At 70.6% G+C, this 55,521-nt stretch carries 53 protein-coding genes and 1 pseudogene (1 of these 54 cut by a window edge); 18 read left to right on the forward strand and 36 right to left on the reverse strand.

The window, feature by feature from the left end; translation table 11 throughout:
- Positions 1-183 precede the first annotated feature (183 nt).
- Together VB738_RS05435 and VB738_RS05440 are read right to left on the reverse strand one after the other, a co-directional pair.
- The gene (locus VB738_RS05435; protein WP_323304774.1) at positions 184-855 is read right to left on the reverse strand and encodes a GDSL-type esterase/lipase family protein; all 672 of its coding nucleotides are present in this window, start codon (positions 853-855) and stop codon (positions 184-186) included.
- Between the two features lie 11 nt (positions 856-866).
- Positions 867-2,045 (reverse strand): pyridoxal phosphate-dependent aminotransferase, encoded by a 1,179-nt coding sequence (locus VB738_RS05440; RefSeq protein WP_323304775.1) that lies wholly within the window; start codon positions 2,043-2,045, stop codon positions 867-869.
- 65 nt (positions 2,046-2,110) lie between these two features.
- On the opposite strand from VB738_RS05440, the gene VB738_RS05445 reads away from it, so the two are divergent.
- From VB738_RS05445 to VB738_RS05460, 4 genes are all read left to right on the forward strand, one after another.
- On the forward strand, positions 2,111-2,806 hold the full coding sequence (locus VB738_RS05445) for a uracil-DNA glycosylase (RefSeq protein ID WP_323304776.1): 696 nt from the start codon (positions 2,111-2,113) through the stop codon (positions 2,804-2,806).
- A 30-nt stretch (positions 2,807-2,836) separates the two neighbouring features.
- Complete coding sequence (ispG, locus tag VB738_RS05450; RefSeq protein WP_323304777.1) at positions 2,837-4,087, forward strand: (E)-4-hydroxy-3-methylbut-2-enyl-diphosphate synthase; 1,251 nt, start codon at positions 2,837-2,839, stop codon at positions 4,085-4,087.
- Between the two features lie 69 nt (positions 4,088-4,156).
- Complete coding sequence (locus VB738_RS05455) at positions 4,157-5,488, forward strand: S41 family peptidase (protein WP_323304778.1); 1,332 nt, start codon at positions 4,157-4,159, stop codon at positions 5,486-5,488.
- 25 nt (positions 5,489-5,513) lie between these two features.
- Positions 5,514-5,729, forward strand: a complete 216-nt coding sequence (locus VB738_RS05460) for a DUF6737 family protein (RefSeq protein ID WP_323304779.1) — start codon at positions 5,514-5,516, stop codon at positions 5,727-5,729.
- 23 nt (positions 5,730-5,752) lie between these two features.
- Here the strand turns inward: VB738_RS05460 and VB738_RS05465 are convergent, their stop codons facing one another.
- Complete coding sequence (locus tag VB738_RS05465) at positions 5,753-5,920, reverse strand: hypothetical protein (RefSeq protein ID WP_323304780.1); 168 nt, start codon at positions 5,918-5,920, stop codon at positions 5,753-5,755.
- A 170-nt stretch (positions 5,921-6,090) separates the two neighbouring features.
- Here VB738_RS05465 and VB738_RS05470 point away from each other — a divergent pair, with 170 nt between their 5' ends.
- A complete protein-coding gene (locus tag VB738_RS05470; RefSeq protein ID WP_323304781.1) occupies positions 6,091-7,146 on the forward strand; it encodes a hypothetical protein in 1,056 nt (351 codons plus the stop codon).
- Here VB738_RS05470 and VB738_RS05475 read toward each other — a convergent pair.
- Positions 7,100-8,329: a glycosyltransferase family A protein gene (locus VB738_RS05475; protein ID WP_323304782.1), complete on the reverse strand. Its 1,230-nt coding sequence runs from the start codon at positions 8,327-8,329 to the stop codon at positions 7,100-7,102. The two genes, VB738_RS05470 and VB738_RS05475, sit on opposite strands and share 47 nt — an antisense overlap.
- A complete protein-coding gene (gene mfd / locus VB738_RS05480) occupies positions 8,326-11,913 on the reverse strand; it encodes a transcription-repair coupling factor (protein WP_323304783.1) in 3,588 nt (1,195 codons plus the stop codon). The genes VB738_RS05475 and mfd overlap by 4 nt, the downstream gene beginning before the upstream one ends.
- A gap of 103 nt (positions 11,914-12,016) precedes the next feature.
- On the opposite strand from mfd, the gene VB738_RS05485 reads away from it, so the two are divergent.
- Positions 12,017-12,898, forward strand: coding sequence for a hypothetical protein (locus VB738_RS05485; RefSeq protein WP_323304784.1), 882 nt, complete (start codon positions 12,017-12,019; stop codon positions 12,896-12,898).
- A 22-nt stretch (positions 12,899-12,920) separates the two neighbouring features.
- Here VB738_RS05485 and gap read toward each other — a convergent pair whose 3' ends face one another.
- A complete protein-coding gene (gene gap, locus VB738_RS05490) occupies positions 12,921-13,916 on the reverse strand; it encodes a type I glyceraldehyde-3-phosphate dehydrogenase (RefSeq protein WP_323304785.1) in 996 nt (331 codons plus the stop codon).
- 30 nt (positions 13,917-13,946) lie between these two features.
- Positions 13,947-15,059 (reverse strand): hypothetical protein, encoded by a 1,113-nt coding sequence (locus tag VB738_RS05495; RefSeq protein ID WP_323304786.1) that lies wholly within the window; start codon positions 15,057-15,059, stop codon positions 13,947-13,949.
- 392 nt (positions 15,060-15,451) lie between these two features.
- On the opposite strand from VB738_RS05495, the gene VB738_RS05500 reads away from it, so the two are divergent.
- Positions 15,452-16,318 (forward strand): hypothetical protein, encoded by an 867-nt coding sequence (locus VB738_RS05500; RefSeq protein ID WP_323304787.1) that lies wholly within the window; start codon positions 15,452-15,454, stop codon positions 16,316-16,318.
- A gap of 6 nt (positions 16,319-16,324) precedes the next feature.
- On the opposite strand, the gene VB738_RS05505 is transcribed toward VB738_RS05500, so the two are convergent.
- Positions 16,325-17,119, reverse strand: a complete 795-nt coding sequence (locus VB738_RS05505; protein ID WP_323304788.1) for a hypothetical protein — start codon at positions 17,117-17,119, stop codon at positions 16,325-16,327.
- Between the two features lie 71 nt (positions 17,120-17,190).
- On the opposite strand from VB738_RS05505, the gene VB738_RS05510 reads away from it, so the two are divergent.
- The 4 genes from VB738_RS05510 to VB738_RS05525 all read left to right on the forward strand — a co-directional run bounded on the left by VB738_RS05510 (position 17,191) and on the right by VB738_RS05525 (position 20,096).
- A complete protein-coding gene (locus VB738_RS05510; protein WP_323304789.1) occupies positions 17,191-17,991 on the forward strand; it encodes a TerC family protein in 801 nt (266 codons plus the stop codon).
- Positions 17,992-18,004: 13 nt separating this feature from the next.
- Positions 18,005-18,352, forward strand: a complete 348-nt coding sequence (locus VB738_RS05515) for a DUF6464 family protein (protein ID WP_323304790.1) — start codon at positions 18,005-18,007, stop codon at positions 18,350-18,352.
- Between the two features lie 217 nt (positions 18,353-18,569).
- The gene (locus VB738_RS05520; protein ID WP_323304909.1) at positions 18,570-19,832 is read left to right on the forward strand and encodes a DEAD/DEAH box helicase; all 1,263 of its coding nucleotides are present in this window, start codon (positions 18,570-18,572) and stop codon (positions 19,830-19,832) included.
- 66 nt (positions 19,833-19,898) lie between these two features.
- The gene (locus tag VB738_RS05525; protein WP_015108343.1) at positions 19,899-20,096 is read left to right on the forward strand and encodes a hypothetical protein; all 198 of its coding nucleotides are present in this window, start codon (positions 19,899-19,901) and stop codon (positions 20,094-20,096) included.
- A 30-nt stretch (positions 20,097-20,126) separates the two neighbouring features.
- On the opposite strand, the gene VB738_RS05530 is transcribed toward VB738_RS05525, so the two are convergent.
- From VB738_RS05530 to VB738_RS05585, 12 genes are all read right to left on the reverse strand, one after another.
- Positions 20,127-20,324 carry a hypothetical protein gene (locus VB738_RS05530; RefSeq protein ID WP_323304791.1) on the reverse strand — a complete coding sequence of 66 codons (198 nt, stop codon included), beginning with the start codon at positions 20,322-20,324 and terminating at the stop codon, positions 20,127-20,129.
- A gap of 107 nt (positions 20,325-20,431) precedes the next feature.
- Positions 20,432-21,469 (reverse strand): methionyl-tRNA formyltransferase, encoded by a 1,038-nt coding sequence (gene fmt, locus VB738_RS05535; protein ID WP_323304792.1) that lies wholly within the window; start codon positions 21,467-21,469, stop codon positions 20,432-20,434.
- A complete protein-coding gene (locus VB738_RS05540; protein ID WP_323304793.1) occupies positions 21,466-22,860 on the reverse strand; it encodes a TldD/PmbA family protein in 1,395 nt (464 codons plus the stop codon). Before VB738_RS05540 ends, fmt begins: the two co-directional genes overlap by 4 nt.
- Before the next feature lie 3 nt (positions 22,861-22,863).
- Complete coding sequence (locus VB738_RS05545) at positions 22,864-24,276, reverse strand: TldD/PmbA family protein (RefSeq protein ID WP_323304910.1); 1,413 nt, start codon at positions 24,274-24,276, stop codon at positions 22,864-22,866.
- A gap of 88 nt (positions 24,277-24,364) precedes the next feature.
- The gene (acsF, locus tag VB738_RS05550) at positions 24,365-25,456 is read right to left on the reverse strand and encodes a magnesium-protoporphyrin IX monomethyl ester (oxidative) cyclase (protein ID WP_323304794.1); all 1,092 of its coding nucleotides are present in this window, start codon (positions 25,454-25,456) and stop codon (positions 24,365-24,367) included.
- Positions 25,457-25,560: 104 nt separating this feature from the next.
- On the reverse strand, positions 25,561-26,019 hold the full coding sequence (locus VB738_RS05555; protein WP_323304795.1) for a DUF2996 domain-containing protein: 459 nt from the start codon (positions 26,017-26,019) through the stop codon (positions 25,561-25,563).
- 77 nt (positions 26,020-26,096) lie between these two features.
- On the reverse strand, positions 26,097-26,648 hold the full coding sequence (locus VB738_RS05560; RefSeq protein WP_323304796.1) for a hypothetical protein: 552 nt from the start codon (positions 26,646-26,648) through the stop codon (positions 26,097-26,099).
- An 11-nt stretch (positions 26,649-26,659) separates the two neighbouring features.
- Positions 26,660-27,310: a flavin prenyltransferase UbiX gene (locus VB738_RS05565; RefSeq protein WP_323304797.1), complete on the reverse strand. Its 651-nt coding sequence runs from the start codon at positions 27,308-27,310 to the stop codon at positions 26,660-26,662.
- Between the two features lie 7 nt (positions 27,311-27,317).
- Positions 27,318-29,624 (reverse strand): RNB domain-containing ribonuclease, encoded by a 2,307-nt coding sequence (locus VB738_RS05570; RefSeq protein ID WP_323304798.1) that lies wholly within the window; start codon positions 29,622-29,624, stop codon positions 27,318-27,320.
- Between the two features lie 143 nt (positions 29,625-29,767).
- Positions 29,768-30,109, reverse strand: a complete 342-nt coding sequence (locus VB738_RS05575) for a TMEM165/GDT1 family protein (protein ID WP_323304799.1) — start codon at positions 30,107-30,109, stop codon at positions 29,768-29,770.
- A 19-nt stretch (positions 30,110-30,128) separates the two neighbouring features.
- Complete coding sequence (locus VB738_RS05580; protein WP_323304800.1) at positions 30,129-30,467, reverse strand: TMEM165/GDT1 family protein; 339 nt, start codon at positions 30,465-30,467, stop codon at positions 30,129-30,131.
- A complete protein-coding gene (locus VB738_RS05585; RefSeq protein ID WP_323304801.1) occupies positions 30,464-30,847 on the reverse strand; it encodes a YkgJ family cysteine cluster protein in 384 nt (127 codons plus the stop codon). Before VB738_RS05585 ends, VB738_RS05580 begins: the two co-directional genes overlap by 4 nt.
- Between VB738_RS05585 and VB738_RS05590 the strand changes: the two are divergent.
- Positions 30,795-31,049: pseudogene (locus VB738_RS05590) on the forward strand (hypothetical protein); the annotation flags it as partial. The gene VB738_RS05585 and the pseudogene VB738_RS05590 sit on opposite strands and share 53 nt — an antisense overlap.
- Here VB738_RS05590 and VB738_RS05595 read toward each other — a convergent pair.
- Positions 30,948-32,381, reverse strand: coding sequence for a chloride channel protein (locus VB738_RS05595; protein WP_323304802.1), 1,434 nt, complete (start codon positions 32,379-32,381; stop codon positions 30,948-30,950). The pseudogene VB738_RS05590 and the gene VB738_RS05595 overlap by 102 nt on opposite strands.
- On the reverse strand, positions 32,378-34,294 hold the full coding sequence (gene recJ / locus VB738_RS05600) for a single-stranded-DNA-specific exonuclease RecJ (RefSeq protein WP_323304803.1): 1,917 nt from the start codon (positions 34,292-34,294) through the stop codon (positions 32,378-32,380). The genes VB738_RS05595 and recJ overlap by 4 nt, the downstream gene beginning before the upstream one ends.
- Before the next feature lie 88 nt (positions 34,295-34,382).
- Between recJ and VB738_RS05605 the strand changes: the two genes are divergently transcribed.
- The 3 genes from VB738_RS05605 to VB738_RS05615 are packed head-to-tail and all read left to right on the forward strand — an operon-like array spanning position 34,383 to position 36,470.
- Positions 34,383-35,156 carry an HAD-IA family hydrolase gene (locus tag VB738_RS05605; RefSeq protein ID WP_323304804.1) on the forward strand — a complete coding sequence of 258 codons (774 nt, stop codon included), beginning with the start codon at positions 34,383-34,385 and terminating at the stop codon, positions 35,154-35,156.
- Entirely contained in the window at positions 35,153-35,500 is a 348-nt protein-coding gene (locus VB738_RS05610) for a DUF565 domain-containing protein (RefSeq protein WP_323304805.1), read from the forward strand. The genes VB738_RS05605 and VB738_RS05610 overlap by 4 nt, the downstream gene beginning before the upstream one ends.
- Before the next feature lie 25 nt (positions 35,501-35,525).
- Positions 35,526-36,470 carry a phosphoribulokinase gene (locus VB738_RS05615; protein ID WP_323304806.1) on the forward strand — a complete coding sequence of 315 codons (945 nt, stop codon included), beginning with the start codon at positions 35,526-35,528 and terminating at the stop codon, positions 36,468-36,470.
- On the opposite strand, the gene rpmF is transcribed toward VB738_RS05615, so the two are convergent.
- The gene (gene rpmF, locus VB738_RS05620; RefSeq protein ID WP_323304807.1) at positions 36,428-36,610 is read right to left on the reverse strand and encodes a 50S ribosomal protein L32; all 183 of its coding nucleotides are present in this window, start codon (positions 36,608-36,610) and stop codon (positions 36,428-36,430) included. The two genes, VB738_RS05615 and rpmF, sit on opposite strands and share 43 nt — an antisense overlap.
- A 105-nt stretch (positions 36,611-36,715) precedes the next feature.
- Here rpmF and ftsH point away from each other — a divergent pair, with 105 nt between their 5' ends.
- Positions 36,716-38,635 (forward strand): ATP-dependent zinc metalloprotease FtsH, encoded by a 1,920-nt coding sequence (gene ftsH, locus VB738_RS05625; protein WP_416233153.1) that lies wholly within the window; start codon positions 36,716-36,718, stop codon positions 38,633-38,635.
- Here ftsH and VB738_RS05630 read toward each other — a convergent pair.
- The 3 genes from VB738_RS05630 to thrC form a co-directional block, all read right to left on the reverse strand.
- Positions 38,573-39,571, reverse strand: coding sequence for a cupin (locus VB738_RS05630; protein WP_323304808.1), 999 nt, complete (start codon positions 39,569-39,571; stop codon positions 38,573-38,575). The two genes, ftsH and VB738_RS05630, sit on opposite strands and share 63 nt — an antisense overlap.
- A 98-nt stretch (positions 39,572-39,669) precedes the next feature.
- Complete coding sequence (locus tag VB738_RS05635; protein WP_015108364.1) at positions 39,670-39,945, reverse strand: MoaD/ThiS family protein; 276 nt, start codon at positions 39,943-39,945, stop codon at positions 39,670-39,672.
- Positions 39,946-39,989: 44 nt separating this feature from the next.
- Positions 39,990-41,270, reverse strand: coding sequence for a threonine synthase (gene thrC / locus VB738_RS05640; protein ID WP_323304809.1), 1,281 nt, complete (start codon positions 41,268-41,270; stop codon positions 39,990-39,992).
- 166 nt (positions 41,271-41,436) lie between these two features.
- Between thrC and VB738_RS05645 the strand changes: the two genes are divergently transcribed.
- A complete protein-coding gene (locus tag VB738_RS05645; RefSeq protein ID WP_323304810.1) occupies positions 41,437-44,322 on the forward strand; it encodes a UPF0182 family protein in 2,886 nt (961 codons plus the stop codon).
- 93 nt (positions 44,323-44,415) lie between these two features.
- On the opposite strand, the gene fba is transcribed toward VB738_RS05645, so the two are convergent.
- From fba to VB738_RS05695, 10 genes are all read right to left on the reverse strand, one after another.
- Complete coding sequence (gene fba / locus VB738_RS05650; protein ID WP_216908898.1) at positions 44,416-45,489, reverse strand: class II fructose-bisphosphate aldolase; 1,074 nt, start codon at positions 45,487-45,489, stop codon at positions 44,416-44,418.
- A 105-nt stretch (positions 45,490-45,594) separates the two neighbouring features.
- On the reverse strand, positions 45,595-46,677 hold the full coding sequence (locus tag VB738_RS05655) for a Gfo/Idh/MocA family oxidoreductase (RefSeq protein WP_323304811.1): 1,083 nt from the start codon (positions 46,675-46,677) through the stop codon (positions 45,595-45,597).
- The gene (locus VB738_RS05660) at positions 46,664-47,110 is read right to left on the reverse strand and encodes a hypothetical protein (RefSeq protein ID WP_323304812.1); all 447 of its coding nucleotides are present in this window, start codon (positions 47,108-47,110) and stop codon (positions 46,664-46,666) included. The genes VB738_RS05655 and VB738_RS05660 overlap by 14 nt, the downstream gene beginning before the upstream one ends.
- The gene (gene accD / locus VB738_RS05665) at positions 47,107-47,997 is read right to left on the reverse strand and encodes an acetyl-CoA carboxylase, carboxyltransferase subunit beta (protein WP_323304813.1); all 891 of its coding nucleotides are present in this window, start codon (positions 47,995-47,997) and stop codon (positions 47,107-47,109) included. The genes VB738_RS05660 and accD overlap by 4 nt, the downstream gene beginning before the upstream one ends.
- A gap of 39 nt (positions 47,998-48,036) precedes the next feature.
- The gene (locus VB738_RS05670) at positions 48,037-48,888 is read right to left on the reverse strand and encodes a prepilin peptidase (protein ID WP_323304814.1); all 852 of its coding nucleotides are present in this window, start codon (positions 48,886-48,888) and stop codon (positions 48,037-48,039) included.
- Positions 48,885-49,262: a hypothetical protein gene (locus tag VB738_RS05675; RefSeq protein WP_323304815.1), complete on the reverse strand. Its 378-nt coding sequence runs from the start codon at positions 49,260-49,262 to the stop codon at positions 48,885-48,887. The genes VB738_RS05670 and VB738_RS05675 overlap by 4 nt, the downstream gene beginning before the upstream one ends.
- A 52-nt stretch (positions 49,263-49,314) precedes the next feature.
- Positions 49,315-50,217 carry a phosphoribulokinase gene (locus tag VB738_RS05680; RefSeq protein WP_323304816.1) on the reverse strand — a complete coding sequence of 301 codons (903 nt, stop codon included), beginning with the start codon at positions 50,215-50,217 and terminating at the stop codon, positions 49,315-49,317.
- An 80-nt stretch (positions 50,218-50,297) separates the two neighbouring features.
- Positions 50,298-51,380, reverse strand: a complete 1,083-nt coding sequence (gene leuB, locus VB738_RS05685) for a 3-isopropylmalate dehydrogenase (RefSeq protein WP_323304817.1) — start codon at positions 51,378-51,380, stop codon at positions 50,298-50,300.
- Positions 51,381-51,408: 28 nt separating this feature from the next.
- The gene (gene lpxD / locus VB738_RS05690; RefSeq protein WP_323304818.1) at positions 51,409-52,437 is read right to left on the reverse strand and encodes a UDP-3-O-(3-hydroxymyristoyl)glucosamine N-acyltransferase; all 1,029 of its coding nucleotides are present in this window, start codon (positions 52,435-52,437) and stop codon (positions 51,409-51,411) included.
- 57 nt (positions 52,438-52,494) lie between these two features.
- The gene (locus tag VB738_RS05695; protein ID WP_323304819.1) at positions 52,495-53,220 is read right to left on the reverse strand and encodes a polysaccharide deacetylase family protein; all 726 of its coding nucleotides are present in this window, start codon (positions 53,218-53,220) and stop codon (positions 52,495-52,497) included.
- Between the two features lie 102 nt (positions 53,221-53,322).
- Between VB738_RS05695 and VB738_RS05700 the strand changes: the two genes are divergently transcribed.
- Positions 53,323-55,521: the 5' portion of a S8 family peptidase gene (locus VB738_RS05700; protein ID WP_323304820.1), read on the forward strand. It continues 156 nt past the right edge of the window; the window shows 2,199 of its 2,355 coding nt (coding positions 1-2,199); it begins with the start codon at positions 53,323-53,325; its stop codon lies beyond the right edge, outside the window.

The raw sequence follows: 55,521 nt of genomic DNA on the forward strand, positions 1-55,521 counted from the left end.
CCGGTGCCGGGGGCGGGGGCGGGGGCGGGGGGCGATCCATGGCGAAGTGGCGAACGGGGTCCGTCCCTTCAGGGTCGCCGTCGTCCACCGGCGACGGTTCACCCCGCGGGGGGAGCGCCTCTCACCCGAACGGGTGATGCCAGCGGCACCGGCACGGGGAAAAATGCCGGCTGGAGCGACGCTTCAGAAGCCGGCCGTCACGCTGCCGAGGGGATCCAGCCCGGCCCAGTCCAGCAGGGCCCTCCAGGAGCGCAGGCGCCGGTAGAGCTGGCCGTGGCCGTCAGTGTTGAGGTGCAGGCCGTCGCTGCACAGCCACTGCAGCCAGTGGGGGTCGGCCAGCAGGCCGTCGAGCAGTGGCAGGAACGGCACGTCGGCCTCCATGCAGGCCTCCTCCAGCAGGCCCTCGTAGCGGCGCACCGTGCCCAGGTCGTACCAGAGCATCTCGGCGAAGGGCATCACGACCTCATCCACCGGGGTGAGGCCCAGCACGAACACCGGGGCGATGGACGCCAGCCGGGGCAAGAGCTGCCGCAGGCCGAACAGGAAGGCGTCGGGGGCCAGCTGGTGGCGGCCGTCGGGCCGTCCCACCCGGGCCGTGTCGTTGAGGCCGATCGACAGCAGGATCCCCTGGGGCCGCTGGCGGCGCAGTTCACCCCGATGGCTCACCTCCGTCTCGGCACGGGCCGCCAGGCGCTCCAGCCCATCCCCCCGCACCCCGAGGCCGTAGACCACCGGGCCATGGGGCAGCTCCATCCAGTGGCGCCGCAGCCGCTCGCACCAGCCGCCCTGCTCGGGATCGCCCCAGCCATAGACGCCGCTGTCGCCGAGCACCACCAGCTTCTTCGGCACCTGCATCGGCAGGGCGATCAGAGGGTGGCGCCGAAGCGACGCAGCCGCTTCAGACCGTCGTCGATCGTGGCCGGCGACGCCGCGCAGGACAGACGGATGCAGCGGTCATCGCCGAAAGCAGCACCGGGCACCACCGCCAGGCCCACCTCCTCCAGCAGCCGGCCGCAGAGCGTCATCGAATCCAGGCCCCAGGCGCTGACGTCGGGGAAGGCGTAAAAGGCCCCTTCAGGGGGCAGCAGCTCGAGGCCGCTGATCGCCATCAGGCCGTCGCTGAGCCGGGATCGCCGACGGCTGAATTCGGCCGCCATCTCCTGGACGCAGTCGCGCGAGCCGCTGACGGCCGCCAGGGCGCCGAACTGGGCGAAACTGCAGACATTGCTGGTGCTCTGGCTCTGCAGGGCGCTGGCGGCGGCCACCACATGGGGGGCGCCCGCCAGCCAGCCGATGCGCCAGCCGGTCATCGCCCAGCCCTTGGCGAAGCCGTTGACGATGAAGATCCGCTCGGCGAGGTCGGGCGCCACCGCCGCCAGGCTGTGGTGCACATGGCCGGGGGAGAGCAGCATCTCGTAGATCTCGTCGCAGACCACCGCCACGGCGGGATGGCGGCGCAGCACGGCGGCGATCCCCTCCAGCTCCGTGCGGCTGAGCACCATGCCGGTGGGATTGGAGGGGCTGTTGAGCACCAGCAGCCGGCTGGCCGGGGTGATCGCCGCCTCCAACTGCTCGGGGCTGAAGCGGAACCCGCCGCTGGCATCGGTGGTGAGGCAGCGCACGCTGGCGCCGGCCAATTGGGCCATTTCCGGGTAGCTGAGCCAGTACGGGGCCGGCAGCAGCACCTCATCGCCGGGGTCGAGCAGGACCTGGAAGAGGTTGTAGAGGGCCTGCTTGCCGCCGTTGGTCACCAGCACCTGGTCGGGCCGGGTGGGAACGCCGTTCTCCTGGCTCAGCTTGGCGGCGATCGCCTGGCGCAGCTCGGGCTCGCCCGCCACGGGTCCGTAGCGGGTGTGGCCGGCCTCCAGGGCCTCGGCGGCCGCCTGACGGATGAAGGCGGGGGTGTCGAAGTCGGGCTCCCCGGCACTGAGGCTGCAGATGTCCTTGCCCTCGCCGCGCAGTTCGCGTGCCTTGGCAGTGATGGCGAGGGTGAGCGATGGCTGCAACGCCTGCGCCCGGGCGGAGAGCGTCAACGGGGCCGGCATGGCAGCGCGCGCCGTCTGGAGGGCGCGATTCGGCAATCCCGCCATCTTGCCCTACGCCCTGCGCCATGCCGAAGAATGGGGCGATGGCCCCCGATTCTCTGCCACCGTCTCCCCGGCAACCGTCCCTTCTGGGTGAGGACCCCGCCGCCGCGGAGCCTGCCACTGCGGTGACACCCGACCTGGCGGCGCTGGAGCGGGAGTGCCGCGAGTGCCGCCGCTGCGGCCTGGCGGAGGGCCGCCAGACGGTGGTGGTGAGCCGCGGCGATCCGGCGGCCCGGCTGATGGTGATCGGCGAGGGGCCCGGCGCCCAGGAGGATGCCAGCGGCCGGCCGTTCGTGGGCCGGGCCGGCCAGTTGCTCGACCAGATGCTCGCCAGCGTGGGGCTGGACAGTGAGCGCGACGCCTACGTCTGCAACGTGGTGAAGTGCCGTCCGCCGGACAACCGCCGGCCCACGCCCCAGGAGATCGCCGCCTGCGCCCCCTGGCTGGCCGCCCAGATCGCCGCCGTCGATCCGCCTGTGGTGCTCCTGGCCGGCGCCACCGCCCTGGAGGGGGTCCTGGGGATCAAGGGGGGGATTTCCCGGCTGCGGGGCCGTTGGCACCCCTGGCAGGGCCGCTGGGTGATGCCCGTGTTCCATCCCTCCTACCTGCTGCGCAATCCCTCGCGGGAGAAGGGTTCACCCAAGTGGCTCACCTGGCAGGACCTGCAGGAGGTGCGGCGGCGCCTGGAGGAGGACCGACCGTCGACACCCTCTTTGTGACAGGCTTTGGCCATCACCGGCCCATACGCGATGACCGGCACCCTGGCCACACCCACCACCACTCCGGGGACCTCCCCCCTCCCGGCCGACTGGGCCAGTGACCCCCGCTTCGACACGGTGATCCGGCGGCGCCGGACGCGCAGCGTGCGGGTCGGCAACGTGTGGGTGGGCAGCGAGCACCCCGTCGTGGTGCAGTCGATGATCAATGAGGACACCCTCGACATCGAAGGGGCCACCGCCGGTATCCGCCGCCTGCACGAGGCGGGCTGCGAAATCGTGCGGCTGACAGTGCCGAGCCTGGCCCATGCCAAGGCGGTGAAGGAGATCCGCCAGCGGCTCGAGGACACCTACCGGCCGGTGCCGCTGGTGGCGGACGTGCACCACAACGGCATGAAGATCGCCCTGGAGGTGGCCCAGCACGTCGACAAGGTGCGGATCAATCCGGGTCTCTACGTGTTCGACAAGCCCGACCCCAACCGCACCGCGTTCGCCCCGGAGGAGGTGGCGGCGATCGGCGAGCGCATCCAGGCCACCCTCGAACCCCTGGTGAGCCTGCTCAAGGACCAGGACAAGGGGCTGCGGATCGGCGTGAACCATGGCTCCCTGGCGGAGCGGATGCTGTTCACCTACGGCGACACCCCGCTGGGGATGGTGGAGAGCGCCATGGAGTTCATCCACATCTGCGACCGCCTCGACTTCCACAACATCGTCGTCTCGATGAAGGCCTCGCGGGCCCCGGTGATGCTGGCGGCCTACCGGATGATGGCCTTCCGCATGGACGCCGAGGGCTTCCACTACCCCCTGCACCTGGGGGTCACCGAGGCGGGCGACGGCGACTACGGCCGCATCAAGAGCACCGCCGGCATCGCCACCCTGCTGGCCGAGGGCCTCGGGGACACGATCCGGGTGTCGCTCACCGAGGCGCCGGAGAAGGAGATCCCGGTCTGCTACGCGATCCTGCAGGCCATGGGCCTCCGCAAGACGATGGTGGAGTACGTGGCCTGCCCCAGCTGCGGCCGCACCCTGTTCAACCTGGAGGAGGTGCTGCACACGGTGCGTAACGCCACCGCCCACCTCACCGGCCTGGACATCGCCGTGATGGGCTGCATCGTCAACGGCCCGGGCGAAATGGCCGACGCCGACTACGGCTACGTGGGCAAGACCCCCGGCACGATTTCCCTTTACCGGGGGCGGGAGGAGATCCGCCGGGTCCCCGAGGCCGAAGGGGTGGAGGCGCTGATCGCCCTGATCAAGGAGGACGGTCGCTGGGTCGACCCCTGAGCGGGGAGCCCACCCCTGCCATCGGCGCTACGTTGGAACCACGTTTCAGACTCCTTGAGGATCCCCACCATGGGCAGAGCTCGCGCCACCGTCGTGGTGCTGGTTGGTCTCGGAGCCTGTGCCGCCACGGCGGTGATGGCCCGGGAGATGGTGCTGACCCCCACCGGAACCGTTTCGATCAGCGACAGTCCCAAGGAGGTGATGGACCAGGCGTGGCAGATCGTCTTCCGCGACTACCTGGACACCACGGGCAAGTACACGCCTGAGCAGTGGCGCAAGCTGCGCCGGAGCGTGCTCTCCAAGAGCTACAGCACCCCCAAGGATGCCTACGAGGGCATCCGCGGCATGCTCAGCACCCTCGATGATCCCTACACCCGCTTCCTGGACCCGCGGGAGTTCAAGGAGATGCAGATCGACACCTCCGGGGAGCTCTCCGGGGTGGGCATCCAGCTGAGCGTCGACAAGGAGACCAAGGAGCTGGTTGTCATCTCGCCGATCGAGGGTTCACCGGCCTCGAGGGCCGGGGTGCAGCCCAAGGACGTGATCGTCTCGATCGACGGCAAGAGCACCAAGGGGATGAGCACCGAGGACGCGGTGAAGCTGATCCGGGGCAAGGCGGGCACCACGGTGAACCTGGTGCTGCGCCGCAAGGGCCAGAACATCGACACCCCCCTGACCCGGGAGCTGATCGAGATCCATGCCGTCACCCACCAGGTGAACAAGGCGCCGGACGGCACCAGGATCGGCTACATCCGCCTCAAGCAGTTCAGCGCCACCGCCACCAAGGACATGCGGGCGGCGGTGCGCGACCTGGAGGCCCAGGGGGTGCAGGGCTATGTGCTCGACCTGCGCAGCAACCCGGGCGGGCTGCTGGTGGCGAGCGTCGAGATCGCCCGCCAGTGGATCAACGAGGGCATCATCGTCTCCACCAAGACCCGCGACGGCATCCAGGACGTCAAGCGGGCCACGGGGCAGGCCCTCACCACCAAGCCCATGGTGGTGCTGGTCAATGAGGGTTCGGCCAGCGCCAGCGAAATCCTCTCCGGCGCCCTGCAGGACAACAACCGCGCCGTGCTGGTGGGCCAGAAGACCTTCGGCAAGGGTCTGGTGCAGTCCGTGCGCGGCCTGTCCGACGGCTCGGGCATGACGGTGACCATCGCCAAGTACCTGACGCCCCGCAACCGGGACATCCACAAGCACGGCATCAACCCGGACGTGCCGGTGAAGATGACCGAGCAGGAGGTGCAGCGCCTCAGGCTGGAGGACATCGGCACCAACCGCGACAGCCAGTACCGGGTGGCCGAATCCACCCTGCGCAAGCAGTTGCAGGCGGGTGCCGCCCTGGACAAGGCCTTCCAGCCCGGCAGTGCCAACCTGCCGGCGGCCCTTGCCAAGCCCTGACCCGGGTAACCGGACGCCGGGCCCTGTGCCCGGCTCGGTCTGGGACCTCAAGCCCTGGTGGTGCCAGCCGTGGAGCATCCTGCTCACCGGCGTATCGATTGTTTCAGGCAGCTGGGTGCTGCTTCACTTGTGGTGGATCACTGCCGGCGTCTTGGCGGTGATTGCCGCTTGGTGGCTGCTGTTCCTGGTGCTGATGCCGGCTGCCTGGAAGGAGTCGCAGGCCGGCGGCAGCGGCAACTGAACAGAAGCGGGGAAGGGCCGGGTTCAGGCCACCGGCTGCATCAAGCCGCCACCGGGGGAGGAGTCGTCGTCGTCGTTGTTGCCAGCCGCGGACTGGAGCAGGGCGAAGAAACCGAGGCCGATCACCCCCAGGAAGGCCGGCAGCAGCAAGGGATTCTGGGTGGCGCCCGCGACCTCGATCAACTCGCCCATGTCGCCAGGTAACGAAAGATAACGCCAGCTTAACGGACATTCTCATCGGGTGGGCGCCCCTTGTCCAGGAAAGGGCCGTGCTAAGGAGCGCCTGCGTGCAGACCGATCCGGCTCGCCGTAATCTCCGCATAGACAGCACCGAACGCTGTTCTCCATGGTCCGTTCGATCGGTGCTGACGTCGAAGATCCCCGTTCTGATCTGCATCGATGTGGAACCGGATGCGTTCTTCGTCTCGCGCCAGAAACCCGAGCCATGGAGGGGCTACGAGCTCACCCATGCCTACATCCGGAGCTGGCGATCGGCGCTGCAGCAGCTCACGGGGAACGCCGTCCATCTCTGCTGGTTCATCCGCATGGATCCCCAGGTGGCCCTGGCCCATGGCCATGCCGCCTGGGCCGTGGAGCACTACCGGGAACTGGTCCAGGAGGCCATCGACGCCGGCGATGAACTGGGCGCCCATGTCCACACCTATCGCTGGAGCGAGGAGTCCGGCGACTGGCTCGATGACCACGGCCACAACGACTGGGTGGCGGAATGTCTGGACACCGCCGTGGAGGCCTATCGAGCCAACGTCGGGACGCCCTGCCGCTCCCTGCGCTTCGGCAATTACTGGAGCGGAACGGAGGCCATCAACCGGGCGGAAGCCCTGGGATTCCGCTTCGATCTCACCATCGAGCCCGGCCTGCCACCGAATGCCCTGGACTCACGCAAACCGCCCCATTCGGGCGATCTGCCGGACTACTACCGGGTTCCCCGGGAACCCTATGCCCCATCCCGCAGCGACTTTCGCCGCAAGGCCAGGCCCGGTGATCGTGACATCACGCTCCTGCCGCTCACCTCGGCCCACCTCCAATACGGTTGGGGGCCGAGGAGCCTGAGGCAGCGATGGCGGCGACTGCGCCACAACGGCTGGCGGCACCGGCTGCAGGACACCCCCCTGTCGCTATGGCGGGACTGGAGCCATCCAAACCAGTTCAGCGTGATGATCGACCGGGCGATCGCCCAGCAACGCCGCCCCTATCTGGCCTTCGCCATTCACTCCAACGCTCCCGTCGAGCCTGAGACGCTGCCGAGAATCGAGCGCTGCCTGCAGGCCCTCATGCGCCACCCCGAGCGCTCCAGGTTCGCCTTCTGCACCCCCGCCGAGGCCATGGCGATCCTGCGGGGAGCCGCTCCCGTCAGCGCTCCAGGGGGCGGTGGCGCCCCAGCCGCCGTAACCGTTTGAGGACAATGGGAACCACCCGTCGGCGCGCCAGCCGCCACCAGGCACACAGCTGCCAGGGTTCAGCCAGCAGATAGCCGGTCAGGACGGACGTCGGGAGGCGGTTGTCCGGGTGGAAGGGCACCAGCCGGCCCAGGTGCCGGATGGTGGCGGGCTGACCCCGATGCAGGGTCCGCACCAGGCGTCGCCGCTGTCGGGCGTCGCTGGAGGTGAGGGTCGGGCGCATGTACCAGCCGAGGTTATCGATGACGAGATCGCTGAGACTGGCCGAACCAGCCCTCACGTCTCCAGAGGTTTCCGATCGGGTCAGCTCCTCTTCAAGCTGCGTCAGGGCGATGCGCATCAGCCCAGCATCGACGCGTTCCAGCGCCTCGATCACCTTCGTCATGGGCCCGAGAATGCGGCACTGCCGCTGCCGCCGCTCCGCTTCGGCCGGATGGCTGAGGCCGCGCTCGCGGGCGAGGGCCTCGCAGCTGGTGCGGATGTTGAGGAAGTACTCGTGGGCCCGCTCCAGGCGCCAGCGGGTGCTGGTCGCCTCCCGATGCTGCACCCGATAGGCCGCGGTGGCATGGCTATTGCGCACCATCGGGGCGATGGAGGCCAGCTGGAACCAGGCCTGCACATCACTGCTCCAGGCGTTCCGGGCCGGCCAGCCCCCGATGGCCTCCAGGGCGGAACGCCGGATCAGCACGAAGGACGGGGTGTCGATCCGGTGGAAAGGGAAGGTGTCCCAGGGGTCGAACCGTTCCGGGCCCAGGGCGGGGGGCGGAAAGCGCAACTGCCGCTCGTCTTCGTAGGTGAGGGTGCGGGACACCGCCGCGCTGGCCGCCGGATCGTCGCGCAGCAGCGTGCTGAGCAGCTCAAGGTGGCGGGGATGCCAGAGGTCGTCCTGGTCCAGAAAGGTGACGCAGGCTGCGGTGCTGCGCGTGAAGCCGAACTGCCGGGTCTGGTGGGTGCCCTTACCGGGATGGCGGTGCAGGGCCACCTGGGGAAAGGAGCGGACGATGGCCAGCGAGTCATCGCTGGAGCCGTCGTCGACCACGATGATCTCCCGGGCCGGCAGGGTCTGGGCCAGCACCGACTCCAGCGTCTGGCGGATCCAGGCCGCCCCGTTGAACAGGGGGATGATGACGGCGATGTCCGCAGCGGATTCGCCGGCGGCCGCCATGGCGAGAGGGCCCGTCACACCACCAGCACCGCCGCGTTCGTCGCCGCCTGCTCCTCGGCCCGCTGCTCCGGGGTGCGCCCATCGGCCTCGGGGATCTGGCCGGCCATGGCGGAGAGCCAGGCCATCAGCTGCTCCACCTGCTGGGCGGGGGACAGGGCCCCCAGGCCCCGGGCCAGCACCTTGGCGGTGCTGCCGGCGCCGCCCTGGTACACCAGCCGGCCGTGCAGGTGCTGGGGCAGGGCCTGGCGCAGGCGGCGGAAGGCGGGCTCCTCCATCGGCGTCTCCAGGGCGATGTTGGGTTTCTCGGGCTTGATGCGGGAGAAGCCGCAGCGGCGTGCCAGCAGCTTCAGTTCCATCAGCTGCAGCAGGCTCTGCACCGGCGCCGGAATCGGGCCGTAGCGGTCGGCCCAGCCGGCGGCCAGTTCCACCAGGGCCGCCTTGCCGCCGCATTCGGCGGCGGCGCGATAGGCCGCCATCTTCTCGTCGGCCTCGGTGATCCAGTCGGCCGGGATGAAGGCCGTCACCGGCAGGTCGATCTGGGTTTCGTCCACCGCCGGGATGTCCTGGCCCTGGATCTCGGCCAGGCAGTCCTGCAGCATCTCCATGTAGAGGTCGAAGCCGATCGCCTCCATCTGGCCGCTCTGCTCCACCCCCAGCAGGTTGCCTACGCCGCGGATCTCCATGTCGCGCATGGCCAGCTGGTAGCCGGAGCCCAGCTGGGCGAACTCCTGGATCGCCCGCAGCCGCTGGCGGGCCGCCTCACTGAGGGAGGCATCGCCCGGATAGAACAGCCAGGCGTGGGCCTGGATGCCGCTGCGGCCCACCCGGCCCCGCAGTTGGTACAGCTGGGCCAGGCCGAACCTGTGGGCGTCCTCCACCAGGATCGTGTTCACCCGGGGGATGTCGAGGCCGCTCTCGATGATCGTGGTGCAGAGCATCACGTCGGCCTCGCCGGCGTTGAAGGCCACCATGGCGCTCTCCAGCTCGCCTTCCGGCATCTGGCCGTGGGCCACCTGCAGCCGCAGCCCCGGCAGCATCGCCCGCAGCTGGCCCGCCACCTCTTCGATCCCCTCCACCCGCGGCACCACGTAGAACACCTGGCCGCCGCGGTCGAGCTCCTGGCGGATGGCGCTGCGCACCGCCTCCTCATCGAGGCTGGCCAGGTGGGTCTTGATCGGGCGTCGCAGGGGCGGCGGCGTGGTGATCAGGCTCATCTCCCGCACCCCCGAGAGGCTCATGTAGAGGGTGCGCGGGATCGGCGTGGCGGACAGCGTCAACACGTCCACATCCTTTCGGAGCGCCTTGATCTTCTCCTTCTGATTCACACCGAAGCGCTGCTCCTCATCCACCACCAGCAGTCCCAGCTGGCGGAAGGCCGTGCCCTTGCCCAGCAGCTGGTGGGTGCCCACCACCACGTCGGTGTTGCCCTTGGCCAGATCGTCCAGGATCGTCTTGCGCTCGGCGGCGGTGCGGAAGCGGTTGAGCAGGGCCACCTTGAGCGGGTAGGGGGCGAAGCGCTCGCTCAGGGTGCGCCAGTGCTGCTGGGCCAGCACAGTGGTGGGAGCCAGCAGGGCGCACTGCTTGCCGGCGGTGACCGCCTTGAAGATGGCCCGGATCGCCACTTCCGTCTTGCCGAAGCCCACATCGCCGCACACCAGCCGGTCCATCGGCTGGTCCCGTTCCATGTCGCGCTTGACGTCCACGATCGCCTTGAGCTGGTCGGGAGTGGGGTCGTAGGGGAAGGAATCCTCCAGTTCGCCCTGCCAGGGGCCATCGGGGGGGAAAGCGAAGCCCGGTGCCTGGTGGCGCTCGGCGTAAAGCTTCACCAGATCCATCGCCACCTTGGCCACCGCCTTGCGGGCCCGCTCCTTGGCCTTGGTCCAGGCCGTGCCGCCCATGCGGTTGAGCTCCGGCGGGCTGTCGCTGCTGGCCCGGTAGCGGCCCAGGCTGCCCAGCTGGTCGGCGGCCACCCGCAGCAGCCCATCGGCGTACTGCACCACCAGGTAGTCGCGGGCCTCGCCGCCGATGGCCAGCTTCTCCAGCTTCAGGAACCGACCGATCCCGTGGTTGCGATGCACCACGAAATCGCCGGGGAGCATCTTGTTGGGATCCACCGTGCGGCTTGCCGCCTTGCGGCGCCGGCGCACGTAGCCGCCGCTCGCCAGGCTGTGCTGGCCGAAGATCTCCCGGTCGGTGAACAGCACCAGCTTCCAGGCCGGCAGCTGGAACCCCTCCAGTTCGGCCGTGCCGCGCAGCTTGAGCGCCACCGGCGTTCCCTGCTCCACCAGCCGCTCGATGGCCGGGAAATCGCGGGCGTTGGGCACGAAGCGGGTGACGCAGTCGTGTTCCTCCAGCAGGGCCACGGCCCGTGACGGCTGGGCGGAGACGATCCAGGGCCGGGCCTTCTCGCGCAGGTGCCCCTTGATCTGCTCCGCCAGGCGCCCGAACTGGTTCGGGTGGGCCGGCACCGGCCGGCTGGAAAGGTCGAGGTCGTTCGGATGGCGGTCGCTCTCGTGCAGCTCCGCCAGGTCGAAGCCGGTGAAGGCCTCCGCCTCCGCCAGGGCCACCGCGATCGGCCGGTGCAGCAGGCCGGGCAGGGGCAGGGGCGGCTCGCCGTCAGCGGCGGCGACCACCTCGCCGTGGTGCTCGGCGGCATGGTCGAACCACTGCTGGCCGTGGGCCAGGCACTGGCGCCGCTCATCAATCGCCACCAGCGTGCCGGACGGGAGGTAGTCGAGCAGGGTCGCCGGCGCCTCCCAGGCCAGGCCCATCAGCCGCCGCATCTCCTCCGGCGTGCCCCCCTCCAGCAGCTGGTCGAGGGCGGCGGGCTCCAGCAGCCGCTCCAGGCCCTCCGGCATCCGCTCCCGCAGGGCCTCGGCGACCAGGGGTGCGTAGCTGGTGGGGGTGAGGCGCACCCGCTCGATCACATCGAGGGAGCGCTGGGTGGCGGGGTCGAACTCCCGCAGCTTTTCGAGGTCTTCACCGAAGAGCTCCAACCGCACCGGCAGCTCAGCGCTGACCGGGAACACATCGACGATGTCGCCCCGACGGCTCCAGGTGCCTTCCTGCTCGATCGTCGGCACCTTCTCGTAGCCCAGCCCGGCCAGGGTGTGGGCCAGCTGCTCCAGATCCACCCGATCACCCCGGCGCAGGGTGAGGCAGCGGGCCGCCAGCTGGGGCGGCGGCGGCAGGTGGGGCTGCAGGGCCCGCTCGGTGGCCACCACGGCGAAGCGGCCGCCGCTGGTCCCAGGGGGCCCGTCACCATCGCCGATCAGCTCGGCCAGCACCTGCAGCTGGCCCCAGGTGATTTCGCTGGTGGGGTCGAAGGGTTCGTAGGGGGAACCCTCGCTGGTGGGGTACAGCTGGCAGAGGGGCCAGCCCATCAGCTCCAGCAGGGAGGCCCAGCGGCCTGCCTCCTCCAGGGTCGGCACCACCACCAGAAGGGGGGCCTCGCTGGAGCCCGCCAGGGCGCTGGCCACGAGGGCCCGGGCCGCCCGACCCGCTCCGCTCAGCCGCAGCCGCTCGGCCCGCCCGCAGCGCGCCCTCACCTCGGCCGTGAGGGGGGCGGCCTGCAGCTGGCGCACGAGGGCGTGGAGGGGCATCGCGAGGATGGAATCAAACCGATGGCGATCCTCGCAACCACCGCACACCGCCGCGACACCTCTGGCCCCTTTGCCGTCATGCTGGTGGCCGGTCTGCCGAGCGATGGCCCGCTTCCGTTGTCCCACCTGCCGCGGTCGTCCCCTGCGGCTGCAGCAACCCTTCACGGGCCTCCCCCGCTGCGGACGCTGCGGGGACCTGCTGGAGCCGAAGCCCCGCCATGGCCGCGCCTGGGGCCTGGCCGGCGGGGTGGCCGTGCTGGTGCTGGGGGGAGCCGCCCTCTCCGGCCTGCTCGAGCCGATGGGCAGCCTGCCCGAACAGGCCCCCGAGATCACCACCCGGCTGCTGGAGCGCTTCGATCCGGCCCCCGATCCGCGCCAGCGGCCGATGGCGCTGATCGAGGGGGGCCTGCTTGAGAACCTCAAGGAGGCCGACCGGCAATGGATTCCCACCGCCGAGCCCCTGGCCGGCGGTGGCATCCGCTTCCTCTACCGCCGCCGGGCCGGTGAACCCGAGCTCTCGGTGGATGAGCTGCAGGACCTGATCGACTCCCCACCGGACCACGGCGAGAAGCGCAGCGCCATCGTCGAACTGCTCAGCGTCCTCGAGGCGGCCGGCGTGCAGGTGCAGCTGACGGAGCCGAGAAAGACGGGGGCCGCCGGGGAATGGGACCACGCCGCCCGCACCCTGAGGATCAAGCCCGCCGTGGTGGACAAGGGCACCGTGGATTTCGCCCAGGTGCTCAACCACGAGGCGATCCATGTGGCCCAGAGCTGCGCAGCAGGTGGTCTGCGCTCCGTGCCCCGGACCCTGGGCTTGAGCCAGGAGGTGCCGCCGGAGTTGAAGCTCCATCTCGACGATCCCCTCTACGCCGGGGCCTCCGACTGGGAGAAGGCCCTGGAGCGCGAGGCCTATGCCAACCAGCGCCTGCTGGAGCTGGGCACCACCCTGGTCCGCAGCCATTGCCGCGTGCGCGCCACGGGCTAAGCCGCAGCCGGAGCCGGGGCCCTCAGCCGGAGATGTGGGCGATCAGATCGAGGCACTTGCTGGAGTAGCCCCACTCGTTGTCGTACCAGGCCACCACCTTCACGAAGGTGTCGGTGAGGGCGATGCCGGCGGAGGCATCGAAGATCGAGGTGCAGGTTTCGCCGAGGAAATCGGTCGAAACCACCGCGTCCTCCGTGTAGCCGAGGATCCCTGCCATCGGACCGGTGGCGGCCTCCCGCATGGCGGCCTTGATGGCGTCGTAGCTGGCGCCCCTCTCGAGGTTCACCGTCAGGTCCACCACCGAGACGTTGGGGGTGGGAACCCGGAAGGCCATGCCGGTGAGCTTGCCGCTCAAGGCCGGGATCACCTTGCCCACCGCCTTCGCCGCGCCGGTGGAGGACGGGATGATGTTCTGGCCGGCGCCACGGCCGCCGCGCCAGTCCTTGACCGAGGGCCCGTCGACCGTCTTCTGGGTGGCGGTGGTGGCGTGCACGGTGGTCATCAAGCCATCACGGATGCCGAAGCTGTCGTGCAGCACCTTGGCCATCGGTGCCAGGCAGTTGGTGGTGCAGGAGGCGTTGGAGACGATGTCCTGGCCCGCATAGGTGGTGTGGTTCACCCCCATCACGAACATGGGCGTGTCGTCCTTGGAGGGGGCCGACATCACCACCTTGGAGGCCCCTGCCGTGATGTGGGCGCGGGCCCGGTCGTCGGTCAGGAACAGGCCCGTGGACTCGAGCACCACGTCGGCGCCGACATCGCCCCAGCGCAGGGCGGCGGGATCGCGCTCCGCGCTGATGCGGATGCGGCGGCCGTTCACCACCAGGGCGCCATCGTCGACGGACACCTCACCGACGAAGCGGCCATGGGTGGAGTCGTAGCGGAGCATGTAGGCGATGTAATCGACATCGATCAGGTCGTTGATGCCCACCACCTCGATGTCATCGCGGCCGCAGGCGATGCGGAAGACGAGGCGGCCGATGCGTCCGAACCCGTTGATGCCGATCCTGATGGTCACCCGTGGATCTCCCAAGGCGCTACAGGGGATTCAGGGTCGCACGCAGCCGGAGGCCATCGATGGAGCCGTCCGCACCATTGTCGCCAGATGAAACGGGCTCGCCTGCTGCAACCGGCGCCGCAACCGACGGCTCCAGCCGAACGCCACGACACCGCCCAGCAGCGGCAGGGGGCCCGGCACGGGAACACTGCGCAGTGCGGTGGGGTTGAAGGGCCTGCCGTTGATCACGGCATTGACACGATTGGAGCCGGCCGTGGACCCGAACCTCAGGGCTGATCGATTGTTGATGACGATCAGGGAGCCGGTGATGCTGGAAGGGTTTCCATTGCCGGAGCGATTCAGCCTCGCCGTGCCCCCGCCGGTGAGCAGGAAGGTACCGAAGACATCGGATCCCGTCAGGCTGAGATTCGATCCGGGGCGGGCGAAGCTGAAGATGATCTTGGAGGGATCCACATCCCCCTGCAGCGTCCAGTCCTGGTTGGTGGTGAGACTGGTGGGCATGTTGAAGACGAAGTACTCACCCCCCGAGCCGACGACATTGAGATCGACGTTTCGGCCGACGGCCTGGACGTTGTAGTAGTTGATCCCCCCGGTTTCGGAGAGGGATCCGGTGAGGGTGAGGCTGCCGGACAGGTTGACCGCATCGTTGTAGCGGCAGGAGCTCAGCGCCACGGTGCAATTCGAGGCGTTGATGCCACCGATGTAGCTGGCCACGGCCAGGGCATCCACCTCGGCCTGGGTGGTCCAGGCATTGCTGACCACCGTGGTGCCGGGGCCGTTGGTGACGGTGGCTGACTGGGATCGGAAGATCTGGGTGGCGGCGATCGATCCGGCATTGAGCCGGGCATTGCCGCCCACCAACGCATGGCCGTTACCGGGCTGGGCAGGGAGCGGCGGGGTGACGCTGCAACTCGCCGGGACGGAAACGATGGAGCCGCCGTTGAGCTGGTTGGGCGACCTGGTGCTGGTGCCGAGGCTGGAGGAGACGCTTCTGTTGGTGATGTTCACCAGGCCGAAGCCGGCGGCACACCCCAGGTTGAAACCGTCCGCCTGGGCGTCATTGGCCCGGGCCGGTCGGTCGTGGCCGAGGGCCAGCGCCAGGCTGATCCCGAGCCCCCAGGCCAGAGCGTGGCGGCCGGCCATGGCTGGGCACCGCCGCGGAGCGTCCACGCTGGCGGGAAGGGTTGCGGAGCGTACTGAGATCATGCCGATCGCTGAATCGAGTCAGCTGGAGTGAGCTGCATGGGGGAAGTCTTGATGCGCAACATCATTCGACCCTGAGACCTTAAGCCGAGAAGAAGGTTTTCTCCCTTCATTTTAAGGCTGTACTCTGCAGACATCAAGGAGTAAAATGTGCGCTGAGATCATAACACCGTTCTCCAGCAGATGTCAGCCTCCCAACAGGGCCGACTCCCGGAGGTCGGCGTATTCAGGGACCAGAGACTTCCCGGAGATCCACAGCCGGATTTCACCACAGAGGCCTCATCCATTGCCACAATGTCGGCCAATGGATGTCAGTGGTCTCTCCCCTCCCGATGACACGCAATGATCCCGAACAGCACCGGCCCCACCAGAGCGTCACCGATGTCTTGTCCCTGATCGCCCTGGCCCTTTTCGTCACCTATGGGGTGTCACTTCTGAACGCGATTCTGCCCCTGGCGGTCGGTCAACCGGCCTGGCTGTCCAACCTGATCAGCTCCCTGCTCGATGGGGCCCCTCTGGCCTTGGTGGGACTGGGGCTGGTCCATCTGCTCGCCGACCTCGAACCTGACCGGCTCCGACTCCAGGCCCGTCGCCGGGCGGTGGCCCGCTGGGCGACCGTTGCGGTGATCGGATTCCTGCTGCTGATTCCCCTGCAGGCCATCTCCGTCGTCCAGGGCTACGGGCTGGTGACCCGCAGCCAGAGCAGCGCCATGGCGGTGGCGACCGAACGCGCCGAGGAGTTCAGGCGCGCCATCGGAGCCGCCACGTCGGTGGAGGATCTGCAGCAGAGGATCGCGGACCTGCAGGGCCCCGGGCTGCAGCTGAGCGAGGGGCCCCAGTCCCTGCCTGAACTGAAGAGAACCCTGAACCAACGGTTGCAGGAGTCCCTCAGAAGCTCCAGGAGCGTCATCCATTCCCCCTGGAGGCCGGAGCTCTGGGCGATCGTCCAGAGGACGTTCCGGGTGCTGCTCCTGGCCCTGGTGTACGCCCTGGCCTTCGCGGCCGGCAGCCAGCGGCGGGACCGCGAGGAGTCCCTGCTCAGGGAGCTCCTGGCCCGCTGGCATCGCCTGCGGGCCAGGGGTCTGCGGCGGCGCCTGGAGGCCCGATCCTCCGCCCCGCGGGCACTTCCCGCCGACATGGCCTATTTTCATGCGCTGAGTGTGGTGAGCGAGCCCCAGGGCAGCGGGCCGCTCCCCTGAGAGGGATCAGCCCTCCAGGCCCGGAGCCGCAGCCCCGCCGTCGCCGGCCCGCAGGGTCTCCTCCTCCAGCAGCATGTTGAAGCGCAGCAGGTCGGCGTCCTTCAGCTGCTGGCGGCTGCTGACGCCCAGGTGCTTCTCGAGGAAGCTCCTGCCCATGCCCCCGTCCCAGCCGAGCTGCTGCAGGAGCAGGTTGCACTGCTCGAGCAGGTCGGACCGTCGCAGCGGCACCACCGCCGTGGCGGGATCGCAGCCTGGCTCGAGGGTTTCGATCGCCTGCAGATAGGCGATCAGATCGGCGTAGACGGTGATGCGGTCGCGGCTGGGGTGACCAAAGCAGCGCTGCAGATAGGCGGCCTCCCGGTCCCGGTCCCAGCCGAGGCGGCGCAGCTGCAGATCGAGATGGGTGAGTTCGGCACTCCAGTCCTGGGGGTCCTCGTCGGGACTCGGGGGCGCAGGGGACGCGGCCTCGGGCGCGGGCGCGGGCGGCGCGGCCGTGGCGGCGGGCCGTGCCGGGGGCGATGGCGGGGCTGGGAGCGGCACGGGCAGCGTCGGCTCAGGGGCGGCCACCGATCGCTTCGGCGGGGGAGCCGGCGGTTCCTGCACTGGGGGAGTGGTCAGGGCGGCGGCCGTCCCGAGGCTCTGGAGATGGGCCAGGAGGCGCCTCCTGGCGCGGTCTTCGGCTTCTTCGGCATCCCCCGCCTCCCCCAGGGCGCTGCCCAGGAACCGGTCCCCGTCACGGGCCGAGACCAGCACGACGCGGCGGCCGCCGTCGCAGTGGAGCAGTCGGACCTGAACGTGCATGGGGGCGGGAAGGGTCGAGGGTCTTTCTAGAGTGCTTCTTTGCAGCCTCCACGGCCGAGCGAACGCCAGGAATGGAAGTGGAATCGGTCGAGAGCCTCACGCCCCTGCTGCAGCCCCTGCTGCAGGAGGCGGACCAGTGGGGAGAGGTGCTGCTGCTGCTGGTCCTGCTGGTGGGGCTGGAGGCGGTGCTCTCCGCCGACAACGCCATCGCGCTGGCCGCCATCTCCCGGCGGCTGCACGATCCGGCCCGGCAGCGCATGGCCCTGAACCTCGGCCTGGTGCTGGCCCTGGTCTTCCGGCTGGCCCTGATCGCCCTGGCCAGCCAGGTGCTCGCCTTCTGGCCCCTGCAGCTGCTGGCTTCGGCCTACCTGCTCTGGCTCTGCGGCCGCCACCTGCTGGGCAAGGACGACGGCGTCGACGACCCCGATGGCCAGGACCCGGCAGCGGCCGGCCACGGCCCCCACGGATTCCCCCACGACCCGGGCCATCCGCACCACGGCGCCACCCTGGGCTCGATCGTGGCCACCCTGGCCCTCACCGACCTGGCCTTCTCCCTCGACAGCGTCTCTGCGGCGGTGGCGGTGACCGACCGGGTGCCGCTGGTGATGGCCGGCGGGGTGATCGGCATCATCGCCCTGCGGCTCACGGCCGAGCTGTTCCTGCGCTGGTTGGAGATCTTCCCCCATCTGGAAACCGCCGGCTACCTGGCCGTGGGGCTGGTGGGCCTGAAGTTGCTGCTGCGCCTGGTGCTGCCGGCGGTGGAGGTGCCCGAATGGGCCCTGCTGCTTGTGGTGGCGGCCCTGTTCGCCTGGGGCTTCTCCCTGCGCACCGCACCGTCGCGCCTGCCCGAGCAGGGCAGCGGCGACGCCTGACCGCCGCGGAACGATGCGGATCGAGCTGCGCCAGATCGACTCGGACCGGCTGATCACCACGATCGAGATCGACGACCTCGGCGACGTCCCCCTTCCCGGCCGCTGGCTGACGGTCGGCGAAGCCAGCTTCCTGGTGCTCCAACGCCGCCACCGCTACCGGCTGCGGCAGGGCCGCTACGAGCTCGCCACGGTGGCGCTGCAGGTCAAGCCCCAGCGACGGCCGGCGGATGCCCTCTGGTGGGACGGGCGCTGGGTGATCGGTGACCCCCACTGCCGCTTCAACGCCCGCAGTCCCCTGCTGCGCTGCGCCGTGCTGCCGGAGGGACCCTGCGAGCGCTGCAGCCACCGCACGCCCCGCTGAGGCGATGGCGCCGCCGGCCGGTCCTAGGCTGGTGGCCTCTCCGTGTTCGCGCCCGATCACCGCCCCTACCTCCAGGTCCCAGGCCCAGGCCAGCCGGAGCCGACGCAGCGGCAACGGCTCCTCCCCCATCCCCGCCCCGGTGGCCACCCCTTCTCCCGCCCCGGTGGCCGCCGATCCCCTCACCCCCAGCCACACCGCCACGGGTCTGAACCCACCGGTGGCCGGACTGGCGACGGATTTCGCCGTGCTGGGTCTCTCGGAGCCCATCCTCAAGGCCGTGGCCGCCAAGGGCTACAGCAGCCCCTCGCCGATCCAGCTGCAGTGCATCCCGGCGGTGCTCGCCGGCCACGACGTCATGGCGGCCGCCCAGACGGGCACCGGCAAGACGGCGGGCTTCACCCTGCCGATGCTGGAACGGTTGCGCCATGGTCCCCACGCCCGGGCCGGTGTGGTGCGGGCCCTGGTGCTGACGCCCACCCGCGAGCTGGCGGCCCAGGTGGCGGACAGCGTCACCGCCTACGGCCGCTACCTGGATCTGCGCTCCGATGTCGTCTTCGGCGGGGTGAGCGCCAACCCCCAGATGCAGCGCCTGCGCCGCGGTGCCGACGTGCTGGTGGCCACCCCGGGCCGGCTGATGGACCTGCACCAGCAGAACGCCCTGCGGCTCGACCGGGTCGAGATCCTGGTGCTCGATGAGGCCGACCGGATGCTCGACATGGGCTTCATCCGCGACATCCGCCGGATCCTCTCCCTGCTGCCGGCGAAGCGCCAGAACCTGCTGTTCTCGGCCACCTTCTCCACCGAGATCCGGCGGCTGGCCACCGGCCTGCTGCATAACCCCGTGCAGCTCCAGGCGAGCCCGGAGAACCAGGCCGCGCCGCTGGTGGAGCAGGTGATCCATCCCTGCGACATGGACCGAAAGGGGGACCTGCTCAGCCATCTGATCCGCAGCAACGACTGGCGTCAGGTGCTGGTGTTCTCCCGAACGAAGCACGGGGCCAACCGGCTGGCGGAACGGCTCGAGAAGGAGGGGCTGGGGGCGGCGGCGATCCACGGCAACAAGAGCCAGGGGGCCCGCACCCGGGCGCTGGCGGAGTTCAAGAGCGGTCAGGTACGGGTGCTGGTGGCCACCGACATCGCCGCCCGCGGCATCGACATCCACCAGCTGCCCCACGTGGTCAACCTCGACCTGCCCAACGTGGCCGAGGACTACGTGCACCGCATCGGCCGCACCGGCCGGGCGGGCCAGAACGGCCATGCCATCTCCCTGGTGGCGGCCGAGGAGCATGAGCTGCTGCGGGCCATCGAACGCCTGGTCGGCTCCCCCCTGCCCCGCCAGGAGGTGTCGGGCTTCGAGCCCACCGTGCTCTCCGCGCCGCCCCTGGATCTCAGCGGCGGCCGGGGCCGCCGCAGCCAGGGCCCCCGCCACGGGCAGGGGCAGGGCCACGACCGGGGCCGTCGCCGCAGCGGTTCCCGCTGAACGGCAGTGGTTGTGACAGCCTCCGCCGCCTCCCTAGGGTGAACTGAGGATCTGCCTCCTTCCGACATGCCCTACGAACCCGGATCCACCCAGTGCCGCGTGCTGATCGACTGCAAGGCCCAGATCGAAGGCATGCTTCTCGCCTTGGAGCGCATCGACAACAGCCGTCACATCCGTGACCAGCTGGTGGCGGTCCACAACCAGCTGGAGGGACTGCACGAACTGCACCGGCGCCAGCCCGAAGAGCTCGCCTCCGGCAGCTGAACCAGAGCCTGGGCCGCCCCAAGGGCAGGTTCATCCTGCCCGCGAGGTCTCCTCCACCCGGGCCCGGTGCTCCCACCCCTGGCAGGCCGCATAGGCACCCGCCAGGGTGGGGCTCATCACCCGCTGGCCCGGGCTCCGCTCATGGCTCGCCACGTAGCAGCCCAACGTGTCCCGGAAGATCCGGCAGCCGGAGCCGGTGCTGTTGACAAAGGAAAGTTCGCTGGCCATGTCATCCCACCCATTCACTGGTTTCGGTCTACTGCCTGCGTCGGCGGTCCAAGACTGAGACGACCGTAAGGGAACAAAACGTCAACACTCCTTGCCGAAAGAGCGGATCAGGGGGTATTTGCACCGATAAGGTCGCCGGCCACCAGCCCCAGCTGCTGGATCAGGGCCTGTCCTTCGCTCGGACGCCGTCCCGGCAACTGGGCCTGTCGCAGGAAAACCGGACAGCCACCGGTGGCCACCACCAACCCCTCCCCCTCCACCACCGCGAGCACGGTGCCGGGGCCAGCCGCCCTGTCCTGGCTGGGGCTTGCCCAGCGCTCGGCCAGGGCGGCAGCCACCGGAGTGAGCTGGTCGGCCAGGCGGGCGACCAGGGGTTCGGTGGCCAGCAGCTTCAGCCGCTCGCCCCCCCTTGGGCAGGAGGCGTTGGGGTGGAGCCCCATCACGCGGCGGTGGATGGCCAGGGCGGAGCCGCTCCAGTCCACCAGGGTGTCTTCCTTGGTGAGCTGGCGGGCGTGGCTGACCCCATCGGCCGCCTGGGGACGCACTCCGAGGCGGGCGAGTCGGTCCTGCTCGGGCCCGGCACCCGCCGCCTCGAGCAGGGGGAGGGCCTCCACGAGCAGTTCCCCGGTGAGGCGCGCCAGCCGTTCCGACAGCTGGCCGGCGTTCTGGAGCAGCGGAATCGAGAGACGCCGCTCCAGCAGCACCGGGCCGGTGTCGAGCCCCTCCTCCATGGCCATGATGCCGACGCCGGTCTCGCCGTCCCCCTCCAGCAGGGCCCACTGGATCGGTGCGGCTCCCCGCCAGCGGGGCAGCAGGGAGCCGTGGCCGTTCCAGCAGCCCAGGGGGGGCTGGGCCAGCACCGCCGGCGGCAGGATCTGGCCGAACGCCACCACCACCGAGACGTCGGCCCCCAGGGCGGCCAGCGCCTGCTGGCAGGCCAGATCGCGGCGGATCCGCTCAGGGGTGAACACCGGCAGACCCAGCTCCAGGGCCCGTTGCTTCACAGGAGAGGGCACCAGGGCCTTGCCCCTGCCCCGGCGCCGGTCGGGCTGGCTCACCACACCGACCATCGTGTGGCCGGCCAGCCGCAGGGCCTCGAGACTGACCACGGCATAGGCCGGGGTGCCCCAGAACAGGATCCTCAAGCGTCGCCGGTGATCGAGAGACCCTCCACCCACACGTGGGGGCAGAGGCCGTCGGGGGTCACCTTGGCGTGACCCTCAAAGCCGACGATGGCCTTGAGCAGGGTGCGAATGTCACCGGCCACGGTGGCGGCCTCGATGGAGCGCGCTGTGCCGTCCTCCACCAACCAGCCGTCGAAGGGGAGGGAGAAGGAGCCCTGGCTGGCCTTGACGCCGGCATGGAGGGCCGAGAGGGAGTCGATCACCACCAGGCCATCACTTCCGCCGGCGCCGGAGGCGAAGCGGTCGAGGCCCTGGGCGCCCCCGTCGCTGCCGGGGGTGGGGCCGATCTCGAACCAGTCGGGGCCCACCGACACCTTGGCCCCCAGGCCCGCATGGCCCGTGGGGGCGACCCCGAAGGCGCGGGCCGTGGCCTCCGAATGGAGGAAATGGCGCAGCATTCCGCCCTCCACCAGGGACAGGCGTCGGGTGGGGGTGCCTTCCCCGTCGAAGGCGGCCGCGCCCACGTTGGCCGGATGCAGGCCGTTGTCGTGCAGGGAGAAGAAGGGGACGGCCAGCTGCTCGCCGATGGACTCGCGCCGGCTGAGGCTGACGCCATCAAGCACGGCGCGGGCATTGAACAGGCTGCTGAAGGCGCCGATCAGGTCGAGGAAGGCCTCGGGACTGAACACACAGGTGTAGCGGCCGGTACGGATCGGGGCGTAATCGAGGTGGGCGATGGTGCGATCCGCCGCCTCCTGCACGCAGCCGGCCACGTCGAGGTCGGCGGCGCCGTAGGCCAGGCGCACGGCGCCGCTGCTGCGGGGCTTGCGGCCCGCCTCTTCGGCCCGGGCATAGAGGTAGAGGGAGGCGGTGGTGAGGCGCTGCTGGCGGCAGGCGCCGGCACTGTTGATGTAGAGCCGGTCGCTGCTGCGCTGGGCCAGGCCGTTGTAGGGGACGGTGCCGATGGCGGGGTGGCGCCCGAGCAGGCCGCGCTCCGCCTCCTTGAGGGTGTCGAGCAGGCTGAGGATGCTCACCGGCGGACAGAGCGGCTGCTCCAGGACCGGCAGCGGCGCGGTGGCCAGGGGGGAGAAGTCGGGCACCTCATCGACGTTGCCGTAGGCGCTGGCATCGCGAGCCCCGGCCAGGGCCCGGGCCAGGCCGGCATCGGAGAGGTCGGAGGTGCTGGTGATGCCCACCAGACCGTCGTCATTCCAGACCCTCAGGGTGATGGCGCTGCGCTGGGCGCCCTTCATCTGCTTGGCTTCGCCCCGGTCGACCTGGACGGAGGTGTCGGTGCTGCAGGAGGCACCCAGATCCCAGCGCCGGACACCCTCGCGCTGGGCCAGTTGGTCGAGGCGCTGGCGCAGCAGCTCGGCATCAAGGCTGGCAGCGGCTGATTCAGTGGTGGCCATGATTCAGCGTCCCCCCACGGTGATGGTGTCGACCTTGATGTGGGGCTGGCCCACGGTGACGAAGATGCTGCCGCTGACCGAACCGCAGAAGCCGGCAGCCAGCTCGAGGTCGTTGGCGCACATCGAGATCCGGGGCATCACTTCCTTGGCGTCACCGATCAGGGTGGCCCCCTTCACCGGCCTGGTGAGGGTTCCGTTCTCGATCAGGTAGCCCTCCTCGACGGCGAAGTTGAACTGGCCGGTGGGGCCGACGCTGCCGCCCCCCATCGACTTGCAGTAGAGCCCTTTGTCGACGGACGCGATCAGATCCTCCGGGCTGTGGGGGCCGGCGGCGATGTAGGTGTTGCGCATGCGGCTGGCGGCGGCGAAGGCGTGGCTCTGGCGCCGGCCGCTGCCGGTGCGGGGATGGCCGGTGCGGCGCTCCCCGGCCCGGTCGCTGAGGAAGCGCTGCAGGATGCCGTTCTCGATCAGCACGGTGCGCTGGGGTTCCATGCCCTCGTCGTCCATGGCCAGCGAACCAAAGGCGCCGGCGGTGAGCCCTTCGTCGATGGCGGTGAGGGAGGGATGGGCGATGGGCTGGCCGACCATGTCGGCGAAGGGGGTGGTGGCCCGCTCCACCTGGGTGGTCTCCAGCAGGTGGCCGCAGGCCTCATGGAAGATCACACCGCCGAAGCGATTGGCCAGAACGACGGGGAACTGGCCGGCCTCGACGTAATCGGCGTAAAGCATGGTGCCGGCGCTGCTGCAGACGTCCGCGGCGGCGGCCTCCACATCCCAGCGGCGCAGGTCGTCGGGGCTGTCGGAGGTGCCGTAGCGACGGCCGAGGCTGGCCCGGTGGTCGCCGTCGGCCGCCAGCACATTGAGGCCCACTGACTGGTGCAGCCGCACGTCCCGGGCGAAGGTGCCGTCGCTGGCGGCCACCAGCACCTCCTGCCAGTCGCGGGCGTAGCTGCCGCGGCGCACCTGCAGGTGCTGGCCATGGGCCTGGAGTCGGTCGGTGCCCTCCAGCAGACGGCTGGTGGCCTCCGCCAGCGACGGGCAGGCCTGCAGCCAGCCCTCTTTGGTGGCGGCGAAGTCGCGCAGCTCGGGCAGGCCCTCGAAGCCCCCGGCCGCATGGGAGGGAAGCAGCAGCCCCAGCATGCCCAGGGCCTGCTCGAGGGCAGCCCGCAGACCGGCCGCGCTCAGGTCATTGGTGGAGACGAAGCCGTCGCGATCTCCCATGAACACCCGCAGGCCCGCCCCGGCGCCGAAGGCCGGGCTGACACTGGTGATGGCATCCTGCTCGGCGAGCAGGCCGAGGTGGTCGGAGCGCTCCAGGAACACCTCCACCAGATCGGCGCCGGCCAAGCGACCCGCGGCCAGGAGCGGCTCAAGGAGGGAACGCCAGACCGGATCGCCAAGGGCCGCCGGGGACAGGGTGAGGGCGCTGGCTGCCGGTGCGCCGGTGGGAGGGGAGACGACCAAGCGGCGAAGAAGGGAACTGGGCCGATTCTGGCGGGTCGGCTCAGCGCACGGCGGGCTGGAAGCGTTCGCTGCGGATCGGTGCCATCAGGAACAGCCGCGCCATCTGGACACCGTTGCCGATCCAGTGGGGCAGCTTGCGCAGGGTCCGCACCGGCGCCGGGCCACCGGAACGCTCAGCCCGATCAAGGGCGGCGTTGTTCTGCACCAGCTTCTCGAGCCGCTCATAGAACTCGGGGTGCTCGACGTTGAGCACCACGGGGAACACCCGGGCGGAGGTTTCGTTGGTCTTGGCGATCACGTACTTGTCGTAGGTGCGGGCATCCAGCCCGAGGGCCTCGTAGAACTCCTTGCGGGCCACGTCACGCACATACATCGTGGCGAACACCGCCAGCAGGAAGAAGCGGCACCAGAGGCGGGCCGTGAAGCCGCGCACCGTGTCGGGCTGGGCCTTCATCAGGGCGTCGAAGAAGTCGCCATGGCGGTTCTCGTCCTGGCACCAGTTCTCGAAGAAGTTGAAGATTGGGAAGATCTTGCTTTCGGGGTGCTGCTCGAGATGGCGGTAAATGGCGATGTAGCGCCAGTAGCCGATCTTCTCGGAGAGGTAGGTGGCGTAGAAGATGAACTTCGGCTGGAAGTGGGTGTAAGCCTTGGTGGCCGTCAGGAAGCCCAGGTCGAGCTGCAGGCCGAAATCAGCCATGGCCTTGTTGAGGAAGCCGGCGTGGCGGGCCTCATCGCGGGCCATGTGGGCGAAGCATTCGGCCAGCAGCGGGTTGCGTTCCTTGATGCGGCGGCTGAGTTCCTTGTAGAGCAGGAAACCGGAGAACTCCGAGGTGCAGCTCTGCTCGAGGAACTCGACGAACACGCGCCGGGTTTCGGGGTCGAGCTTGTCGGCGGCGCCCTCGAACTGGCCGTCACGGACGAAGTGGTGGCGGTTGTAGTCCTTGCGGAACTCCTCGCAGATGGCCTCCAGCTCCACTTCGTTGGGCCGCAGATCCATCGCCGCCATGGCGTCGAAATCCGTGGTGTAGAAGCGCGGGGTGAGGATCGTGTCCTTCACCGGGTCCTTGATGGCCGGGGCATCCGGGGTGCCCACCCGGGGGGCGGTGGGGGCTTGGGTGGCGGGAGGCACCATCGCGCTGGACGTTCAGAGAGCTCGGCCGCCATCGTAGGCATCGATCCCCGCGATCGGTCCGGATGTGAAGCCGCGGATGTGAAGCTGGCGAAGGGATCAGGAGCTCAGTTGGGCCCGAGCCACTTCTGGCCATTGAGCCGCTGCACCACCCGCGACACCAGCAGCTGGAGGGTCATCTTCTTCTCGTCGATCAGGAACGACTCCAGCAGGCTGGGGCTGCCGGCCCCCTCGGTGAGGGCGATGGTCTTGGCGGAGCTGATGTCGGGCCGGGTGAAGCAGAGCCAGAAGCGGCGCTCGCCCGGGAGCCGCCCCCTGACCATCCAGCAGTCCGCCCCGACCACGGGCATGGCGCCCTGCTCGAAGACCAGCTCGGGGGCCGGGCCGCCATAGGCCTCGATTTCCTTGACCAGGGCCGGCAGCAGCAGTTCCGGAACAAAGACCTCGAAGGGCTTGTCCTCAGGGGCCGGGGGCTTCGCCTTGGCAGCGGCGGGGGCCGGCGGGCTGGGCTTCGCCTCGGGCGTGGTCGCGACAGGGTCGGGGGTGTTGCTGGGGGTCTCGGTCACCGGTGCGGTCCCTGGGCGCGGAGGTGGGGGAACTTTAGGCAGCGTCCCGGGGCCCCAGGTTGTCGCGGCGACCGGCGTCACCAATCCTCGCCGTCGTTGTGGCCCCAGTCGTCGGCGGTGCTGGCCGCAGCCGGGGCCGGAGCCGGCGGGCGCGACGCCACCGCCGGCTCCGGCCGGAACGGACGCGGATCGGCGGCCTCGGGACGGTGCAGCACCCGGTAGGGCACCGAAACCGTCGGTGCCGGCTCGCCGGGGGCGCGACTGGGGCCGGCGGCGGCGGGCGATGGAGTGGCCGATGGAGCGGGGGTGGCTGGAGCCCCGGCGGCGGCGCTCGCCTCGGATCGGCCGCCCCAGGGGGCGCTCCAGGTGTCGTCCTCCAGCCGGTCCGGGCGACGGACGGTGCGCCGCAGCGGCGGCCGCCCCCCCTGGCGCAGGGCAAGGGCGGTGGCGCCGGCACTGAGGGCCGCGCCTCCGCCGGCGGCCGCCGCCATCCACAGGCCGATCGGCAGGGAGGGGGTCTGCCAGGTGAGCAGCCGCAGGGCCAGGGTGGGGCTGGGGTTGAGGGCCGCCACCAGCAGGGTCACCAGCAGCGGCGAGAGCAGGGGCAGCAGCAGCAGGCGGTGGAGCACGGTCCGGAGCGTCAGGGGGTGGAGACTTCGTCCGGGGCGGGCCGGCCCACGGGCCCCTGCCAGCGCTGCAGGGAGCCGAGCTGGAGACCGAGGGTGTCGAAGACACGGATCACCAGGAAGTCCACCATCTCACCGATCGTGGTGGGCTGGTGATACCAGGCCGGAACCGGGGGAGCGATGCGGGCCCCGGCCTCGGCCAGGCGGGTGAGGTTGCGCAGGTGCACCAGGTTCCAGGGCAGCTCCCGCGGCGCGATCACCAGGGGCCGTCCCTCTTTCAGGTGCACGTCGGCCGCCCGTTCGATCAGGTCCAGCGCCACGCCGGAGGCGATCCGGCCGACGGTGCCCATGCTGGCCGGCAGGATGACCATGCCACGGGTCAGGTGGCTGCCGCTGGCGATGGCGGCGGCCTGGTCGTTCCAGCGGTGGCAGTGCAGCTGGCCGGAGCTGCAGCCGGTGCGTTCCCGCCAGAAGTGCTCCTGGGCGTCGGGCTCCGACGGCACCCGCAGGCCCATCTCCGCCTGCCAGACCCCGATCGCCCCCCGGCTGGTGACCATCTCCACCGCCAGGTCGTCCTGGAGCAGCAGCTGCAGCGCCCGCTCGGCCAGGGGCTGGGCGGAGGCGCCGGACACCGCCAGAACCACGGGGAGCGAGGGGGGCGCCATCGGCGGCTCAGCCCTCGTCCGTGCCGTCGGGGGCGCCATCGGCATCGTCGTCCGCGGTGCCATCAGCGACGCCCTCCTCCACCTGCTCGAAGTCCTCGGGCTGGAGCACCGCCAGATCGATCTGATGGCGCAGCGCGTCGACCTTCTGGATCTCCACATCGACCCCGTCGCCGACCATGTAGGTGCGACGGAACTTGCGGCCCACCAGGCGGTTCTGGCGGGAGCGGTACTCGTACCAGTCGTCCTTGAGGGAGCTGACGTGCACCAGCCCCTCCACCTGGGAAGGGGGAACCTCGACGAAGAAGCCGTAGCTCTGCACGCCGCTGATCACGCCGGGCAGGGTCTGGCCGACCAGGGGCTCGGTGTGGCGGGCCTGGGCCAGGGCGAGCACGTCCGCCTGCAGCTCCTGCAGGAAGCGGCAGCGGCCGTTGAGGCGCTGGGCCAGGCCGTGCTCCAGGCCCTGTTGGTAGGGGGCCAGCTGGCCAGGGGTCAGCAGGGGCCAGTCGGTGCTGCCGTGGCAGGCATCGCTGGCCAGGTCGGTGCTGATCTTGTGGCGCACGCTGGGGCGGTCCTTGCCGTCCACCAGCAGGCTGACCAGGAGCTGCTGGTTCCAGATGTCGGCGTAGTGGAGGGCCGGGCAGCACCAGGGCGCCATGGCGGTCTCCTCGCCGGCCACCGCATGGGGGCCCGCTTCGGCCGCCAGCTGCACCGGCCGGAGTGCATCGCGCAGCTGCTGCTGCAGGGGCCGGCCGCGGTCGGTGGCGGCGAAGACGGCGGCGAGCTCGGCGGCGCTGGCGTTGCCGTCGGCGCTCAGCTCCATCGGGATGTCAAGGGCCAGGGCCGACTTGGCGACATCGTTGATGTCAGTGGCCTCCGCCACCGGGTTGAGGGCGAACAGGGCGGGAAGTTCCAGGGCCAGCAGGTGACGGCCCAGGGCCCGGTGGGCCACCAGCACCGCCTCCCGCAGGATCGCCACCGGATCCTCGGCCGGCAGCTCCACCAGCCAGCCCTGGAGCGAAGCGTCCGGGGCTGGCACCCGCAGGTCGCCGAGGCTGTCGATGGCGGGCATCGGCAGGTCGAGATCGATCGAGCCGGCCCCGAGGCGGCGCTGGCGCAGCAGGCCGCTCAGCTGGACCAGCTGCTCCAGCAGGGGCAGGTGGTCCTTGAGGGCCTTGAGGGGGGCGGGGACGGTGCGGGCCTTGGGCTTGCGCTCGGCCAGGGCCTGCATCGCGGCCCGATCCACCCGGGCATCGGGGGTGATCTGGCTCAGGCTGAAGCGGAAGTGCTCGAGGCCCCCCTCCGCATCCAGCTCCAGGGCCACCGAGACCGCTGACTGGCTCTCGCCCGGACGGAAGCCGCAGGCCTTGGAGAGGGCGGGGGGGAGCAGGGGCAGCCAGTGGCGTCCCAGGCAGATCGCCTCGCCCTGCTCCCGCAGCCAGGTGTCGAGGCTGTTGCCCATGCCGATGCGCTCGGCCACGGCGGGACTGTGCACCCACAACCGCCAGCCGCCCTCGCGCTCCTCCAGGGAGATGGCAGGCAGCACCGGGGCCTCGCCGCCCTCCCAGGCCCCCAGGATCAGGGTGGGCAGGGCCGTCAGGTCGGCGCGGCCCTTGGCGACCGGCTGCTTGAGGGTGGCGCGGGGACTCGCCGGCCGCTCCTGCAGACGGTGCTTGGCCAGCAGCAGGTCGGTGTCGGCCGCTTCACCGCCGTGGACGGGCAGGCTGCGGGCCACATGGCCGGCGGGACCGAACTGGGCCACCGGGAAACGGTCGATCTTCACCTCCACCACCGCTTCCTCGGGGGGATCGAGATGGACGGCGTCCTCCTCGGGCAGGGCGACGGAGGTGAGCAGCCTGTCGTCGAGGGGGACAGCGACCAGCTGGCCGTCCTGCCGTTCGACCTGGGCCAGCAGGCTGGGGGTCTGGCGCTCAAGGATGCACTGCACGCCCCCTTCCGGGGAACGGCGTCGACCCCCTTCGCGGGTGATCTTCACCAGGACCCGATCGCCGTTCCAGGCGTGGTTGAGCTGGTGGTCACGGATGTAGATGTCCTCACCGCCGTCCTCCCGCAGGGCGAAGCAGAAGCCCTTGCTGGAGCAGCGCAGCCGGGCCGGAATCAGCTCGGGGGTCTCGCGGGCGCGGACCCCTTCACCGTCCTCCTCCACCAGCCCCAGCCGCAGCAGGGCATCCAGACCGATGCGCAGCTGGTGCTTGCAGGTCTTGGTGGTCAGGCCCAGCGACTTCTCCAGCTTGGCCAGGGCCACCGCATCGGTCGTGGAGAGGTGGTCGAGCAGATCGGCGACCGTGAACTTCATCGGATGGGACATACGCGGAGGATGGCACTGCCGAAGCAGCGCGGTGACCAGGGTGGTCTGGAGCGCCAGGGGGGTCGTCGGCCTCCGTGGACGGGGGATGGCCCGGCAGCGCCCGCCGTCACGGCGAACGTCACCCGGCGACTCTAAGGAGCGGGCGTCTCGGTGTCCTGGCCGAGGGCCTCGGCGGGGGCAGCGGGAGCCTCGCCGTCCTCCGCGCCGGAGCGCAGGATCAGGCGGGTGCCGATGATCAGGAAGCCGGCGGAGGCCGCCAGCTGCAGTCCATCGGTGGGAATGACGCTGGAAAGGGACCCCCCCGCCGCCGCCCCCACCAGGCTGGCCAGCACCAGGGCAAAGGCGCTGCCGGCGAACACGGCCCCGGGCCGGTTGGACGTGCCGCTGATGCTGACGATGGCCAGCTGGGTCTTGTCACCGAGCTCCGCCAGGAAGACGGTGGCGAAGGTGGAGGCGAGCAGGGCGAAGGGCATGGCGCGGATGGAGACGGACTCAGGGATTGAGGAGGTGGAGCGGCGCCAGGTGCAGCACCGCCTGGCGGCCCAGCCACAGCCCCAGGGCGACCATCAGGATCCCCGCCGCCCGCTCCAGCTGGTGGGGGGGCATGACGGTGGACAGCCAGCGCCCCAGCAGCACCCCCACCAGGCTGGAGCAGATCAGGGCGAGCGAGGCGCCCACGAACACGACGACCGGTCGGCCCGACTGGGCCGACAGCAGCAGGGCGGCCAGCTGGGTCTTGTCGCCGAGTTCGGCCAGGAAGACGGTGGTGGCGGTACTCAGGAACACCGTGATCCAGCTGGAGGAGGCCGGGGAATCGGGGGCGCTGCTCATGAGGGCTGCCGGATCGTCCGCAGGAAACGGCGCATCACCGGGTGGCGTCCACCCAGCTCGGCGCGGATCTGCTGCCGGCAGGAGGCGATGGCCAGGGCATCGGGGTCGTCGCCTGGCTGGCCGAACAGCGCGACCAGCTGGTCCACCCGGCAGAAATCGGGTCTCTCCGCATAGATGCGGCAGCGACGGGAGCCGGTGTCGAAATGGCGGCACCAGCCGTCCTCCCCCACCATCGCGAAGTACAGCTCCTGCTGATCGGGATCGAGGGCCTCGATCGCGTCGCCCCGCAGGGCCGGGTCGAGGCGGCAGCAGGAACCGCAGCCGCTGATGCACTGCCAGTGCTCGTTTCGGGGCACGGGGACGCCACGGGGTCGTTCCATTCACTCACACCCGACGCCCTCGTCCCAGCCCACAACGGGCGCCAGCCATGACAACCGATCACGGCGCCAGGGGCGGGGCCCGAAGCGGCCGCCGGGCGACCTACACTCCTGGCCGATTGTCCCCCTCGCCGGCAGCCGCACCATGGGTATCGACTTCCACCTCATCTCCAACTTTGGCGCCCTGGCCCTGATCACCCTGGCCGGTCCGGCCGTGATCTTCATCCTCTACTACCGCCGCGGCGCCCTCTGATCCTTCCGGCACCAGCAGGTCGGCAAGGGCGTGATACACGGGTCGGCGCTGGATCGCCTGGCCCATGTAGGCCGCGATGACAGCGGCGGCCACCAGGCCAGGCATGAGTTGCTGGTCGCCCGCCATGCGAATGGCGAAGGCGATCGTCATCACCGGCAGCTGGGTGGCGCCCGCCAGACCCGCTGCCATGCCCAAGGCCAGGCCCAGGTGGGGATCCCCCGCCAGGGCCTGCACCAGTCCTGAGCCGAAGACGCCACCGAGGGCGAAGGCCGGGTCAATCAGTCCCCCGGGGATTCCCGCGGAGAGCGCCAGCACAGGTCCGATCAGTCGCGAGACCAGCAGGACGAGCCAGCCGCCGTCGATGGTGGTGTCCCCGCCCTGATCAAGGATCAGGCGCATCAGGGTCTCGCCATCACCGCCGCTGGCGCCTCCGGTGGCCAGAGTCATCAGGGCCAGGGCCACCCCGGCCGCCAGGCCAAGGCGCAGGGGCTGACGGCGGGCGATCGGGGTGATCTTGCCCGTGGCCCGGACCAGCAGCCAGGCAAACGCACCGCCGAGGGCCCCGCCCCCGAGCCCGATCGGGATCGCCCAGAGCAGCTGCGCGCTCTCCACCACCGGAGTGGGGTTGATCCCGAGGGCGAACATCGGCTGGCTGCCGAGGCCGCTCACCAGGGCCGCCGCGCTGGTCAGCACCAACGCCGGCCACACCAGCCGCTGCTGGAAGCTGCCGGTGAGCTCCTCGACGACAAAGATCATCCCCATCAAGGGGGTGTTGAAGCCGCCCGCCAGACCCGCCCCCGCCGCTCCGGCCAGCAGGTGACCGCGGCTCGCCCGGTGCATCAGGCCGGGCCAGCGGCGCAGAAGGGCCTGGCCCACGGCCGCGCCCACCTCCACCACGGGGCCCTCACGGCCCAGGGGCAGAAGGGCCAGGCTGGCCACGGTCCAGAGGCCCAGCCGTTCTCCGGTGGGGGCGGCGGTGAGCAGCCGGGAGCCCCGGTGGGGGTCCTCCAGGCAGAGCATCACCTGGGGAATGCCCGAGCCGGCCCCGCGCCGCCATGGTCCCCGCTGGAACCAGAGCAGCAGCGGCACCAGGGGGATCGGGGCCAGGGCCAGCAGCCAGCCGCTGGCGCTCCAGCCACCGCCGCTGAAGGCCGGCAGGGTGGAGAGCAGGCGATCCTGGAGCAGGTCGATGCGGTTGAGCGGCCAGCAGGCCAGCCCCACCAGGGCTCCGAGCAGCGCCAGCAGCACCAGGGAACGCACCGGGGCCAGCGGGGACCGGCTCATCCTTCGACCATCCCCAGGGCCATGGCCGCCTCCCGCATCAACCCCTGAACGTAGGGGTGGGGAGGATCCACCAGGGCGGCAGGGCCTGTGCCATCGGGCGGGATGGCGGAGCGCAGCTCCTCGCCGGCGGCGTTGCGGATCACCAGGCTGTCCCCCTGGCGGCGGCACCAGTAGGTGCGGTTGCGGCGCTGCAGCACCACGGTGTCGCCGCCGCTGCAGCGGATCGCCTCCAGCTCCAGCTGGAACCGCTCCACCCCCTGCCAGTCGTCACGGCGCAGGCGGTAGGCCACATCCACCGGTCCCGCCCACTGGTGGGGACCCTGCCAGCGCCAGCCGATCGCCCGCAGCCGCGCCTCCCCCTGGGCCAGCTGCAGCTGCAGGTGGCCGCCGCGCAGCAGCTTCTGCTCCACCACCTGGCAGCGGCTGCTCCAGAACAGGGGGGTGGGATGGCCGATGCCGAAGGGGGCCAGCCGCTGGAGCTGGCGCCAGAACTCCCGGTCGATGCGCTCCAGGCGCAGCAGGGCCTCAGGCTCCACCGTGCGGCCCTCGCCGGCCGCCTCGAGCCAGTGGCTGGCCAGGGCGTCGAGCCGTTCCTGCAGCACCCCGACATTCTCGGCCCGCACGGTGAAACCGCCGGCGGCGGGGTGACCGCCGTGGCGCTCCAGCAGGTCGGCGCAGGCCGTCAGGGCCCCATCGACGGCGAAGCCCTTCGGGGCCCGCACCGATGCCCGCAGCCGGCCTCCCCCTTCACCGGCCAGCAGGGCCACGGGACGGCCGAAGCGCTCCACCAGCCGGGAGGCGACAATGCCGATGACCCCGTGGTGCCAGTGGCCCTGGGCCAGCAGCAGGAAGGCGGGCCGGCGGGGACCATCGGCCTCCAGCAGGGCCAGGGCCTCCGCCTCGATCGCACTGCAGAGTTCGCGCCGCTGGCGGTTGAGGGCTTCGCAGGAGCGGGCCAGCTCCAGGGCCCGCTCGGGATCCTCCGTCGTCAGCAGGTCCACCACCAGCTGGGGGTCCCCCAGGCGGCCGACGGCATTGATGCGCGGGGCCAGCTGGAAACCCACCGCCTCCGCATCGACCCGGTGCTTCTCCAGGCCCGCCAGCTGCTGCAGGGCCTGCAGGCCGGGCAGGGGGCTGCGGCCCAGCAGGGGCAGGCCATCGAGCAGCCAGCGGCGGTTGACGCCTTCCAGGGGGGCCATGTCGGCGATGGTGCCGATGCAGAACAGGTTGAGGGCGATCTCCAGCCCGTGGCGGTGGCGCAGCCGCCGGCAGAGGGCGGTGGCCAGGACATGGGCCAGTCCCACCCCCGCCAGACCCCGGTAGGGGGAGTCTTCCGGGGTGACGGCGGGGTGCAGCAGGGCCAGGTGCGGCGGCAGCTGGGGGGGCAGGGTGTGGTGGTCGGTGAGGATCACCTCCACCTCCAGGGCCGCGGCGCGCTCCAGGGCCTCGATGGCGGCCACGCCGTTGTCCACCGTGATCAGCAGCCGCACCCCCTCGGCCGCCAGCCGCTCCACCATGGCGGCGTTGAGGCCGTAGCCATCGTCCATGCGGCTGGGGATGGCGGCCTGGGGACGGGCACCGAGCCGCTGCAGGACGCCCACCAACAGGGCGGTGCTGGTCATGCCGTCGGCGTCGTAGTCGCCGCAGATCGCCACCGCCTCCGCCCCCTGGCAGCAGCGCACCAACCGCTCGATCGCCAGCGCCAGAGCCGGGAAGTGGGCCTCCGGATCGGGGGCCGCCTCCGGATCAAGCAGGCGGCGCACCGCCTCCGCCGTCACCAGGCCGCGACGCCGCAGCAGGGCCAGCAGCTCACAGGGGAGATCAGCATCCGCAGCCCCGGCCGCCTCGGCGGGGCCGTCAGCACCGAGAGGGGTGGGCAGCAGCCAGCGTCGCTCGTCGACGGCAGAGAGCAACGATGGGCAGGCAAGGCTTCCGCATTGTGGAAGGCGGGGACGCGGGGCGCACGCCTTAGCCTGACTCCCTACACAAGCGCGGCGTCCGATGGCCCCGGCCCTGTCGGCCCTGCTCTGGGACGTGGACGGCACCCTGGCCGAGACGGAGTTCGAGGGTCACCGGGTGGCCTTCAACCGCAGTTTCGAGGCGGCAGGCCTGCCCTGGCGATGGGACCGGCCCACCTATGGGCGGCTGCTGGCGGTGGGCGGCGGCCATGAGCGGATCACCGCCTTCCTGGAGCAGGTGGAGGGCTGCACGCCGGAGCGGGGACGGGTGGAAGAGCTGCAGCGGCGCAAGCAGGCCTTCTACGCCGAACTGGTGCGGGAGGGCGGCCTCGCCCTGCGGCCCGGGGTGGCCCGGCTGGTGGAGGAGGCCGCGGCGGCGGGCCTGCTGCAGGCGATCGTGACCACCAGTGGCCGCCGCGCGGTGCAGGCCCTGCTGGAGGGTGCCCCGCCGGCCCTGGGTGGGACCTTTGCGTTCTGGGTCTGCGGCGATGACGTGGTCCGCAAGAAGCCCGATCCGGAGGCTTACCGGCTGGCGCTGGCGCAGCTGGGCAGGACGGAAGGCGTGAAGGAGGGCAGTGTCATGGTGCTCGAGGACTCCCCGGCCGGACTGGCGGCAGCCACCGGCGCCGGGCTGCCCTGTCTGGTCTGCCTGAGCGCGGCGACGCGGCAGGAGCCCGCCGCCCGCTTCAGCGACGCCCGAGCCGTGGTCGAGAGTCTGGACGAACCCGGGGGCATGGTCCGCGTGCGCCAGGGGCCAGCTTGCCCCGGAGGCCAGGTGACGCTGTCGTGGCTGGAGCGCCTGCTGGACACGCCATGACCCGCCTCCCTGTGCAGCGCACCCGTTTCCAGGGGCTGGTGAGCCGGCTGGGCAACCGCGTGGTCGGCGTGGCGCGCCGGAGCTGGCGGGCCGGCAGCCTGGCCGCCCTGGCGCTGCTGCTGGGATTCTTCGCCGGCCAGAATCTCACCAGCCTGCTGCTCTTCACCACCCCGGGGGGCCGCCCAGCGGTGGTGCTCGGCCTGCTGCTGACGTTCGAGGCATTGGTGCGGCTGCGGACCCGCCTGGCGGGGACGGAACCCTCCCTGGCCTGGGTGTTGGTGGACAACCTGCGCCTGGGAGCCACCTACTCGATCGTGCTGGAGGCCTTCAAGCTTGGAACCTGAAACGGCGCTGCCTTCGGAGTCCACAGTGCCCCCGACCTCCGCGACAGACGCGTGGGACAGCTGGTTGGAGCAGGCAGGGGATCTGGGCCCGGTGCACCCCAGCCTGCTGCGGCTCCTGGCCCTGCCGATGCTGCGGCGGCTGCAGGACAGCCTGCACAGCGGAACGGCAACCCGGCGGCCCCTGCTGGCCCTGAACGGGCCAGTGGGCGCCGGCAAGACCAGCCTGGGCCGTGCCCTGGAGCGCCTCGCCGCCCTCGGGGGCCTGCGGCTGGCGGTGGTGTCGATCGACGACCTCTACCTGCCGGCACCGCAACGCCACGCGCGGCTGGCGGGCAACCCCTTCGGAGTGAGCCGGGTGCCGCCCGGCAGCCACGATCTCCCCCTGCTGATGGAGGAGCTGGCCCTCTGGCGGGCCGGGGGGACGCTGCGATTGCCTCGGTTCGACAAGACCCTGGCCGGTGGAGAGGGTGGCCGGAGCGGATGGCGGGAGGAGTCCGCCGAGGCGCTGGTGATCGAAGGCTGGCTGATGGGCTGCCGGGCCCTCGGCCCGGAGGCCCTGGGGGAGCGCCTGCAAAGCGGAGCTGGGTTGGAGGACCTGAACGAGCCAGAGCTCCGCTGGCTGCCGCGCTGGGACAGGCACCTGGCCGCCTATGCCGAGCTCTGGGGTGCCTGTGACGGGCTCTGGCTCCTGCGTCCGGCGCGCTGGGGATTGCCCCGCCGCTGGCGATTCCAGGCGGAGGCCCGCCAGCGACGGGCCGGTGGCGGATGGCTCAACGGCAGCCAGCTCGACAATCTGGTGCGGGCCACTCTCCATTCGCTGCCGCCGGAGCTCTACCAGGACCCACTGGTGGAGCCCACCCGCTCAGGGATTGCGCTGGAGCGTGGGGTGATCCTGGACCGACGCCGACGTGCCCACCCCCTCGGGGTTCAGCTTTCTTCGCTGGCTTCGGGGTCCTCCGCGATCGGATAGACGAAGCCCTGGGCACGGCCGCTCAGGACAGCCTTGCCGAGCGACATGGCCTTCTGGGCCGCCACACCGGCCTTGGCCTTCCAGTGGGCGTGGCGCTGGTTGCGCTTGCCCTTGGAGGTTTTCTTCTTGGGAACGGCCATCCCGCTAACTCACTGCCAAACGATGATCCTGCTTCGCCGACTCGCCTTTCGTCAAATCGCTACAGTCGATTTCCGAATGCAACTCCTGAAAAGGACGCCAGGCCTGTGAGCAGCAGTTCTCCTCCGGAGCCGGCCAGGACCTCCGCCACCCAGGCCGCACCCGCCGCCGAGGCCCCCGCAGCCAAGCCGGCCCCGGAGGCGCGTCCGGGCTTCAGTCTGGGGGGCCAGGGGGCTGGGGCGCCCTCCTACAGCCAGCTGCTGCGCGATATCGAAGCTGGAAAGATCAAGAGCCTGGAGCTTGCCCCCGCCCAGCGGGTGGTGACCGCCACCTTCGCGGACGGCCGCAGCCGCCAGGTGGCGGTGTTCAGCGACAACCAGCAGCTGCTGCGCACCGCCGAGCAGGCCCGGGTGCCGCTGACGGTCCGCGACGAGCGGCGCGACGACGCCATGGCGGGCCTGGTCACCAACGGCCTGCTGGTGGCCCTGCTGATCGCCGGCCTGGTGCTGCTGGTGCGCCGCTCCGCCCAGGTGGCCAACAAGGCGATGGGTTTCGGCCGCAGCCAGCCCCGCCTGCAGGAGGAAGGGGCGATCACGGTGCGCTTCGAGGACGTGGCCGGCATCGCCGAGGCCAAGGAGGAGCTCCAGGAGGTGGTGACCTTCCTGAAGACCCCCGAACGGTTCACCTCCATCGGCGCCCGGATTCCCAAGGGGGTGCTGCTGGTCGGTCCCCCCGGCACCGGCAAGACGCTGCTGGCCCGCGCCATCGCCGGCGAGGCCGGGGTGCCCTTCTTTTCGATGGCCGCCACCGAGTTCGTGGAGATGTTCGTCGGCGTGGGGGCCAGCCGGGTGCGGGACCTGTTCCGTCAGGCCAAGGCCAAGGCGCCCTGCATCATCTTCATCGACGAGATCGATGCGGTGGGCCGCCAGCGGGGGGCCGGAATCGGCGGCGGCAACGACGAGCGGGAGCAGACCCTCAACCAGCTGCTCACCGAGATGGATGGCTTCGAGGACAACTCGGGCGTGATCCTGCTGGCCGCCACCAACCGCCTCGACGTGCTCGACACGGCCCTGCTGCGACCCGGCCGCTTCGATCGCCGGATCAGCGTCGACCTGCCGGACCGGGCCGGACGGGAGGAGATCCTCTCGGTCCACGCCCGCACCAGGCCCCTGGCCGAGGAGGTGTCTCTGGCCGACTGGGCCCGCCGCACCCCCGGCTTCTCCGGTGCCGACCTGGCCAACCTGCTCAACGAGGCGGCCATCCTCACAGCCCGGCGCCAGAAGAGCCAGGTGGATGACCAGGCCATCGGCGATGCCCTCGAGCGGATCACCATGGGCCTGGCCGCCGCTCCGCTGCAGGACAGCGCCAAGAAGCGGCTGATCGCGTACCACGAGATCGGCCACGCCCTGCTGACCACGCTGCTGCCCCACGCCGACAGGCTCGACAAGGTGACGCTGCTGCCCAGGGCCGGCGGGGTGGGGGGCTTCGCCCGGACGATGCCCGACGAGGACATCCTCGATTCCGGACTGATCAGCAAGGCCTACCTGCGGGCGCGGCTGGTGGTGGCCCTCGGCGGCCGGGCCGCCGAACTGGTGGTGTTCGGCCCCAGCGAGGTGACCCAGGGGGCCAGCAGCGACCTGCAGCTGGTGCGCCGCATCTGCCGTGACATGGTCCTGCGCTACGGGTTCTCCAGCCTCGGCCCCATGGCCCTGGAGGAGGAGGGCGAGGAGGTATTCCTCGGACGCGACTGGATCCGCTCGGCCCCCCACACCTCGGTGCGTACCGGCAACCGCATCGACGAACAGGTGCGCCGGCTGGCCACCGAAGCCCTGGAGAAGGCCGTCGCGGTGCTCACCCCCCGGCGCGAGCTGATCGATGAGCTGGTCAACCGGCTGATCGAGCAGGAAACCATCGACGGCGACAGCTTCCGTGCCCTGGTGGAGGCCCATGAGGCCGGCGGCGGTTCAGCCCTCGCCGCCCAGGCCGGAGGAAAAGCGGATGTCGAGGCTGCGCAGGTGGGTGTGTAGGCCCGCGTCCTGAATCGGCAGCAGCCGGGCCATCCGGCCACTTTCGTTCCCGTGGGCATGCCAGTGGCCCGGCGGGGTGATGAAGGCCCCGCCGGGTTCCCAGTCGATGCGGGTGGGGTTGAGGATGGCGCCGTCTGGGCCCAGCTCGGTGCCCACCAGGCTGTAGCAGCCGGGGTCGCAGTCGATGATCAGATCAAGGGCCACCGACTGGTGCCGGTGGGGCGGCTGGGTGACGCCGTCGGGCACCACCCCGAGCATGGCCCAGAGGGTGTGGGTGACGGTGCGGGTGGCGGGGAGGTCGGCATGGGCCAGCAGGATGCTGAGCCGGTTGGAGCGGGCGGCGCTGGGGTCGGCCAGCAGGCGCTGGAGGGCCTCCTCCTGTCCGGCGGCCGGGTAGTGGACAGCCGTGAAGCGGGGGACGGAGGGCTGCACCCCCAGGTAGTGGAGCAGGGGGGCGTCATGCACCCAGTACAGAACGCTCTCCTCGCTCGCCTGGAGCAGGGGGTCGGCTCCGGCGGGGAGCACGAACAGATCGCCCTGGGCCCAGCTCAGGCTGAGGGGCGCACCGAGGGCATCGCCGGGACGCTCCAGCTGGCCGGCGCCGCGCAGCACATAGAACAGGGAGCTGGTGGCGGCGGCAGCAGCCTTCAGCCCTTCACCGGGTAGCAGGCGCAGGAAGTGGGCCGCCAGGCCGGGGCTGGTGGCGGGCCCCTCGCAGCCCAGGGCGGCACTGAGATCGAGGGGCAGCACGGCCGTGGGGCCGTGGCCATGGAGCTCGGGGCCCCAGCGGCGGTAGCGGATCGGTTCGGTGAGGCCCGGCCTCACCGGGTTGGCGGCCTGGCGATAGTCGAAATACAGGCCGGCCGAGTGCCAGTCGTGGGGGGCGGCAGCGCCGGCTGCTGGAACCGTGGGGCTGGCGGCCTGGATCGGTTCCATGGAAACGGGGCACAAAGGTACAAAAGTTTATGGACTTTGGAACGCCCTTGGCGAGCCCTCCGGGGGTCTTTCCTCTCTGTACGTGCCCGGCTCCGAGTTCAGCCGCCGGCGACGGCTGGCACGATGCTCACCTCGTCGCCGTCGCTGAGGACAGTGGCCTGGTTGTCGAGAAAGCGGATGTCCTCGCTGTTCACGTAGAGGTTGAGGAAGCGGCGCAGCTTGCCGTTCTCATCGCACAGGCGCGCCTGGATGCCGGGATAGCGGCCTTCGAGGGCCTGCAGGAGGCCGTCGATGCTGGTGGCCTCCAGGCTGACGCTGGCCTCGTCGTTGGTGAATTTCTGCAGGGGGGTGGGGATCAGAACCTGGATGGCCATGGAATGGGTCGGTGGGGCAGGCAGGACGGGAGAAAGGGGGGCGATCAGGCCCGGGGGGCGGCGCCGCCGTGGGAGGCCTGGGAGCGTTCCCAGGCCTCGTGGAAGCTGGCCAGCTGGGGCTCGATGGTGTAGGGGGCACCGATCGAGGAGGCGATCGCTTCGGTGGTCTTGAGGCCGTTGCCGGTGATGTAGGCGACGGTGGTTTCCGAGGGGTCGATCTTGCCTTGCTCCACCAGCTTCTTGAGCACGGCGATGGTGGTGCCCCCGGCGGTTTCGGTGAACACCCCCTCCATCTCGGCCAACAGCTTGATGCCGTCGATGATCTCCTCATCGGTGACCGCCGCGATCGTGCCGCCGGTGCGATTGGCGATGTCGATGGCGTAGGGGCCGTCGGCCGGGTTGCCGATGGCGATCGACTTGGCGATCGTGTTCGGCTTCACCGGGGTGATGAAATCGCGGCCGGCGGCGAAGGCCTGGGCGATGGGGGAACAGCCCTCCGCCTGGGCGCCGCTGAAGCGCACTGGCTTTTCATCAACGAGGCCCACCTTGATGAATTCATCGAAGCCCTTACGGATCTTGGTGAACAGGGAGCCGGAGGCCAGGGGGGCCACGATGTGGTCGGGAAGCTGCCAGCCGAGCTGCTCGATCACCTCGTAGCCGAGGGTCTTGGAGCCTTCCGAGTAATAGGGGCGAAGGTTGATGTTGACGAAGCCCCAGCCATAGGTGTTGGCCACCTCGGAGCAGAGCCGGTTGACCTGGTCGTAGTTGCCCTTCACCGCCATCAGGGTGGGGTTGTAGACGAGGGTGCCGAGCACCTTGCCCAGCTCCAGATCACTGGGGATGAAGACGCAGCACTCCAGGCCGGCGTGGGCGGCGATGGCGGCGGTGGAGTTGGCCAGGTTGCCGGTGGAGGCGCAGCTGACCGTGGTGAAGCCCAGCTCCCTGGCCCGGGTGAGGGCCACCGAGACGACGCGGTCCTTGAAGGACAGTGTCGGCATGTTGACGCCGTCGTTCTTGATGTAGAGGGAGGAAAGGCCGAGACGCCGTGCGAGGCGATCCGCCTTGAGCAGGGGGGTGAAACCGGTGCCCACGTCAATGGGCTCCCCCTCGACGGGCAGGAATTCCCGGTAACGCCAGATCGAGGTGGGGCCTGCCTCGATGGTGGCGCGGCTGACGCGGCTGCGGATGGCGTCGTAGTCGTAGACCACCTCGAGGGGCCCGAAGCAGACGTCTTCACAGACGTGGCGGGCTCCGGCCTCATAGGGATGACCGCATTCCTTGCAGCGCAGGCCCGTGAAGGTGGAGCGGGAAAGGGTGGCGGTCAAGGGAATCCCGGTGACTGCGGGCCAAGCTAACAGCGGCGTCCGGAACCAGCCGGTAAAGCCGACCTTCGGCATCGGGTATGGCAACGATGCCGGTGTCCAAGCACCATCGGCGACACGCCGGGGAAGCGCCGCTTGTCGCCCTCTGGGTTCTGCCTACGCTCCGTTTGTGCCCGTTCCCACCCCTCTGCCCTCCCGCGTCGGGCCACGCCTCGCCGTCGGCCTGGCGATCGCCTTCGGGCTGCTGCTGGCCCTCTGGGCGGGGGCCCGGCTGGCCATCGAATGGCTCTGGTTCGCCCAGTTCGACTTCCAGGGCATCCTCGTGCGGCGCTGGATGCTGCAGGTCTCCGCCTTCGCGGCGGTCTTCGGCCTCGGTTCGGCCCTGCAGCTGGCCCAGCTGCAGCGCTGCTGGCGGCTGCGGGAGCAGGGTGCCGAGGCGCCCCGGCCGAGTGAGCCCCTGCTGCGGCTGGGCAACGGCGCCCTGGTGGCGGTGCTGATCGGCCTGGTGCTGCTGCTGGCCGGCGGCCTGAGCTACCTGATGGTGCAGGCCCGGGGACTGATCGCCAACCCCTTCAACGGCGATGTGATCACCGGCTTCTCCGTGCTCCGCGATCTGCCGCCCCTGCTGGTGGCGGGCCTGGCGGGGGGGCTGCTGCTGCCGTTGCTGCTGTGGCCCCTCACCACCCTGCGGATCACCCTGGCGGCTGCTCTGGCGGGCTCGGCCACAGCCGTGGCCCGGGGCTGGAGCCTGTGGCTGCCCGCCCTGCTGGCCACCCCCTTCGGGGAAGGGGATCCCCTCACCGGTTTCGACCTGTCGTTCACGGTGCTGCGCCTGCCGGCCCTGCGACTGCTGCTGAGCGTGCTGCTGGCCCAGGGGCTGGTGGGGCTGGCGGCCTGCCTGCTGCTGACCGTCGGCAGGGGCCGCAGCCTCAGCGATCTGCGCTTCGACGGGCTCAGCAAGGCGCAGCAGCGGGTGCTGCAGCCCCAGGTGGCGGCCCTGGCTGTCCTGATGGCGCTCAGCAACGCCCTGGCGCCCTTCGATCTGATGGTGCAGGGCAGCGGCGTGGCCTCGGGGGCGGGCTACGTGGATCTGCACGTGCGCCTGCCCCTGCGGCTGCTGTTCGCGGTGCTGCTGCTGCTCACGGCCTGCGCCCTGCTGGTGCCCCTGCCGCGGGGCTGGGTGCGCCGCGGCGCCCTGCTGCCCCTGGCCGGCACGGCCGTGCTGGTGCCGATCAGCGAATGGGTGATCACGCCGCTGGCCCAGCGCTTCTGGGTGCAGCCGCGGGAGCTGGCGGTGGAGGCCCCCTACCTGGAGCGAAGCATCCGGGCCACCCGCCGGGCCTTCGGCCTGGAGCACGTGCGCAGCCTGCGGCTCGAACCCAACCAGGGCCTGACGCAAGCGGATCTGGCCAGCGCGCCCGGCACCCTCGACAACATCCGCCTCTGGGACAGCCAGCCCCTGCTGGCCGCCAACCGCCAGCTGCAGCAGCTGCGCCTCTATTACAACTTCCCGTCGGCGGATGTCGATCGCTACCCGCTGCAGGGCAACGCGGCCCGCAATGGCTCCCAGCAGGTGCTCATCTCGGCGCGGGAGCTGGACAGCAGCGCCCTGCCGCCAGGCTCGCGCACCTGGCTGAACCGCCATCTGGTATTCACCAACGGTCACGGCTTCACCGTCTCGCCGGTGAACGCCTTCGGCGCCGACGGCCTGCCCCTGTTCTTCGTCAAGGACCTGGGCAGCAGCGGCCGGGTGCAGGGCATCCCCGAGCTGGGCATCACCGACAAGGAAGCCCAGGCGGCGCTGCCGGTGGGCAGCCCGAGCCTCTATTTCGCCTCCGGCCCCTCCCCCTACGCGATCGCCCCCACCAAGGTGAAGGAGTTCTCCTATCCGGAGGGGGAACTGAACGTCTACACCCACTACACCGGCACCCGGGGGATCTCCCTGGCCTCTCCCCTCAACCGGCTGGGGGCGGCGATCTACCTGCGGGAACCGCGGCTGCTGTTCACCGGCTCCTTCACCGACCGCTCCCTGCTGCTGCTGCGCCGGCAGGTGAACCAGCGCCTGACGGCCCTGGCGCCGTTCCTGCGCTTCGAAAGCCAGCCCTACCTGGTCACCGCCCGGGTGGCCGGCAGTGAGGGGTACCGGCCGGACCAATACCAATACTGGCTGCTGGACGGCTTCACCACCAGCCGCTCCTACCCCTACAGCGATCCCAACCCCCAGGGTCTGCGCTACTTCCGCAACCCGGTGAAGGCAGTGGTGGATGCCCACGACGGCCGGCTCTGGCTGTACGTCAACGACGCCCGCGACCCGGTGCTGCGCACCTGGGTGCGCGCCTTCCCGGAACTGTTCCGCCCCCTCTCGGCCATGCCGCCGGCCCTGCTGGCCCACATCCGGGTGCCCAAGAGCCAGTTCGACATCCAGTCGGAGCGGCTGCTGCGCTACCACGTCACCGACGTGCGCACCTTTTACAACGGCGACGACGTCTGGTCGGTGCCCACCGAGATCTACGGCGAAAGCAACATGCCGGTGTCGCCATACCACCTCACCCTGCAGCTGCCCGGCCAGCAGCGCTCCGAGTTCGTACTGCTGCTGCCCTTCACCCCCCTGCGGCGCTCCAATCTGGTGGGCTGGCTGGCGGCCCGCAATGATCCGCCCCACTACGGGGAGCTGATGCTGGTGCGCTTCCCCCAGCAGCGGCTGCTGCTGGGGCCCCAGCAGGTCACGGCCCTGATCGACCAGGACCCGACGATCAGCTTCCAGTTCGGCCTCTGGAACCGGCTGGGCTCACGGCTGTTCCGCGGCAATCTGCTGGTGCTGCCGGTGGGCAAGGGCCTGCTGTATGTGGAGCCGATCTATCTGCAGTCGAAGAGCAACGATCTGCCCACCCTGGTCCGGGTGGTGGTCAGCGACGGACGCCGCTTCGTGATGGAGCGCAGCCTGCGCCGGGCCCTGGAGCGGCTGGTGGACGCGGCCCCCACCGGCAAGGAGGAGGCGGCGTCCAGCAAACCGCCGCTCCCCGATGGCACGCCGTTGCCCCTGCCACTGCCCTGAGCGCCCCACCCTGAGCCCCATGGGGGCCGGCCATGAAAAAGGGGGCCCGTGGGCCCCCGATGGATCGATGCTGGATCGCTGGCGGGACGCCGATCAGGCGGCGACAGCGGTCTTGGGATCGAGGGCACCCTTGGCGTAGAGGGCGGCGTAGTAGTTGATGTCGCGCTGCTTGATCTTGCTGGCGTTGCCGGCACACCAGAACTGCTGGTAACGGTCGAGGCAGACCTTCTTCATGTAGGCCCGGGCGGGCTTGTTGAAGTGGCGGGGATCGAAGTTGGCGGGATCCTTGGCTGCGGCTTCCCGGACGGCGGCGGTGAAGGCGAGGCGGTTGTCGGTGTCGATGTTCACCTTGCGCACGCCGTTGCGGATGCCTTCCTGGATCTCCTCGACGGGAACGCCGTAGGTCTCGGGGATGGCACCGCCGTACTTGTTGATCATGTCCAGCCATTCCTGGGGAACGGAGCTGGAGCCGTGCATCACCAGGTGGGTGTTGGGGATGGCCTTGTGGATCTCGGCGATCCGGGAGATGGCCAGCACTTCGCCGGTGGGCTTGCGGGTGAACTTGTAGGCGCCGTGGCTGGTGCCGATGGCGATGGCCAGGGCATCCACCTTGGTCTTGGCGACGAAGTCGGCGGCCTCGGCAGGGTCGGTGAGCAGCTGGGAATGGTCGAGGGAGCCCTCGAAACCATGGCCGTCCTCGGCTTCACCTTTGCCGGTTTCCAACGAACCCAGGCAACCCAGCTCGCCTTCCACACTCACGCCGATGGCGTGGGCCACGTCCACCACTTCCTTGGTGACGGCCACGTTGTAGTCGTAGCTGGCGGGGGTCTTGGCGTCGGCCTCCAGGGAGCCGTCCATCATCACCGAGGTGAAACCGTTGGCAGCGGCGCCGTAGCAGGTGGCGGGGCTGTTGCCGTGGTCCTGGTGCATCACCACCGGGATGTCGGGATAGGTTTCCACCGCGGCCAGGATCAGGTGGCGCAGGAAGCTTTCGCCGGCGTACTGACGGGCGCCACGGGAGGCCTGCAGGATCACCGGGCTGTCGGTTTCGTAGGCAGCCTCCATGATCGACTGCACCTGCTCCAGGTTGTTGACGTTGAAGGCAGGAATGCCGTAGCCGTTTTCTGCGGCGTGATCGAGCAGCAGACGAAGCGGTACGAGCGCCATGGGAAATCTCGCGGTTTTTGGGTGGGTACGGTTGGGGAGAACCGTGGTCGGAGGACGGCTGGCGGGGTCGTCCCGCCGGGTCTGACGGGGAGTCTAGGGGATGCCCTACGGGCCTCCTGTTCCCAGGCGGGCCCAGTCGCAGCAGCGCTGGCTGGTCACGGCCTCGGCCAGTCCGGGCACCATCGGCCGGCGCTCCCGCACCGCCTGCGACCACCAGCCCAGCAATCGCCGCACCGGGGCGATGCGGCCGTCCTCCCAGGTGCGGCCATAGGCCAGGGCCGGGTCGGCTGGAACGGGCCGCAGGGCCTCACCCGGCCGCGCCATCCACAACTGCATGCCGTGCACGTAGTCGGCCTGGTTGCTGGAGCCCAGCACCAGGGTGGCCTCGCTGCCATAGAGCTCGATCCAGTAGCCCCGTCCCGCCCGAGCCACCGAGGAGAGGGCGAGCTGGGCGGGCACGGGGCGGCCGCGCCGGTCTTCGAGGTCGAGCTGGATCAGGGCGCTGTCCTCGGCATCCACCACCCCCATGGCGCCGGAGCCCGGGATGGGGCGCTCGCCGATGGCGGTGCTGAGCCGGGCGGTGAGACCGCAGCTGGGGCCGATCAGCCAGTGGAGGGTGTCAAAGGCGTGGGTGCCGAGGGCGCCGAGCACCCCTCCGCCAGCGGCCGCCTGGGAGTACCAGCTCCAGGGGCGGCTGGGATCGGCGCGGCTGGACATCAGCCAGTCGAACGTCACCAGCCAGGGATCCCCCAGCACCCCCGCCTCGAGCAGGGCCGCCAGCTGCTGGACATGGGGCACGGCCCGGTACTCGAAGTCGACCGCCACCACCAGGCCCCGGGCGATGGCGAGGCGCTGCAGCTCCTCCACCTGGCCGGCATGGAGGGCCACCGGCTTCTCCAAGAACAGGTGCTTGCCCGCCTCCAGGGCGGCGCGGGCCAGGGCGAAACGGGGCTCCGGCGGCGTGGCGATCACCACCGCCTCGACGGCGGGATCGGCCAGGAGGCCGGCGAAATCGTCGAAGGCGGGCAGCTCCGCCGCCTGGCCCGCGGCGGCGGCCCGTTCCGCCCGGGGGTGCCAGAGGGCCACCGGCTCGGTGCCCGGGGCGTCCCGCAGGGCCGTCAGGATCACCTTCTCGCCGAAGCCGAGGCCAGCGACGGCGACCCGCAGGGGCGCCTCAGGCCGTCGCATCGCTCTCCTGGTTCCGGCGGGCGGCGTCGCAGGCGGCATGCAGCACCCGGATCGTGAGGTTGTCGCCGGCGGCGGCCTGCCAGGTGGCTCCCCAGCGGGGCAGGCCGTTGACGGCGGTGTCGCGGTACAGCTCCTCGTCGCAGTCGAGCTGCATCACGTACAGCTGGCCGACGGGGGGTCGGGCGTCCTCGGCCGCATCGGCGGCGGCGGCGGGCTGGAAGCGGCTCAGCACAGAAAGGCGCCCCTCGCGATCGAAGCGCAGACTGCCGGCGTCCCACCACTGGCGGCCCTCCGGGCCGGCCTCCACCTCCTGCCAGTCGACCGGGCCGGCGACGGCGACGGCGGGAGCCGCCAGCCAGCAGCCCAGCAGCAGCAGCACCGCCAGCAGAGCGGCGGCGAACGGGGCGCGGCCACCTCCCATGACACCGCTCATGGCACCACGGACACGGCCGGCCGCAGGCTGCCGTGCAGCCGCAGCAGGGTGGCCAGGGTGCCGCGCAGCTGGGGCCGGGGCACGATCGTGTCGACGAAGCCGTGGTCCTGGAGGTATTCGGCGGTCTGGAAACCCTCGGGCAGCTTCTCGCCCAGGGTCTGCTCGATCACCCGCCTGCCGGCGAAGGCGATCATCGCCTTGGGCTCGGCCAGGATCAGGTCGCCGAGCATGGCGAAGCTGGCGGTGACCCCACCGGTGGTGGGATGGGTGAGCAGGGGCAGGTACAGAAGTTCGGCGCTGCGGTGGCGCTGCAGGGCGCCGGACACCTTGGCCATCTGCACCAGGCTGAGCATCCCCTCCTGCATGCGGGCGCCGCCGGAGGCGCAGACGATCATCAGGGGGTAGCGGCGGGCGGTGGCCAGCTCCACCAGGCGGGTGAGCTTCTCGCCCACCACCGAGCCCATGGAGCCGCCCATGAAGCGGAAGTCCATCACCCCCAGGGCAAGGGGCATGCCCTCCAGGCGGCAGAGGCCGGTGACCACGGCATCCCGCAGGCCCGTGGCCCGCTGGCTGTCGCGCAGCCGGTCGGCGTAGCTGCGGCGGTCCTTGAAGGCGAGCGGATCGGTGGGAGCCAGATCGGCATCGATGGGCTCGAAGCTGCCCTCATCGGCGATCAGGCGGATGCGCTCGGCGCTGTCGATGCGGTGATGGTGGCCGCAGCCCTTGCAGACACTGGCGTTGGCGATCAGGTCCTTGCGGTAGACCACCAGGCCGCATTCGGCGCACTTGCTCCAGAGGCCATCCCCCTCGTCGGCCTCAGGGCCCTTGCTGGCCCGGACGGCGGGGGCGTTCTTGCGGCGATCGGCGAACCAGTCGAACAGGGACATGGGGCGACGGCGGCGACGGGGAACGGAGACCAGTGGCCATTAAAGACCCAGGCCCCACAGGCGCAGCCAGGGGCCGTGGCCGCCGATCCAGACCGCCAGGGCGGCGGCAGCCAGAAAGGGGCCGAAGGGGAAGGGCTGCTGGCGGCCGAGACGGCCGCTGAGGCGGGCGATGCCCCCGATCAGGGCACCGCCGAGCACCGACAGGCTCACGGCCAGGCCCAGACCCAGCGGTCCGAGCCAGGCGCCCATCAGGGCCGCCAGCTTGGCGTCCCCCAGGCCCAGGGCCGGCCGGCCCATGGCCTTCTCGGCCAGGCCGCTGAGGGCCTCGAAGCCCAGCAGGCCGGCAGCCACCGCCAGCAGGTGGGAGAACAGCAGCGCCCGGCCCACCTCGGCCCCCTGCGGGAAGCCGACGCCGGCGGTGACCGCCAGGCCAAGCAGCACGCCCCAGCGGCAGAGGGGTTCGGGCAGCCAGAGACTGTCCAGATCGATCAGGGCCAGGGGCAGCAGCCAGCTGGCCAGCAGCCAGCCGGCCGCCAGCAGCAGCCAGGGGCTTGGGTCGGGGCCCATGGCCGCAGGGCGGGCGAAGAGCATGGCCACCCAGAGGCCGGCGGTGAGCAGCTCCACCAGCGGATAGCGGACGGCGATCGGGGTGTGGCAGTGGCGGCAGCGACCGCGCAGCAGCAGCCAGCTGAGCAGGGGCACGTTCTCGAACCAGGCCAGGGAGGCGCCGCAGCGGGGGCAGTGGCTGCCGGGGAACACCAGCGACTCCTCCCGCGGCAGCCGCCAGACCACCACGTTGAGAAAGCTGCCGATGCAGGCGCCGACCAGGGCCACCAGGGGGGCCAGCAGGGGCAGGCCGGCGCTGGGGACGATCAGGGCGTCGGAGGTCATGGCAGCGGGCGGCTGGATCCCCCGCGAGCGCCGCGTCCCCGGGCCGACCGGGGGCGCAGCAGCTCCATCGGCACGAACTGCTCGTCCGGCAGGAGGATGGGCAGCTCGAACACCACCCGCCCCTGGGGGCCGGCACCGAGCAGCACCACCCCCAGCGGTTCGGGGGCGGTGGGGCAGGCCTCGAGGAAACGGAAGTAGACCCGGCGCGAGCAACGCAGCAGTTCGGCGCTGTTGATGCGGTCAAGGCGCAGGGAGCCCGCCGACGGGGAGGCCGAGGACTCCCCGCCCCGGATGACGAAGGAAGGGCTTGCCGATGGCGGGTTGCCGGATCCGGGCGGGTGGATGGTGGGGGGCTGGGCGGTGATGGGATTCACCGATTCCTTTCGGGGGATCTTAGGGCCGAAAGGAAGATCGAGAGATCGATCTTCAGCTCAGTTGCTTCTTCTCCTCGATCATCTTGTGGATGATCGGCGTGAGGATGATCTCCATGGCGAAGCCCATCTTGCCGCCGTTCACCACGATGCTGGTGGGGCTGGACATGAAGGAATCGTGGATCATGCGCAGCAGGTAGGAGAAGTCGATGCCCCACTTCTCACGGGCGCCCTTGCGGAAGTGGATGATGACAAAGCTCTCGTCCGGGCTGGGGATGTTGCGGCAGATGAACGGGTTGGAGGTGTCCACCGTGGGCACCCGCTGGAAGTTGATGTCGGTGCGGCTGAACTGGGGGCAGATGTGGTTGATGTAGTCGGGCATGCGGCGCAGGATCGTGTCGACGATCGCTTCGGCCGAGTAGCCGCGCTCGGCGTTGTCGCGGGAGATCTTCTGGATCCACTCCAGGTTGGCGATCGGCACCACGCCGATCAGCAGATCCACCAGGGCCGCCACGTCGTAGCCGTCGCCCACCACACCGCCATGGAGGCCCTCATAGAAGAGCAGGTCGGTGGCGGTGGGGATGGGCTCCCAGGGGGTGAACTGGCCGGGGTCCAGGCTGGTGCCGAGGCGGGCGTTGTGCTCGGCCGCCTCCTCCACCGAGTGGAGGTAGTAGCGGCGGTTGCCGCTGCCGGTCTCGCTGTAGGTGCGGAACAGCTCCTCGAGCTTGTCGAAGATGTTGGCCTCGGGGCCGAAGTGGGAGAAGTTCTCGCCGCGGGCCTGGGCCTCGGCCATCGCCTGCTTCATGGGGCCCCGCTCGAAGCGGTGGAAGCTGTCGCCTTCCACCACCGCCGGGATGATGCCCTCGCGGGAGAAGATGTGCTCGAAGGCCCGTTTGACGGTGCTGGTTCCCGCTCCCGAGGAACCGGTGACAGCCACGACCGGGTGACGCTTCGACATCGACGCAGGGGGGTTCAGAGGCTGTGAGTTTGGCAGGTCGCCGGCCCGCCCTCACCGCGGCCGTTACCCGAGGGGGGCGCTCAGGCCGGCAGGGCCGCCAGCAGCTGCTCGCCCATGGCCTGGCAGCCCACCCGGGTGCAACCTTCGCCCATCAGCAGGTCGCCGGTGCGGTAGCCGGCGGCCAACACCCGGTCGACGGCGGCCTCCAGGTCGGCGGCGGCGGCCTCCTGCTGCAGGCCCACCCGCAGCAACATGGCGGCCGACAGCACCATGGCGATCGGGTTGGCCTTGTCCTGGCCGGCGATGTCGGGGGCGGAGCCGTGCACCGGCTCGAACAGGCCCGGGCCGCCTGAGCCGAGGGAGGCCGAGGGGAGCATGCCGATCGAACCGGTGAGCATGGCGGCCTCATCCGAAAGGATGTCGCCGAAGAGGTTGCCGGTGAGGATCACGTCGAACTGGCGCGGCTCGCGCACCAGCTGCATCGCGGCGTTGTCGACGTACATGTGGCTGAGTTCGACCGCGGGGAACTCGGTGTGGATCGCCTCCACCCGGTCGCGCCACAGCTGGCTGACATCGAGCACGTTGGCCTTGTCGACCGAGCAGAGCCGGCCGCGGCGTGAGGCCGCCAGGCGGAAGCCCACCCGGGCGATCCGGTCCACCTCGTGGTCGCTGTAGACCATGGTGTTGAAGGCGCGCACGCCGCCATCCACCTCGATGCGCCCCTTGGGGGTGCCGAAGTAGATGCCGCCGATGAGTTCGCGAACCACCAGCAGATCCACCCCTTCGATCACCTCGGGGCGCAGGCTGCTGGCGCCGGCCAGGGCCGGGATGATCTTCACGGGCCGCAGGTTGGCGAACAGCCCCAGGCCGGAGCGCAGGGCCAGCAGGCCGCTCTCGGGGCGCTGCTCCCGGGGCAGGGCATCGAAGCGGGGGGCGCCGATGGCGGCGAGCAGCACCGCATCGGAAGCCCGGCAGGCGGCCAGGGTGCTCTCCGGCAGGGGCTCGCCGGTGGCGTCGATGGCGGCGCCGCCGACGGGCTGCGGATCGAACGAGAGGCTGAAGCCGTGGCGGCCGCTCACCGCCTCCAGCAGGGTGCGGGCCACCGCGGTGATCTCCGGACCGATGCCGTCCCCCGCGAGCAGGGTGATCCTGTAGCTGGTCATCAAGAGGGGGGCCGGGCAGCAGGCGAGGCTACTTCTGCAGCTGCCGCAGGGTGCGGGCCATCTCGGGCAGCTTGTTGAAGACGGCGGAGCAGCGCAGCCAGAGCCGGTTGGGGATGGCGGGGTAGCCGCTGACCACCTCGCCGGCGGCGATCTCGCCGTGGATGCCGGACTTGGAGGAGGCGATGGCCCGGTCGCCGATCACGGCCCGGTTGGCGACGCCCACCTGGCCGGCAAGGATCACGCCGTTGCCGAGCACGGCGCCGCCGGCGATGCCCACCTGGGCGGCCAGGGCACAGCCTTTCCCTGTGAGCACGCCATGGCCGACGTGGACCAGGTTGTCGATCTTGGTGCCGGCACCGATGCGGGTCTCGCCGACGGACGGACGATCGATGGTGGAGCCGCAGCCCACCTCGACCCCGTCTTCGAGCACCACCCGGCCGGTCTGGGGCATCTTCACCCAGCCCGAAGCGGTGGGCACGAAGCCGAAGCCCTCGGCGCCGATCACCGCCTGCGACTGGATGACGCACCCCGCCCCGAGGCGGCTGCCGGGATGGAGCACGGCGTTGGCGTGGATCTCGCAGCCCTGGCCGAGCTGCACGTCTTCATAGAGAACGACGCCGGGATGGAGCACGCAGCCGGCGGCCACGATGCTGCCGGCCCCGATCACCCCATGGGCCCCCACATGGACATCGGCGGCCACAGCCGCGCTGGGGTCAACCACGGCGCTGGGGTGGATCCCCGGGGGCTTCGGGGTGGGCGGATGCAGGGCGGCGAGGGCCTGGGCGAAGCCAAGGCGCGGATCCTTGAGGGCCACCCAGGCCAGGCCGCGCTCGCTGGCCAGCTGCTGGATTTCTTCGTCGAGGGGCAGCAGCAGGGCGGCGGCGCCGCTGGCGGAGAGGGCGGCCGCAAGGGCGTTGCCGGGTTCGAGGAAGGCCAGCTGGCCGGGGCCGGCGCGATCCAGCGCTTCGGCGCCCGTGATCTCCGGATCCTCCCCCAGGTGCCGAGGGCTGCCGTCCTGCACGGCGCCGATCCGGGTGAGCAGGCTGCTGAAGCGCATTCCCCAGGGGGCGGACGGCCCGGATCGTAGGCCCCACACCCGCCGGCAGATGCCGGATCAGGCGGCCGGATCGAGCAGCTCCTGCAGTGGCACGAAGCGGTAGCCGCGGCGGCGCAGGTCGGGAACGATGCGACGCAGGGTCTCGAGGGTGCGCCGGTTCAGGTCCGGGGTGTCATGCAGCACCAGAATCCCTCCGGGGTGGGCATTGAGGCGCACGAACAGGCGCACGAACCACAGGGGTGGCTGCCGGATGTCCCAGGGAAAGATCGAACCGAGCACCAGGCGGTAGCGCCGGGCCGCGAGGGCGTCGAGCATGGTCTGGTGAAACCAGCCCTGCCCTGGGCGAAACCAGCGCCAGCGCAGCGTGGCGGGGGCGGCGGCCCGGGCGATGACCCGCTCGGTGTCGACCAGCTGCTGCTGGAACACCGCTGGTGGAAGGCCGGCGGAGGGCTCGTCGATCCAGAGGTGGTTGCCGAGGTCGTGGCCCAGCTGCAGGGCCCGGCGGGGAAAGCGCTGGTCACAGTCGAGGTGGGTGCCGATCAGGAAGAAGGTGGCCGGCACTTCGAGCTCCCGCAGCAGGGCCAGCAGGGCTTCCGACCCCGGGCCGCTGGGTCCGTCGTCGATGGTCAGGGCCAGCCGCTTCTGCCGGCCCCGGCCGCAGAAGACAACCCGCGGAAACAAGGGAACCAGCAGCAGGCGGATCAGCAGCGAGGGCAGCAGCACCACCAACACCACCAGATCCAGCAACAGAACCAGGGCCAGAACGGAGAGGAGCAGGGTCATGGGCGGGGACGGCCTCAAGAACGATGACACCGGTGGCGGTCCGTGGCCCGGTGGCGGCCGGGCTGGCTAGGGCGGGGGTCGGTTCCCTTCTTGTGCGCCACCATGACCGCCCCGAAGAAAGCCGCCGCCGCCGCCGGCAGCGCCAGCGCCCCGATCGCGCGGGGGCAGGCCCGCACGGTGATCTACTGCCACGGGATCTCCAACATGCCCCCTGAAGGGGTGTTGCGCTCGGAGTGGGACCGGGCCCTGTTCGGTGCCGACCAGGGGGAGCGCACCCGCATGGCCTACTGGGTCGATCGGGAGCGCTACCCGGAGACGGCGGGCTTCTCCACCCGGGCGATCGGTGACGACCGGGCGACGCTGCAGCCGGAGGCGGAGGGGCTGCTGGCCGCCTCGATCCAGGACAGCGATGCGCCGGAAGCGTCGCAGGCGTTCGTGGACGCGCTGACGGCCCAGCTGGACGCGGCCGCCCAGACGGCGGCCGATCGGGGGGCGCCGATGGGAGGACCCGCGACGCTCTCGATGGAGGCGAAGGGGCTGTGGAGTCCGGTGACGGCGATGTTCACCAAGGCATTCATGGCCGATGTGAACGATTTCCTGTTCAACAAGACGAAGCGGGAACGGATGGTCCAGACGGTGAAGGACCGGATCAGCACCGGCGGGGGCCCCTTCGTGGTGGTCGGCCACAGCCAGGGGAGCATGGTCACCTACCAGGCGCTGATGGAGCTGGGCGCCGCCCTGGAGGTGGATCTTTACGTGACGATCGGGTCGCCGCTGGGGCTGCCCCAGGTGACCGACGTACTGCAGAAGTGGCACGGCAAGACGCTGCCGATCCCGGCCGGTGTGAAGCGCTGGGTGAACATCGCCCAGGACGGCGACATCGTCTGCCTCGACCAGACCCTGGCCGATGAATACGGCGCCGCCGGCAAGCCGAAGATCGTCGATGAACGGGTGACGGGGGTGGTGTGGCCGCCCAGCAAAGCCCATTCCGCCAGCCGCTATCTGTCGCGCCAGTCGACCCAGGAGACGGTGATGACGGCGCTGGACCGCTCCCGCTTCCAGCCGGTGAGTCCCATGACGGTCGCCCGCAGCCTGGCCGATGCCCTGGATGTGGAGGCCACCGCCCGGGTGCCGGTGCTGATCGAACTGGCGGATCGCTCGGCGGGGGCAGGCGAGGGTGGCGATTCACTGCAGAAAGCGCGGGAAGCGGTGCTGGAGTGGATCCAGGCGCATGTGCTGCAGGCTCCGATCACCGCCGAGACGGTGTTCCTGGAGGACCAGCTGGATCGCTACGTGGCGGTGAACCTGACCCGCGCCGAAGTGGAGACGCTGGCGGGGTCGATGAGCCGCCAGTACGGAGCGAGTTCACCGGCGGTGTACCGGATGTTCAGCAACAGCCGCAAGAAGGCGCTGATGCACGATTCAATCCACACCGTGCAGGCCCGCACCGCCCAGCTGGGCTACAACGCCTGCGGCCAGGGCATCACCTGGGCCGTGCTGGACACCGGCATCGACCGGCAACACCCCCACTTCCACAACCCGAGCTTCTCCCCGGACGGAACGGTCGCCGCCGAGTGGGACTGCACCGCGCGGGGGCCGGTGAAGCCGGGCAGCGGCAACGATGCCAACGGCCACGGCACCCATGTGGCAGGCATCATCGCCGGCGGGCTGCTGTCGGTGGGCGGCGAGGGCGGCCCCGACCTGCTGGCGATGGCCCCCCGGGCCCGGATCGTCAGTTACAAGGTGCTGGCCGACAACGGCGGCGGTTACGACGCCTGGATCATCAAGGCGATCGACCACATCTGGAGGCAGAACCAGGACGGGCGGCGCCTGGCGATCCAGGGGGTGAACCTGAGCCTGGGAGGGCCGTTCGATCCGGCCAGCTTCGGCTGCGGCGATTCACCGCTGTGCGCCTCATTGCTGCGGCTGGTGCGCCAGGGGGTGCTGGTGGTGCTGGCGGCGGGCAACGAGGGCAGCGGCGACATCGTGGTGGACGGCTTCAGCGCCACCCGCTCATTCGATCTGTCGATCGGCGATCCGGCCAACCTGGATGAGGCGATCGCCGTGGGGTCGGTGCACCCGACCCTGCCCCACCGCTACGGCACCTCCTACTTCTCCTCACGCGGTCCCACCGCCGATGGCCGCCTCAAGCCCGACGTGGTGGGCCCGGGAGAAAAGATCCTGTCCTGCCGCAGCAGCAGCGACCCCAAACGCACCCCCAGCCGCGACAAGGGCAAGAGCCTCGATGAGCTCTACGTGGCGCTTTCCGGCACCAGCATGGCGGCGCCCCACATCTCCGGA

Origin of the sequence: Cyanobium gracile UHCC 0139 (genome assembly GCF_034931325.1) — a bacterium.
In the GTDB taxonomy this organism is placed as follows: domain Bacteria; phylum Cyanobacteriota; class Cyanobacteriia; order PCC-6307; family Cyanobiaceae; genus Cyanobium; species Cyanobium gracile_B.

Excerpts from the sequence above, each read along its gene's own strand:
- VB738_RS05610 (WP_323304805.1), top strand. The coding sequence starts at position 35,153 with ATGACCCGCCTCCCTGTGCAGCGCACCCGTTTCCAGGGGCTGGTGAGC.
- VB738_RS05570 (WP_323304798.1), bottom strand. The coding sequence starts at position 29,624 with ATGAAGTTCACGGTCGCCGATCTGCTCGACCACCTCTCCACGACCGAT.
- VB738_RS05605 (WP_323304804.1), top strand. The coding sequence starts at position 34,383 with ATGGCCCCGGCCCTGTCGGCCCTGCTCTGGGACGTGGACGGCACCCTG.
- VB738_RS05445 (WP_323304776.1), top strand. The coding sequence starts at position 2,111 with ATGCCGAAGAATGGGGCGATGGCCCCCGATTCTCTGCCACCGTCTCCC.
- VB738_RS05540 (WP_323304793.1), bottom strand. The coding sequence starts at position 22,860 with ATGGCCACCACTGAATCAGCCGCTGCCAGCCTTGATGCCGAGCTGCTG.
- VB738_RS05515 (WP_323304790.1), top strand. The coding sequence starts at position 18,005 with ATGCGGATCGAGCTGCGCCAGATCGACTCGGACCGGCTGATCACCACG.
- VB738_RS05635 (WP_015108364.1), bottom strand. The coding sequence starts at position 39,945 with ATGGCCATCCAGGTTCTGATCCCCACCCCCCTGCAGAAATTCACCAAC.
- VB738_RS05655 (WP_323304811.1), bottom strand. The coding sequence starts at position 46,677 with ATGCGACGGCCTGAGGCGCCCCTGCGGGTCGCCGTCGCTGGCCTCGGC.
- VB738_RS05485 (WP_323304784.1), top strand. The coding sequence starts at position 12,017 with ATGGCCCGCTTCCGTTGTCCCACCTGCCGCGGTCGTCCCCTGCGGCTG.
- lpxD (WP_323304818.1), bottom strand. The coding sequence starts at position 52,437 with ATGCGCTTCAGCAGCCTGCTCACCCGGATCGGCGCCGTGCAGGACGGC.
- fba (WP_216908898.1), bottom strand. The coding sequence starts at position 45,489 with ATGGCGCTCGTACCGCTTCGTCTGCTGCTCGATCACGCCGCAGAAAAC.
- VB738_RS05575 (WP_323304799.1), bottom strand. The coding sequence starts at position 30,109 with ATGCCCTTCGCCCTGCTCGCCTCCACCTTCGCCACCGTCTTCCTGGCG.
- mfd (WP_323304783.1), bottom strand. The coding sequence starts at position 11,913 with ATGCCCCTCCACGCCCTCGTGCGCCAGCTGCAGGCCGCCCCCCTCACG.
- VB738_RS05630 (WP_323304808.1), bottom strand. The coding sequence starts at position 39,571 with ATGGAACCGATCCAGGCCGCCAGCCCCACGGTTCCAGCAGCCGGCGCT.
- VB738_RS05530 (WP_323304791.1), bottom strand. The coding sequence starts at position 20,324 with ATGGCCAGCGAACTTTCCTTTGTCAACAGCACCGGCTCCGGCTGCCGG.
- VB738_RS05440 (WP_323304775.1), bottom strand. The coding sequence starts at position 2,045 with ATGCCGGCCCCGTTGACGCTCTCCGCCCGGGCGCAGGCGTTGCAGCCA.
- VB738_RS05465 (WP_323304780.1), bottom strand. The coding sequence starts at position 5,920 with ATGGGCGAGTTGATCGAGGTCGCGGGCGCCACCCAGAATCCCTTGCTG.
- VB738_RS05595 (WP_323304802.1), bottom strand. The coding sequence starts at position 32,381 with ATGAGCCGGTCCCCGCTGGCCCCGGTGCGTTCCCTGGTGCTGCTGGCG.
- acsF (WP_323304794.1), bottom strand. The coding sequence starts at position 25,456 with ATGGTGCCTCCCGCCACCCAAGCCCCCACCGCCCCCCGGGTGGGCACC.
- VB738_RS05670 (WP_323304814.1), bottom strand. The coding sequence starts at position 48,888 with ATGACCTCCGACGCCCTGATCGTCCCCAGCGCCGGCCTGCCCCTGCTG.
- VB738_RS05565 (WP_323304797.1), bottom strand. The coding sequence starts at position 27,310 with ATGGCGCCCCCCTCGCTCCCCGTGGTTCTGGCGGTGTCCGGCGCCTCC.
- VB738_RS05500 (WP_323304787.1), top strand. The coding sequence starts at position 15,452 with ATGACACGCAATGATCCCGAACAGCACCGGCCCCACCAGAGCGTCACC.
- VB738_RS05510 (WP_323304789.1), top strand. The coding sequence starts at position 17,191 with ATGGAAGTGGAATCGGTCGAGAGCCTCACGCCCCTGCTGCAGCCCCTG.
- VB738_RS05495 (WP_323304786.1), bottom strand. The coding sequence starts at position 15,059 with ATGGCCGGCCGCCACGCTCTGGCCTGGGGGCTCGGGATCAGCCTGGCG.
- ispG (WP_323304777.1), top strand. The coding sequence starts at position 2,837 with ATGACCGGCACCCTGGCCACACCCACCACCACTCCGGGGACCTCCCCC.
- VB738_RS05585 (WP_323304801.1), bottom strand. The coding sequence starts at position 30,847 with ATGGAACGACCCCGTGGCGTCCCCGTGCCCCGAAACGAGCACTGGCAG.
- VB738_RS05525 (WP_015108343.1), top strand. The coding sequence starts at position 19,899 with ATGCCCTACGAACCCGGATCCACCCAGTGCCGCGTGCTGATCGACTGC.
- accD (WP_323304813.1), bottom strand. The coding sequence starts at position 47,997 with ATGTCCCTGTTCGACTGGTTCGCCGATCGCCGCAAGAACGCCCCCGCC.
- rpmF (WP_323304807.1), bottom strand. The coding sequence starts at position 36,610 with ATGGCCGTTCCCAAGAAGAAAACCTCCAAGGGCAAGCGCAACCAGCGC.
- VB738_RS05435 (WP_323304774.1), bottom strand. The coding sequence starts at position 855 with ATGCAGGTGCCGAAGAAGCTGGTGGTGCTCGGCGACAGCGGCGTCTAT.
- VB738_RS05660 (WP_323304812.1), bottom strand. The coding sequence starts at position 47,110 with ATGAGCGGTGTCATGGGAGGTGGCCGCGCCCCGTTCGCCGCCGCTCTG.
- leuB (WP_323304817.1), bottom strand. The coding sequence starts at position 51,380 with ATGACCAGCTACAGGATCACCCTGCTCGCGGGGGACGGCATCGGTCCG.
- VB738_RS05680 (WP_323304816.1), bottom strand. The coding sequence starts at position 50,217 with ATGTCGAAGCGTCACCCGGTCGTGGCTGTCACCGGTTCCTCGGGAGCG.
- VB738_RS05455 (WP_323304778.1), top strand. The coding sequence starts at position 4,157 with ATGGGCAGAGCTCGCGCCACCGTCGTGGTGCTGGTTGGTCTCGGAGCC.
- VB738_RS05580 (WP_323304800.1), bottom strand. The coding sequence starts at position 30,467 with ATGAGCAGCGCCCCCGATTCCCCGGCCTCCTCCAGCTGGATCACGGTG.
- VB738_RS05695 (WP_323304819.1), bottom strand. The coding sequence starts at position 53,220 with ATGACCCTGCTCCTCTCCGTTCTGGCCCTGGTTCTGTTGCTGGATCTG.
- VB738_RS05505 (WP_323304788.1), bottom strand. The coding sequence starts at position 17,119 with ATGCACGTTCAGGTCCGACTGCTCCACTGCGACGGCGGCCGCCGCGTC.